This window comes from Thauera sp. WH-1 (assembly GCF_047806685.1).
Classification (GTDB): domain Bacteria; phylum Pseudomonadota; class Gammaproteobacteria; order Burkholderiales; family Rhodocyclaceae; genus Thauera.
Map to the genome: position 1 here is coordinate 224,299 of NZ_JBLQGP010000001.1, position 55,669 is coordinate 279,967.

At 67.9% G+C, this 55,669-nt stretch carries 50 protein-coding genes, 1 pseudogene and 1 riboswitch (2 of these 52 running past the window's edge); of the genes and pseudogenes, 25 read left to right on the forward strand and 26 right to left on the reverse strand.

What is annotated here, in order from left to right:
- Positions 1–425, forward strand: the 3' end of a protein-coding gene (locus tag ACMV5O_RS01060; RefSeq protein WP_416161722.1) for a lysophospholipid acyltransferase family protein. Its footprint begins 427 nt before the window's first position; 425 of the gene's 852 nt are visible here — the last part of the coding sequence; its start codon lies off the left edge, out of view; it ends in the stop codon at positions 423–425.
- Here ACMV5O_RS01060 and ACMV5O_RS01065 read toward each other — a convergent pair.
- Entirely contained in the window at positions 410–1,207 is a 798-nt protein-coding gene (locus ACMV5O_RS01065; RefSeq protein WP_416161723.1) for a symmetrical bis(5'-nucleosyl)-tetraphosphatase, read from the reverse strand. The two genes, ACMV5O_RS01060 and ACMV5O_RS01065, sit on opposite strands and share 16 nt — an antisense overlap.
- Before the next feature lie 21 nt (positions 1,208–1,228).
- Positions 1,229–2,236 carry an NAD-dependent epimerase gene (locus tag ACMV5O_RS01070; protein WP_416161724.1) on the reverse strand — a complete coding sequence of 336 codons (1,008 nt, stop codon included), beginning with the start codon at positions 2,234–2,236 and terminating at the stop codon, positions 1,229–1,231.
- Positions 2,237–2,364: 128 nt separating this feature from the next.
- Between ACMV5O_RS01070 and waaA the strand changes: the two genes are divergently transcribed.
- Entirely contained in the window at positions 2,365–3,657 is a 1,293-nt protein-coding gene (waaA, locus tag ACMV5O_RS01075; protein ID WP_416161725.1) for a lipid IV(A) 3-deoxy-D-manno-octulosonic acid transferase, read from the forward strand.
- On the opposite strand, the gene ACMV5O_RS01080 is transcribed toward waaA, so the two are convergent.
- The 4 genes from ACMV5O_RS01080 to ACMV5O_RS01095 form a co-directional block, all read right to left on the reverse strand.
- On the reverse strand, positions 3,635–4,945 hold the full coding sequence (locus tag ACMV5O_RS01080; RefSeq protein WP_416161726.1) for a TolC family outer membrane protein: 1,311 nt from the start codon (positions 4,943–4,945) through the stop codon (positions 3,635–3,637). The genes waaA and ACMV5O_RS01080 overlap by 23 nt on opposite strands.
- A 30-nt stretch (positions 4,946–4,975) precedes the next feature.
- Positions 4,976–5,299: a rhodanese-like domain-containing protein gene (locus ACMV5O_RS01085; RefSeq protein WP_416161727.1), complete on the reverse strand. Its 324-nt coding sequence runs from the start codon at positions 5,297–5,299 to the stop codon at positions 4,976–4,978.
- A gap of 8 nt (positions 5,300–5,307) precedes the next feature.
- Complete coding sequence (locus tag ACMV5O_RS01090; protein ID WP_416161728.1) at positions 5,308–5,961, reverse strand: protein-L-isoaspartate O-methyltransferase family protein; 654 nt, start codon at positions 5,959–5,961, stop codon at positions 5,308–5,310.
- 119 nt (positions 5,962–6,080) lie between these two features.
- Positions 6,081–7,841 (reverse strand): carbonic anhydrase, encoded by a 1,761-nt coding sequence (locus ACMV5O_RS01095; protein ID WP_416161729.1) that lies wholly within the window; start codon positions 7,839–7,841, stop codon positions 6,081–6,083.
- Positions 7,842–7,937: 96 nt separating this feature from the next.
- Positions 7,938–8,033, forward strand: a riboswitch (TPP riboswitch).
- Between ACMV5O_RS01095 and thiD the strand changes: the two genes are divergently transcribed.
- From thiD to ACMV5O_RS01110, 3 genes are all read left to right on the forward strand, one after another.
- Positions 8,026–8,898 (forward strand): bifunctional hydroxymethylpyrimidine kinase/phosphomethylpyrimidine kinase, encoded by an 873-nt coding sequence (thiD, locus tag ACMV5O_RS01100; protein WP_416161730.1) that lies wholly within the window; start codon positions 8,026–8,028, stop codon positions 8,896–8,898. Its footprint overlaps the riboswitch before it by 8 nt.
- Before the next feature lie 31 nt (positions 8,899–8,929).
- Positions 8,930–10,858: a phosphomethylpyrimidine synthase ThiC gene (gene thiC, locus ACMV5O_RS01105; protein WP_416161731.1), complete on the forward strand. Its 1,929-nt coding sequence runs from the start codon at positions 8,930–8,932 to the stop codon at positions 10,856–10,858.
- A 168-nt stretch (positions 10,859–11,026) separates the two neighbouring features.
- On the forward strand, positions 11,027–14,329 hold the full coding sequence (locus tag ACMV5O_RS01110; protein ID WP_416161732.1) for an SNF2-related protein: 3,303 nt from the start codon (positions 11,027–11,029) through the stop codon (positions 14,327–14,329).
- A 107-nt stretch (positions 14,330–14,436) separates the two neighbouring features.
- Here ACMV5O_RS01110 and ACMV5O_RS01115 read toward each other — a convergent pair whose 3' ends face one another.
- The 3 genes from ACMV5O_RS01115 to ACMV5O_RS01125 all read right to left on the reverse strand — a co-directional run bounded on the left by ACMV5O_RS01115 (position 14,437) and on the right by ACMV5O_RS01125 (position 16,651).
- Positions 14,437–15,093 (reverse strand): OmpA family protein, encoded by a 657-nt coding sequence (locus ACMV5O_RS01115; protein WP_416161733.1) that lies wholly within the window; start codon positions 15,091–15,093, stop codon positions 14,437–14,439.
- Positions 15,094–15,133: 40 nt separating this feature from the next.
- Positions 15,134–15,940, reverse strand: a complete 807-nt coding sequence (locus ACMV5O_RS01120; RefSeq protein ID WP_416161734.1) for a hypothetical protein — start codon at positions 15,938–15,940, stop codon at positions 15,134–15,136.
- 132 nt (positions 15,941–16,072) lie between these two features.
- A complete protein-coding gene (locus ACMV5O_RS01125; RefSeq protein ID WP_416161735.1) occupies positions 16,073–16,651 on the reverse strand; it encodes a tetratricopeptide repeat protein in 579 nt (192 codons plus the stop codon).
- A gap of 176 nt (positions 16,652–16,827) precedes the next feature.
- On the opposite strand from ACMV5O_RS01125, the gene ACMV5O_RS01130 reads away from it, so the two are divergent.
- The gene (locus ACMV5O_RS01130) at positions 16,828–18,126 is read left to right on the forward strand and encodes an IS1182 family transposase (RefSeq protein WP_416161736.1); all 1,299 of its coding nucleotides are present in this window, start codon (positions 16,828–16,830) and stop codon (positions 18,124–18,126) included.
- Positions 18,127–18,278: 152 nt separating this feature from the next.
- Here the strand turns inward: ACMV5O_RS01130 and crcB are convergent, their stop codons facing one another.
- The gene (gene crcB / locus ACMV5O_RS01135; RefSeq protein WP_416161737.1) at positions 18,279–18,662 is read right to left on the reverse strand and encodes a fluoride efflux transporter CrcB; all 384 of its coding nucleotides are present in this window, start codon (positions 18,660–18,662) and stop codon (positions 18,279–18,281) included.
- A gap of 174 nt (positions 18,663–18,836) precedes the next feature.
- Here crcB and ACMV5O_RS01140 point away from each other — a divergent pair, with 174 nt between their 5' ends.
- The 15 genes from ACMV5O_RS01140 (at position 18,837) to mnhG (ending at position 33,055) form a co-directional block, all read left to right on the forward strand.
- The gene (locus ACMV5O_RS01140) at positions 18,837–20,570 is read left to right on the forward strand and encodes a glutamine--tRNA ligase/YqeY domain fusion protein (protein WP_416161738.1); all 1,734 of its coding nucleotides are present in this window, start codon (positions 18,837–18,839) and stop codon (positions 20,568–20,570) included.
- Between the two features lie 23 nt (positions 20,571–20,593).
- Positions 20,594–20,926, forward strand: coding sequence for a nucleotidyltransferase domain-containing protein (locus ACMV5O_RS01145; RefSeq protein WP_416161739.1), 333 nt, complete (start codon positions 20,594–20,596; stop codon positions 20,924–20,926).
- On the forward strand, positions 20,910–21,329 hold the full coding sequence (locus ACMV5O_RS01150; protein WP_416161740.1) for a HEPN domain-containing protein: 420 nt from the start codon (positions 20,910–20,912) through the stop codon (positions 21,327–21,329). The genes ACMV5O_RS01145 and ACMV5O_RS01150 overlap by 17 nt, the downstream gene beginning before the upstream one ends.
- On the forward strand, positions 21,326–22,219 hold the full coding sequence (locus ACMV5O_RS01155) for a restriction endonuclease (RefSeq protein ID WP_416161741.1): 894 nt from the start codon (positions 21,326–21,328) through the stop codon (positions 22,217–22,219). Before ACMV5O_RS01150 ends, ACMV5O_RS01155 begins: the two co-directional genes overlap by 4 nt.
- A 12-nt stretch (positions 22,220–22,231) precedes the next feature.
- Positions 22,232–23,377, forward strand: coding sequence for an efflux RND transporter periplasmic adaptor subunit (locus ACMV5O_RS01160; RefSeq protein ID WP_416161742.1), 1,146 nt, complete (start codon positions 22,232–22,234; stop codon positions 23,375–23,377).
- Positions 23,378–23,415: 38 nt separating this feature from the next.
- Complete coding sequence (locus ACMV5O_RS01165; protein ID WP_416161743.1) at positions 23,416–24,111, forward strand: ABC transporter ATP-binding protein; 696 nt, start codon at positions 23,416–23,418, stop codon at positions 24,109–24,111.
- Positions 24,108–25,316, forward strand: a complete 1,209-nt coding sequence (locus ACMV5O_RS01170; RefSeq protein ID WP_416161744.1) for an ABC transporter permease — start codon at positions 24,108–24,110, stop codon at positions 25,314–25,316. Before ACMV5O_RS01165 ends, ACMV5O_RS01170 begins: the two co-directional genes overlap by 4 nt.
- 5 nt (positions 25,317–25,321) lie before the next feature.
- Positions 25,322–26,521 (forward strand): ABC transporter permease, encoded by a 1,200-nt coding sequence (locus ACMV5O_RS01175; RefSeq protein WP_416161942.1) that lies wholly within the window; start codon positions 25,322–25,324, stop codon positions 26,519–26,521.
- A gap of 162 nt (positions 26,522–26,683) precedes the next feature.
- Positions 26,684–26,893, forward strand: a complete 210-nt coding sequence (locus ACMV5O_RS01180) for a hypothetical protein (RefSeq protein WP_416161745.1) — start codon at positions 26,684–26,686, stop codon at positions 26,891–26,893.
- Between the two features lie 224 nt (positions 26,894–27,117).
- Complete coding sequence (mbhE, locus tag ACMV5O_RS01185; protein ID WP_416161746.1) at positions 27,118–29,844, forward strand: hydrogen gas-evolving membrane-bound hydrogenase subunit E; 2,727 nt, start codon at positions 27,118–27,120, stop codon at positions 29,842–29,844.
- Positions 29,845–29,846: 2 nt separating this feature from the next.
- Positions 29,847–30,290: a sodium:proton antiporter gene (locus ACMV5O_RS01190; RefSeq protein WP_416161747.1), complete on the forward strand. Its 444-nt coding sequence runs from the start codon at positions 29,847–29,849 to the stop codon at positions 30,288–30,290.
- A complete protein-coding gene (locus tag ACMV5O_RS01195; protein ID WP_416161748.1) occupies positions 30,287–31,780 on the forward strand; it encodes a proton-conducting transporter membrane subunit in 1,494 nt (497 codons plus the stop codon). Before ACMV5O_RS01190 ends, ACMV5O_RS01195 begins: the two co-directional genes overlap by 4 nt.
- A gap of 2 nt (positions 31,781–31,782) precedes the next feature.
- Complete coding sequence (locus ACMV5O_RS01200) at positions 31,783–32,292, forward strand: Na+/H+ antiporter subunit E (RefSeq protein ID WP_416161749.1); 510 nt, start codon at positions 31,783–31,785, stop codon at positions 32,290–32,292.
- Positions 32,289–32,657, forward strand: coding sequence for a monovalent cation/H+ antiporter complex subunit F (locus tag ACMV5O_RS01205; RefSeq protein WP_324537795.1), 369 nt, complete (start codon positions 32,289–32,291; stop codon positions 32,655–32,657). Before ACMV5O_RS01200 ends, ACMV5O_RS01205 begins: the two co-directional genes overlap by 4 nt.
- Entirely contained in the window at positions 32,654–33,055 is a 402-nt protein-coding gene (gene mnhG / locus ACMV5O_RS01210; RefSeq protein ID WP_324537796.1) for a monovalent cation/H(+) antiporter subunit G, read from the forward strand. Before ACMV5O_RS01205 ends, mnhG begins: the two co-directional genes overlap by 4 nt.
- 117 nt (positions 33,056–33,172) lie before the next feature.
- Here the strand turns inward: mnhG and ACMV5O_RS01215 are convergent, their stop codons facing one another.
- The 7 genes and pseudogenes from ACMV5O_RS01215 to ACMV5O_RS01245 form a co-directional block, all read right to left on the reverse strand.
- Positions 33,173–34,129 (reverse strand): pseudouridine synthase, encoded by a 957-nt coding sequence (locus ACMV5O_RS01215; RefSeq protein WP_416161750.1) that lies wholly within the window; start codon positions 34,127–34,129, stop codon positions 33,173–33,175.
- Positions 34,126–34,593, reverse strand: a complete 468-nt coding sequence (locus ACMV5O_RS01220; protein WP_416161751.1) for a Na+/H+ antiporter subunit G — start codon at positions 34,591–34,593, stop codon at positions 34,126–34,128. The genes ACMV5O_RS01215 and ACMV5O_RS01220 overlap by 4 nt, the downstream gene beginning before the upstream one ends.
- Before the next feature lie 7 nt (positions 34,594–34,600).
- The gene (locus ACMV5O_RS01225; protein ID WP_324537799.1) at positions 34,601–34,870 is read right to left on the reverse strand and encodes a K+/H+ antiporter subunit F; all 270 of its coding nucleotides are present in this window, start codon (positions 34,868–34,870) and stop codon (positions 34,601–34,603) included.
- Positions 34,867–35,391, reverse strand: coding sequence for a Na+/H+ antiporter subunit E (locus ACMV5O_RS01230; RefSeq protein ID WP_416161752.1), 525 nt, complete (start codon positions 35,389–35,391; stop codon positions 34,867–34,869). The genes ACMV5O_RS01225 and ACMV5O_RS01230 overlap by 4 nt, the downstream gene beginning before the upstream one ends.
- Positions 35,391–36,914 (reverse strand): monovalent cation/H+ antiporter subunit D, encoded by a 1,524-nt coding sequence (locus ACMV5O_RS01235; protein ID WP_416161753.1) that lies wholly within the window; start codon positions 36,912–36,914, stop codon positions 35,391–35,393. Before ACMV5O_RS01235 ends, ACMV5O_RS01230 begins: the two co-directional genes overlap by 1 nt.
- Before the next feature lie 104 nt (positions 36,915–37,018).
- Positions 37,019–37,330, reverse strand: a pseudogene (locus ACMV5O_RS01240) (Na+/H+ antiporter subunit C); the annotation flags it as partial.
- Positions 37,330–40,191 (reverse strand): monovalent cation/H+ antiporter subunit A, encoded by a 2,862-nt coding sequence (locus ACMV5O_RS01245; RefSeq protein ID WP_416161754.1) that lies wholly within the window; start codon positions 40,189–40,191, stop codon positions 37,330–37,332. The gene ACMV5O_RS01245 and the pseudogene ACMV5O_RS01240, both read right to left, overlap by 1 nt.
- Before the next feature lie 311 nt (positions 40,192–40,502).
- Here ACMV5O_RS01245 and ACMV5O_RS01250 point away from each other — a divergent pair, with 311 nt between their 5' ends.
- Complete coding sequence (locus ACMV5O_RS01250; protein ID WP_416161755.1) at positions 40,503–41,306, forward strand: IclR family transcriptional regulator; 804 nt, start codon at positions 40,503–40,505, stop codon at positions 41,304–41,306.
- A 24-nt stretch (positions 41,307–41,330) separates the two neighbouring features.
- Here ACMV5O_RS01250 and ACMV5O_RS01255 read toward each other — a convergent pair whose 3' ends face one another.
- From ACMV5O_RS01255 to ACMV5O_RS01265, 3 genes are all read right to left on the reverse strand, one after another.
- Positions 41,331–42,488, reverse strand: a complete 1,158-nt coding sequence (locus ACMV5O_RS01255; protein WP_416161756.1) for a serine hydrolase — start codon at positions 42,486–42,488, stop codon at positions 41,331–41,333.
- Positions 42,489–42,651: 163 nt separating this feature from the next.
- Positions 42,652–43,791: a patatin-like phospholipase family protein gene (locus ACMV5O_RS01260; protein WP_416161757.1), complete on the reverse strand. Its 1,140-nt coding sequence runs from the start codon at positions 43,789–43,791 to the stop codon at positions 42,652–42,654.
- Positions 43,792–43,867: 76 nt separating this feature from the next.
- Positions 43,868–46,150, reverse strand: coding sequence for an NADP-dependent malic enzyme (locus ACMV5O_RS01265; RefSeq protein ID WP_416161758.1), 2,283 nt, complete (start codon positions 46,148–46,150; stop codon positions 43,868–43,870).
- Positions 46,151–46,451: 301 nt separating this feature from the next.
- Between ACMV5O_RS01265 and ACMV5O_RS01270 the strand changes: the two genes are divergently transcribed.
- Both ACMV5O_RS01270 and ACMV5O_RS01275 read left to right on the forward strand, forming a co-directional pair.
- A complete protein-coding gene (locus ACMV5O_RS01270) occupies positions 46,452–48,299 on the forward strand; it encodes a phosphoenolpyruvate carboxykinase (GTP) (protein ID WP_416161759.1) in 1,848 nt (615 codons plus the stop codon).
- Positions 48,300–48,401: 102 nt separating this feature from the next.
- Positions 48,402–49,574: a pyridoxal phosphate-dependent aminotransferase gene (locus ACMV5O_RS01275; protein WP_416161760.1), complete on the forward strand. Its 1,173-nt coding sequence runs from the start codon at positions 48,402–48,404 to the stop codon at positions 49,572–49,574.
- 69 nt (positions 49,575–49,643) lie between these two features.
- Here the strand turns inward: ACMV5O_RS01275 and ACMV5O_RS01280 are convergent, their stop codons facing one another.
- The 5 genes from ACMV5O_RS01280 to ACMV5O_RS01300 all read right to left on the reverse strand — a co-directional run bounded on the left by ACMV5O_RS01280 (position 49,644) and on the right by ACMV5O_RS01300 (position 52,458).
- On the reverse strand, positions 49,644–50,483 hold the full coding sequence (locus ACMV5O_RS01280) for a transglycosylase SLT domain-containing protein (RefSeq protein ID WP_416161761.1): 840 nt from the start codon (positions 50,481–50,483) through the stop codon (positions 49,644–49,646).
- A 297-nt stretch (positions 50,484–50,780) separates the two neighbouring features.
- Positions 50,781–51,359: a 1,6-anhydro-N-acetylmuramyl-L-alanine amidase AmpD gene (gene ampD, locus ACMV5O_RS01285; RefSeq protein ID WP_416161762.1), complete on the reverse strand. Its 579-nt coding sequence runs from the start codon at positions 51,357–51,359 to the stop codon at positions 50,781–50,783.
- A gap of 53 nt (positions 51,360–51,412) precedes the next feature.
- Positions 51,413–51,724, reverse strand: a complete 312-nt coding sequence (locus tag ACMV5O_RS01290) for a hypothetical protein (RefSeq protein ID WP_416161763.1) — start codon at positions 51,722–51,724, stop codon at positions 51,413–51,415.
- A gap of 117 nt (positions 51,725–51,841) precedes the next feature.
- On the reverse strand, positions 51,842–52,219 hold the full coding sequence (locus ACMV5O_RS01295) for a type II toxin-antitoxin system VapC family toxin (protein ID WP_416161943.1): 378 nt from the start codon (positions 52,217–52,219) through the stop codon (positions 51,842–51,844).
- The gene (locus tag ACMV5O_RS01300) at positions 52,219–52,458 is read right to left on the reverse strand and encodes a type II toxin-antitoxin system prevent-host-death family antitoxin (RefSeq protein ID WP_416161764.1); all 240 of its coding nucleotides are present in this window, start codon (positions 52,456–52,458) and stop codon (positions 52,219–52,221) included. The genes ACMV5O_RS01295 and ACMV5O_RS01300 overlap by 1 nt, the downstream gene beginning before the upstream one ends.
- 698 nt (positions 52,459–53,156) lie before the next feature.
- On the opposite strand from ACMV5O_RS01300, the gene ACMV5O_RS01305 reads away from it, so the two are divergent.
- Positions 53,157–54,557, forward strand: a complete 1,401-nt coding sequence (locus ACMV5O_RS01305) for an IS4 family transposase (RefSeq protein ID WP_416161765.1) — start codon at positions 53,157–53,159, stop codon at positions 54,555–54,557.
- A gap of 145 nt (positions 54,558–54,702) precedes the next feature.
- Here the strand turns inward: ACMV5O_RS01305 and ACMV5O_RS01310 are convergent, their stop codons facing one another.
- Positions 54,703–55,669 carry the 3' portion of a porin gene (locus ACMV5O_RS01310; protein WP_416161766.1) on the reverse strand. The gene runs 185 nt beyond the window's last position, so the window shows 967 of its 1,152 coding nt (coding positions 186–1,152); its start codon lies beyond the right edge, outside the window; the stop codon is at positions 54,703–54,705.

Consider the following 55,669-nt stretch of genomic DNA (forward strand, 5'->3'; position numbering starts at 1 on the left):
GCCGCGGCAGTCGCGGCCATGCGCGCATCATCAATGCGGAAACTGCCGCCCTGCTCAACGCCGGCTGCAACGTGGCGATCTTTCCGGAAGGCACGACCACCGACGGCAGCCACCTGCTGCACTTTCACGCGGCCCTGCTGCAACCGGCGATCGCCTGCGGCCACCCGCTGCAGCCGCTCGCCCTGCAGTACCGCACGGCGGACGATCGCTTCAGCCGCGCCCCGGCCTACGACGGCGAGCTCAGCCTCGGCGCGTGCGTGGTCAACATCGTCGCCAGCCGCCGCACGATCGCCCGCGTCAGCGTGGCGGCACCGATTCCCACCTGCGACGGAGTGGATCGGCGCACGCTCGCCGCGCATGCGCATGCGCAGATCGCCGCCGTGATCGCCGAGCCCGGCGCCGCGTCGCCTCAGCCCGGTACCTGAAACACCGCATCGTCCTCGATCCGCAGCGCAGTGAGCTTGCCCCCCCAGACGCAGCCCGAGTCGAGCGCGATCAGGCCCTGCTCGCGGTAAAAGCCCAGCGCCGACCAGTGCCCACAGACGATCGTGTGGGTGCGACTGAAGCGGTCCGGCACCCTGAACCACGGCATCATGCCCGGCGGCGCCTTGTGCGGCGCGCCCTTGGCGCGCAGGTCCATGCGCCCATCGGCGGTGCAGAAGCGCAACCGGGTGAGCGCGTTGACGATCACCCGCAGCCGGTCCCAGCCCTTCAGGCCGTCCGACCAGCGCTCGGGCCGGTTGCCGCCCATGTTGAGCAGGAACTCGCGCGCACGCGGCCCCGACAGCGCAGCGCTGACCTCGGCGCCCAGCGCCTGTGCCCGGGTCACGGTCCACCGCGGCAGCAGTCCGGCGTGCACCAGCACGTGCTCACCCTCGACGACGATCAGCGGCAGGCAGCACAACCAGTCGATCAGCTCTTCCCGGTCGGGCGCCTCGAGTACCTGGAACAAGGTGTCGTCGCTGTCGCGATGCTTGAGACCGGCCGCCACCATCAGCAGGTAGAGATCGTGATTGCCCAGCACGATGGTGGCCGCCTTGCCCAGATCGCGCAGGGCGCGCAGCACCCGCAGCGATTCGGGCCCGCGGTTGACGAGGTCGCCGACGATCCACAGCCGGTCTGCCGCGGGGTCGAACGCAAGCTTGTCGAGCATGCGCGCGAGCGGTGCATAACAGCCCTGGATGTCGCCGATTGCGTAGGTTGCCATCGTCAGCCGGGCGCCGCTGCGCTAGACCCGGTAGTAGTCGCGATACCAGGCGACGAAGCGCCCCACCCCCTCCTTGACGCTGGTCGCCGGGGCAAAGCCGGTCCACGCGTTGAGCGCCGCAGTATCGGCATAGGTTGCCGGCACATCCCCGTCCTGCAACGGCAGGAAGTTCTTCTGCGCGCTGACGCCAAGCGTGTCCTCGATCGCGGCGACAAAATCCATCAGCTCGACCGGATCGTGGTTGCCGATGTTGAACACGCGGTAGGGGGCATTGCTGGTTCCCGGGTCGGGCTGGTCGGCGTCGAAGCCGGGATCGGCAGCGGCGACGCGGTCGAGCGTGCGGATGACCCCCTCGACGATGTCATCGACGTAGGTGAAGTCGCGCTTCATGCGACCGTGATTGAAGACATCGATCGGCCGCCCCTCGAGGATGGCCTTGGTGAACAGGAACAAGGCCATGTCCGGCCGTCCCCAGGGCCCATACACGGTGAAGAAGCGCAGGCCGGTGGTGGGCAAGCCGTAGAGGTGGCTGTAGGTGTGGGCCATCAGCTCGTTGGCCTTCTTGGTGGCGGCGTAGATGCTGACCGGATGATCCACGCTGTCGCGCTCGGCGAAGGGCATTCTGGTGTTGCCGCCGTAGACGCTGGAGCTCGACGCATACACCAGGTGCTGGACCTGCGAATGGCGGCAGCCCTCGAGGATGTTCATGAAGCCGACGAGGTTGCTGTCGATGTAGGCGTGGGGGTTCTGCAGCGAATAACGCACGCCGGCCTGGGCCGCGAGGTGGATCACGCGGTCGAAGCCCTCTTCGGCGAACAGGCGCTCCATGCCCGCACGATCGGCGACATCCATCCTGACGAAGCGGAACCCGGCATGGGGCGTGAGGCGCGCCAGCCGCGCCTCCTTGAGCGTCGGATCGTAGTAGTCGTTGAGGTTGTCCAGCCCGACCACCTGGTCGCCACGGGCGAGCAGGCGTTCCGAGGTGTGCATGCCGATGAAACCAGCGGCACCGGTGACGAGGATCTTCATGGGGAGCGTTTGACCAAGGGAAGTAATCGGGCGGAATTATCGCACGCAGGCCGGGGCAGGCGTGTGACAGACGTCTTGCGCGCCGCATCCATGCTTATACTTGCGCGGTCGCCTGCCGCCCCGACTCGATGCTGACCCGCCTGCCCTACACCCTGCTCTGGTTGCTCGCCCTGCCCTTGGTGCTGTTGCGACTGCTGTGGCGAGGGCGGCGCCAGCCCGGCTATGTGCGCCACCTCGGCGAGCGTTTCGGCCACTACCGGGTGCGCGCGCCGGGGGCGGTGATCTGGGTCCATGCGGTGTCGGTCGGCGAGACCCGCGCCGCCGAGCCGCTGGTGCGGGCGCTGCTCGAACGCTGGCCCGAGCACAGCGTGCTGCTCACCCACATGACGCCCACCGGCCGCGATACCTCGCGCGCGCTGTTCGGCAACGACGCGCGCGTGCTGCGCGCCTACCTGCCCTACGACATCGGCTGCTTCACCCACGCCTTCCTGCGTCATTTCCGCCCCCGCTTCGGCGTCGTCATGGAGACCGAGCTGTGGCCCAACCTGCTCGCCGCCTGTCGCCGCCGACGCATCCCGGTGATGCTGGCCAACGCCCGCCTGTCCGAGCGTTCGGCCCGCCGCTACGCGCGCCTGCCGGCCCTCACCGCGCTGACGATGAGGGCGCTGAGCGTGATCGGCGCGCAGAGCGCCGCCGATGCGGCCCGCCTGAGCCAGCTCGGGGCGCGCCGCGTCAGCGTCACCGGCAACATCAAGTTCGACATCGCGCCGCCGCAGGCGGCCCTGCAACTGGCGGCCACCCTGCGCGCGCGCATCGGCCCCCGTCCGGTCGTGCTCGCGGCGAGCACGCGCGAGGGCGAAGAGGCCTTGCTGGTCGCAGCCTTCGCCCGCCAAGCCGCAGCCGAGGTAGTGCTGCTGCTGGTGCCGCGCCACCCGCAGCGCTTCGACGAGGTCGCCGCGGCGGTGGCGGCCGCCGGGCTGAAGCTGCAGCGCCGCAGCGCGGAGGCCGCCGTCGACGCCGACACCCGCGTGCTGCTGGGGGACTCGATGGGGGAGATGTTCGCCTATTACGCCACGGCCGATGTGGCCCTGATCGGCGGCAGTTGGCTACCCCTGGGCGGGCAGAACCTGATCGAGGCGTGCGCGGTCGGCACGCCGGTGGTGGTGGGGCCGCACACCTTCAACTTCCAGCTGATCGCCGAAGAGGCAGTGCGTTGCGGCGCGGCCCTGCGCGCGGACGATGCCGACGCCGGCATGGCCGCCGCGCTCGCCCTGCTCGCCGACGCACCGCGCCGCGAGGCGATGGCGGCAGCCGGTCGCGGCTTTGCCACCCTGCATCAGGGTGCGACGCAGCGGACGGTGGAGATCCTGCAGGGGCTGGAGGCCGCCGACGGCGAGTTCAGGGCGCGAGCAGCGCGTTGATGGCGCGCACGTCGTCCTCGCCCAGCGTGCCGGCGGCCGCGCGCAGGCGCAGTTGGGCGAGGAGGGTGTCGTAGCGGGCGCGCGAGAGCTGCTGCAAGGTCTCGGCGAGCTGGGTCTGGGCGTTGAGCACGTCGATGTTGATGCGCACGCCCACCTCGTAGCCCAGCCGGTTGGCCTCGAGCGCCGACGTGGACGAGACACGCGCCGCCTCGAGCGCCTTCACCTGCGCCATGCCGCTGGTGACGCCCAGCCACGACTGCCGGGCCGCGAGCGCCGCGCTGCGGCGCGCATCCTCGAGGTCGGCATCGGCCTTCATGCGCAAGGCGGCCGCCTCGCGCGACACCGAGGACACGCGCCCGCCGGCATACAGCGGCAGGTTGAGCTGCAGGCCGATGGTGCTGGCCTCTGAGCGCTCGGTCGTGGGCTGGGGCCGATTGTTGAGGCCGTGACTGGCGACCACATCGACAGTCGGCAGGTGGCCGGCGCGCGCGCGCTCGACTTCGCGCGCGGCGATCTCGCGCGTCAGTTGCTGGGCCTGCACGGCAAAGCTGCCCGACTCGGCCGCGGCGACCCAGTCGGCAATGCTGTCGGGCTGCGGACGCTGCAGCTCGACCCCTTCGCGCAGTCCGGCAAGCGCGTCGGGCTCCTTGCCGATGATCTGCGCCAGGCTCTGGCGCGCGACCTCAAGCTGGTTCTGCGCCGCGATCTCCTGCGCCGAGGCCAGATCGAAGCGCGACTGCGCCTCGTGCACATCGGTGATCGTCACCGTGCCGACCTCGAAGCTGGTCGCGGCCAGCTCGCGCTGCTCGGCCGCTGCGGTGCGCAACTGGCTCACGGCGGCAAGCGCATCCTGGGCGATGAGCACGTTGAAATAGGCTTCCGACACGCGCAGCACGAGATCCTGGCGCTCGATGCCGAACTGGGTCTCGGCCAGCGCCGTCTGCAGCTCGCCCTGCTTGAACTGCACCCAGTTCTGCATGCGAAACAGCGGCTGGGTGAGCTGCACGGCGTAGCCATTGCTGTTGAAGCTCGAACTGGCGGTGCCGGGCTGCGGCGCGCGGGACTTGATGTCGGCCTCGTTCCAGGCCGTGCTGGCCGACACCCCGAGCTGTGGCAACAGTCCGGCACGCCCCTGCACCACGCGCTCCTGGCCGGCCTCGAGCTGGGCGCGCGCGGCGGAGAAGCGGGCATCGTTGGCGAGCGCATCCTGGTACACCTGCATCAAGTCGGCCGCAGCGGCGGCGCTTGAAAACAGGCCTGCGATGCACATTGCCAACACCTTCTTCATGCCATTCTCCGCTCGTTTGCTCGGCTGATGTCAGTACTGCGGCATTCGGGGATCGACCTGCGCGGCCCAGCCCGCCACCCCGCCGGCGAGGTTGATCACGCGGGTGAAACCCTGATGCTCGAGGAACATGCAGACCTGGGCACTGCGCCCGCCATGGTGGCAGACGACGACGATCTCGCCATCGCGGTCGAGCTCGGCGACGCGCGCCGGCACGCTCGCCATTGGCATCGGCAGCGACCCGTCGATGTGACAGATCTGGAACTCCCAGGGTTCGCGCACGTCGAGCAGCAAGGGTGCGGGCTGCTGTGGGTCCTGCAGTCGCTGGGCAAGCTGGGTCGGGCTGATCTGGCGCATGATGGTGCTCAGAAGCTAAAGTGCTCGCTGCGCGCCGTCGTCCTCAGCATCGGCACGACGGTCTCGAAAATGTCCTCGGTGCGGAAGCGGCCCTCCGCCTCGCAGGTGATCAGGCGCGCCTTCATGACCGGCGCCTGGCCGACGAAGGCAAACAGGCGCCCGCCCACCTTGAGCTGCTCGAGCAGGGCCTGCGGCACGAAGGGGACCCCGCCCGACAGCACGATCGCGTCGTAAGGCGCGCGCTCGGCCCAACCGGCGAGCCCGTCGCCTTCGACGACGACGACGTTGTCGACCCCGTTGCGGGCCAGGTTCGCACTTGCGAGCTCGACCAGGCGAGGCTCGATCTCGATCGTCCGCACCCACTCGCTGCGCGCCGCCAGCAGCGCGGCGAAGTAGCCCGAGCCCGTGCCGACCTCGAGCACCGAGTCGCCTTTGGCGATGCGCAGCGCCTGCAGCACCTTGCCTTCGATGACCGGCTTGAGCATGACCTGACCATGACCGAGCGGGATCTCGACATCGGCAAAAGCGAGTTCGCGATGGGCGGCAGGCACGAATTCCTCGCGCTTGACCGTCATCAGGAGGTCGAGCACGTTTTGATCCAGCACCTCCCAGGGGCGGATCTGCTGCTCGACCATGTTGAAGCGCGCTTTCTCGAAGTTCATCTGGGACTCCAGGCGAAATATTAGCACACGCTAATTAATAGCGTGATCCATGAGGGCAAAACTTCGCCATTCTAGCGCAGTTGCTGCACTGCGATTCGCGCCGGAGACGGGCGGGGGCGTCAGCGCGACTCGAGCAGTAGACGACCGTTGACGGGCTGGATGGGGCGGCCATTGCGCGGATACAGGCGCGAGAACACCGCAAGCTGCTCGTCGGCAATCGGCAGCGGCTGCTTCATGACCACCCACAGCACCTCCTCGGAGCACGGCGGCGTCGGCAGCGAGCCCATATACAGAAAATGCCCTGGCTGGGCGGGAACCAGGGCGGCGAGGTCGAGCACGGCCTGCGGTGCGAAGTCCCGCCCGCGATCGAGGGGCAAATTGTTGAACACGGTCTGCAGCACCTCGTTGCGCGTGCCGCCTGCCTCGAGCAACAGCGACAGCATCGCCACCCGGCCGTCCTCGCTGCGGTGCTCCAGATAGAGCGCCATGTCATGCGCCATGCCACCGACGCGATCCTGCGAGGGCCGGTGCAGGGTGAAACGCTCGAGCGCATAGCGCGTGCCGCGCACCTCGATGCCCATGCCCTCGCCCACCTCCACCTGCAAGGTGTTGCCGGTGTCGCGGACGCGAAAGCCGCTGCGCCGGTAGTCGAACACGACCGGCGCGAGCTCGACCGCAATGCCGTCGCGCAGGTCGATCGGCGACTGCCGGCTGCCCTCGGCGCACACGCGCCACTCCGGGCGCAGCCTGCCCCAGTGCTCGGGGCCGGTATCGCCATCGTAACTCCAGCCCGGCACGGCCTGGCCGAGGCGGGTGATGCGGATGCCGCTCGGCGTCGCCTGCGCCGCCCGCGGCTCGTTGGTCGGCGCCGCGGTTCGCGCTTGGGCCTGAGGCCTGGCCTGGGCCTGGACAGCCGGGCGTGGCGCAGTCGGCTGCGGGGCCGCCGTGAGCGCGGCGGCGGGCGCGGCGGGCGCCGCGTTCGGCGCCTCGCCTCGGACCGGCCGCGCCGGCGCTGCAGCGGGCCTGGGTGACGCAGGCGGCATTGGCGGGGCGACGCGCGCCGGCACTGCTGCGGACGCAGACGGGGCAGCCGGTGCCGGGACGCGGGCGGCGACCGGCTGCGCCGCGCGTTTGTCCACCTCCGCCGTTGGCGGAACGATGCGCGGCAGGGGCGGCAGGATCGAGGTCTGCGGCTCCTGCGAAACGTCCGCAGTGTGAATGGTTCCGGCGGCGAACTTGGCGGGGATCTGCACCACAGGCGCCGGGGCGGCCGCCGCCACGGATTCCGCGGCAGGCACTGGTACAGGCGCTGGCGCTGCGAGTGCTGGCCGTGCCGGTGTCGGTGCCGGTGCTGCGGCAGGCGACCTTGGCGCGGCGGCGACCGCCGGCGCGGCGAGCCGTGCCGCCGGCGGGGTTGCGGAGCTCGCGGCGCGCACGGGCGCTGCCGCCACGCGGGCGGCCTCGCTGGCCAGTTGCTGCAGGTCGGCCGCGGTGGCGGGCTTGCACACCTCGCGCCACATGCGCTCATCGACCGCGCTGCGCGCGACGGTCAGCGCCTCGCCCTCGACCGACTCCTCGCGGACGATGTTGTCGAAGGCATCGACATACACGCGCTTGATCGTCGCAAACGTGTTGTTGCGGCAGTCGTAGCGGTTGAGTGCCTTGATCATCGCGTAGCCTGAGCTGCGGGCCTCGTCGGTCGTGAGCACCACCCGCCCCCACGAGACCCGGGTGCCCGCATCCGAGGACAGGATGCTGTCGCGGTCGATCTCGACGCGGCGATCGCGGTCGCTCAGCACCAGCTGCCAGTCGGCTGCGAAGGCGGCCTGCAGGGGCTGGGCGAGGAGCAAGGCGGCGAGCAGGAGTCGGATGGGCTTCATGGGCGTTCTGCGATATCGGCAATCACGATGCTATACGACCATTCGGGTCCGATCTTGAGTACCTTGCCACAGGCAGACGCATCCAGTATCGTGCGGCGATCTCGTTAGGGGTGCCCGCCAACCGGGGGCTGAGAAAGACCCTTTGAACCTGATCCGGCTCGCACCGGCGTAGGGAAACGTATCCATGAGTACTCGCTCCACCCCATCCAGCGCCTCAGGCGCCACGTCCCGCATTCCCAACGTCGTCTCGATCGCGGGCGTCGACCCGTCGGGCGGCGCCGGCGTGTTTGCCGACCTCAAGGCCTTTTCGGCGCTGGGCGCCTATGGTTGCGGCGTGATCGCCGCGCTCACCGCGCAGAACACCCAGGGCGTTACCGGTGTGCATGTGCCGCCGACCGACTTCCTGCGCCTGCAGATCGACACCCTGTTTGCGGATGTGCATCTGGCCGCGACCAAGATCGGCATGCTCGGCAGCGCCGAGGTCACCGCCACCGTGGCCGAGCGCCTCGCCCACTGGCAGGCCGCCAACGTCGTCCTCGACCCGGTGATGGTCGCCAAGAGCGGTGACAGCCTGCTGGCGAAGAGCGCCATTTCGATGATGCGCGAGGCGCTGTTTCCGCAGGCTTTCCTGATCACGCCCAATCTGCCCGAGGCCGGCGTGCTGCTCGAGCAGCGCGCGCCGGACACGGTCAAGGAGATGTACCGCGCCGCTGAGCGACTGCGCGAGCTGCTGCCGCTGTCCTCCGAGCGCTGGGTGCTGCTGAAGGGCGGCCATCTGCCCGGCAACGAGCTGGTCGACCTGCTGTTCGACGGCGACCGCATGGTGGAACTGCCGGCACCGCGCATCGACACCAAGAATACCCACGGCACCGGCTGCACGCTCAGTTCGGCCATTGCCGCGCTGCTGCCGCAGGCCGAAGGCCAGTTCCGCCCGGTCGAGGCCGCCGTGCGCCACGCGCGCCAGTGGCTGCTCGGCGCAATCGCCCATGCCGACGAACTTGCGGTCGGCAGCGGCCACGGCCCGGTGCATCACTTCCACGCGCTGTGGCGCAGATGAGAACCCACACAGAACCCCCCAAGGAGAGCCCATGAACGCCAACGAAAAATTCATCGCCGCCACGGCCCACGTGGATGAAGCCGCGATCGCCCCGCTGCCCAACTCGCGCAAGATCTACGTCGAAGGTTCGCGCCCGGACATCCGCGTGCCGATGCGCGAGATCAGCCAGAGCGACACGCCCGCCTCGTTTGGCGCCGAGCCCAACCCGCCGATCTTCGTCTACGACTGTTCCGGCCCCTACACCGACCCGACCGCCAGGATCGACATCCGCTCCGGCCTGCCGGCGCTGCGCCAACAGTGGATCGAGGAACGGGGCGACACCGAGGTGCTGCCCGACCTGTCGTCCGAGTTCGGCCGCCAGCGTGCCGCCGACAAGGCGCTCGACGAACTGCGCTTTCCGGGCCTGCACCGCAAGCCGCGCCGCGCCAAGGCGGGCGCCAACCTCAGTGGCAATGTCACCCAGATGCACTACGCCCGGCGCGGCATCATCACGCCCGAGATGGAATACATCGCCATCCGCGAGAACCTGCAGCGCCAGCAGTACATGGCCTCGCTCCAGGCCGCCGGCCCCACCGGCGCGAAGATGGCGGCGATGATGCTGCGCCAGCACCCGGGACAGAACTTCGGTGCGTCCATCCCGGCCGAGATCACCCCCGAGTTCGTCCGTGACGAGGTCGCCCGCGGGCGCGCCATCATCCCCAACAACATCAACCACCCCGAGTCCGAGCCGATGATCATCGGCCGCAACTTCCTGGTGAAGATCAACGCCAACATCGGTAACTCGGCGCTGGGCTCCTCGATCAACGAGGAAGTCGACAAGATGACCTGGGCGATCCGCTGGGGCGGCGACACGGTGATGGACCTGTCCACCGGCAAGAACATCCACGAGACGCGCGAGTGGATCATCCGCAACAGCCCGGTGCCGATCGGCACGGTGCCGATCTACCAGGCGCTCGAAAAGGTCAATGGCAAGGCCGAGGAGCTGACCTGGGAGATCTTCCGCGACACCCTGATCGAGCAGGCCGAACAGGGCGTGGACTACTTCACCATCCACGCCGGCGTGCTGCTGCGCTACGTGCCGCTCACCGCCAACCGGATGACCGGCATCGTGTCGCGCGGCGGCTCGATCATGGCCAAGTGGTGCCTGGCGCATCACAAGGAGAGCTTCCTCTACACCCACTTCGAGGACATCTGCGAGATCATGAAGGCCTACGACGTGGCCTTCAGCCTCGGCGACGGCCTGCGCCCGGGCTCGATCTACGATGCCAACGACGAGGCGCAGCTGGGCGAGCTGAAGACCCTGGGCGAGCTCACCCAGATCGCCTGGAAGCACGACGTGCAGGTGATGATCGAAGGCCCCGGTCACGTGCCGCTGCACATGATCAAGGAGAACATGGACCTGCAGCTCGAGCAGTGCAAGGAGGCACCCTTCTACACCCTGGGGCCGCTCACCACCGACATCGCCCCGGGCTACGACCACATCACCAGCGGCATCGGCGCGGCCACCATCGGCTGGTACGGCACCGCGATGCTGTGCTACGTGACACCCAAGGAGCACCTGGGCCTGCCCAACAAGCAGGACGTCAAGGAAGGCATCATCACCTACAAGCTCGCCGCCCACGCCGCCGATCTGGCCAAGGGTCACCCGGGCGCGCAGATCCGCGACAACGCGCTCTCCAAGGCGCGCTTCGAGTTCCGCTGGGAAGACCAGTTCAACCTCGGCCTCGACCCGGACAAGGCGAAGGAATTCCACGACGAGACCCTGCCCAAGGACTCGGCCAAGGTGGCGCACTTCTGCTCGATGTGCGGCCCGCACTTCTGCTCGATGAAGATCACCCAGGACGTGCGCGACTTCGCCGCCCAGCAGGGCATCGACGAGGCCGAGGCGCTCAAGAAGGGCATGGAGGTGAAGTCGATCGAGTTCGTGAAGAGCGGGGCTGAGGTGTATCGGAACGTGTGATGCCGCACGCCAGCGCTTGAGCACCGACGGGCCGCACATGCGGCCCGTTTCCTTTGCGCCCGCATCCGTGCGCAAGCGATCCGGCGCGCAGGGCCAGACAGCCCCCGGCGCAGGCGTGTAAACTGGCTGGTTTCCCGCTCGCGCCCGTCCCGGGCACACCATCGGCCCATGACGTTGCTCGACCTCTTCAGCCAGGATGACCTGATCGCCCAGCTCGGCATGGAGACCGTGGCCAAGGGCCTGGGCTACCTGAGCAGGGTGAGCGCGCTGTCGACCGAGGGCAGCGAGGTGTCGGCCCTGGTGAAAGGCCGGCAGCGCACGCCCTATGACGTGTTCGCCAACGTCGTCGAGGAGGACGGGCGCCCCGCACTGGTCAGCGGCTGCAGCTGCCCGATGGGCTACGACTGCAAGCACGTGGCGGCGATGATGCTGTTGTGGCTGCACCAGCGTCGCCGGCCCGACCGCCCGCGCCAGCAGGTGTTGGCCTGGGTCGAGGGCTTCCGCCATGCTGCCAGCGCGCTCGACCCCAGCGCCGCACGCAAGCGCAAGTCGACAGCCAGCAAGCACGCCCTGCACTACGTGATCGAGCCCGACAGCGAGCATGGCGAGGACACCATCGCCTGCTACAAGGTCCGCCTCGACCAGCAAGGCCAGATCCGCCAGCGCGAGAGCTGGAGCAACTTCGAGCGCGCCCTGCAGGACCCGCCCGCCTTCGTAGACGAGACCGACCTCGAGATCCTGCGCCTGCTGTGGGCGCACCGGCCGCGCGGCCGCACCGTCGCCAGTGCCGGCCTGCCGCTCGATGGGCGCAACAGCAGTGAGCTGCTGAGCAAGCTGCTCGTCAGCCAACGCCTGCATTTCGCCAGCCTCGCCAGCCCCGCGCTCAGCGCCGGCGAACCGCGTCCGGGGCATCCGGACTGGACGCTGACCGCCGACGGCCTGCGTGCGCCAGTGCTCACCGTGGAGCCCGCCGCCGAGCGCATCCTGCCCCTGCTGCCGCCCTGGTATGTGGATACCGCACGCGCCGAGGCCGGCCCGATCATGCTGACGGTGCCGGCCGAGCTGGTGCAGCGCCTGCTCTGGCTGCCGCCGCTGACCCAGGCGGAATCCGAGCTCGTCGCCGAAACCCTGGCCGAGGTCGCGCCCGCCCTGCCCGCGCCGACCCTGCGCGGCGAGCCGCCGATCGAAGTCGGCGGCGTGCCGGTGCCGGTGCTGCGCCTCGACACGCGCCCCGTGCATCACGTGCGCTTTCGCAGCTACGCCGCCTATGGCACCTACGAGTTCGATTTCGCCGTGCTCGCCTTCCGCTACGGGCCGGTCACCGTCGATGCGGAGGACGGACGGCTCTTCCACCCCCTGCCCGACGGCCGCAGCGCGCGCCTGACACGCGACGAGGCCGCCGAGCGCGCCGCGGCCCAGCGGCTGAGCGCGGCCGGCTTCAGCCGCGTACCGCCGGGTGCAATCCAGGCGAGCTTCGGCACGCTGCCGCCCGAAGCGCTCGGCCTCGCGAACGAGTCCGCATGGCCGGGCTTCATGGCCGACACCGTGCCGACGCTGCGCGAAGAGGGCTGGGAGGTGGCGTTTCCCGCCGACTTCCGCCACCACGCGATCGACATCGACCGCCTGATGCTCGACATCGACGAGCGCGAGGACGGCTGGCTGGGCCTGTCGCCCGGCATCGAGGTCGATGGCAAGGCGCTGCCGCTGGCGCCGCTGCTCGCCGGCCTGTTCGCGCAGGATGCGCGCTGGCTGTCGGGCCGGCTCGACGACATCGCCGACAACGAGGCGCTGATCCTCGAACACGAGGAGCTCGGCCGCCTGCGCATCAGCGCCGCGCGCATCAAGCCGCTGGTGCGTGCATTGGTGGACCTGTTCGATCACCCCGATCACGACTGGCGGCTGTCGAGGCTCGACGCCACCCGTCTGGCCGATCTCGATCTGCCGGGACGCGGCCGCGAACGCATTGCCGAGATCGCCGCCCGCCTGCGCCACACCGAAGGCATCCAGGCCGTCACGGCGCCCAAGGGCTTCCGCGCCGAACTGCGCCCCTACCAGCTCGAGGGCCTGGCCTGGCTGCAGCACCTGGTGCGCCACGACCTCGCCGGCATCCTCGCCGACGACATGGGCCTGGGCAAGACCGCGCAGACGCTCGCCCACCTGCTCACCGAAAAGCACGCCGGCCGGCTGGATGCGCCGGCGCTGGTGATCCTGCCCACCTCACTGGTGTTCAACTGGCAGGCCGAGGCCGAGCGCTTCGCCCCCGACCTGAAGGTGCTGAACCTGCACGGCGCCAATCGCCACGCCCGCTTCGACGAACTGGACGCGGGCGCCGCCGGCGGCGAGCGGGTCGATATCGCGCTCACCACCTACCCGCTGCTGTGGCGCGATGCCGAACAACTGCAGGCGCGCGAGTGGAGCCTGCTGATCCTCGACGAGGCGCAGACGGTGAAGAACGCCGCCAGCAAGGGCGCGCAGGTGATCCGCCAGCTGAAGGCCCGCCACCGTCTCGGGCTCACCGGCACGCCGCTCGAGAACCACCTCGGCGAGCTGTGGGCGCAGTTCGACTTCCTGCTGCCGGGCTTCCTCGGCAGCCACAAGCAATTCACCCAGACCTGGCGCACGCCGATCGAGAAGCACGGCGACAGCGATCGTCGCGACCTCCTTGCCGCCCGCCTGCGCCCCTTCATCCTGCGCCGGCGCAAGGAGGACGTCGCCACCGAACTGCCGCCCAAGACCATCATCGTGCGCAGCGTCGGCCTCGAGGGTGGCCAGCGCGACCTCTACGAGACGGTGCGCGCGGCGATGGACGAGAAGGTGCGCGCCGAGATCGCGGGCAAGGGCTTCGCGCGCAGCCAGATCGTGATCCTGGACGCACTCCTGAAGCTGCGCCAGGTGTGCTGCGACCCGCGCCTGCTGAAGTCGCCCGCGGCCGCGCGCGTCAAGGAGCGCGCCAAGCTCGACCTGCTGATGGACATGCTGCCCGAGCTCATCGACGAGGGCCGGCGCATCCTGGTGTTCTCGCAGTTCACCACCATGCTCGGCCTGATCGCCGCCGAACTCGACAAGGCGAAGATCGGCTGGGTGGCGCTGACCGGCGACACCCGCGACCGCCGCGTGCCGGTGGAGGACTTCCAGAAGGGCCGCGTGCCGGTGTTCCTGATCAGCCTGAAGGCCGGCGGCGTGGGCCTCAACCTGACCGCGGCCGACACCGTGATCCATTACGACCCGTGGTGGAACCCGGCGGCCGAGAACCAGGCCACCGACCGCGCCCACCGCATCGGTCAGGACAAGCCGGTGTTCGTGTTCAAGCTGGTATGCGCCGGCAGCATCGAGGAGAAGATCCTCGCCCTGCAGGAGAAGAAGGCCGCGCTGGCCGAGGGCGTGCTGTCCGAGGATGCGGATGCGCTGGCAAAGTTCGGCGAGTCGGACATCGCTGCGCTGCTGGCGCCGCTACCGTTTGCGGCGCACTGAGGTCGGCGAACCCAGATTCCATTCCAACGCTGAAAGCTTGCCGTTCCGGGATAAGGAAAACGTCTACGCCGCACACACGTCTATAGACGCGTGTGCGGCACAGCAGCTTACTGGGAGGGTTCAGCGATGAAGATCTCGACGCGACGGTTCATGGCGCGACCTGCCGCGGTCGCATTGTCCGCCACCGGCTGACGGGAGCCGCGGCCGTCGATCGCGATGCGCTGCGCCGACACACCACGCATGACCAGGTAATCACGCGTGGCAGCGGCACGGTTGATCGACAGTGGATCGTTGATCGCGTCCGAGCCGGTGCTGTCGGTGTGGCCAATGATCGTCACGGTGGTGATCGGATGCTGGTTCAACGTGCCTGCGAGTCGGTCCAGCACGGGACGCATGTTGGGCTTGATGTCGTAGCGGCCGACGTCGAAGGAGACATCTGCGGGAATGTCCACCTTCAACTGGTTGTCGCTGGTCTGGCTTACGCCAATCCCTGTGCCGGCGGTCGCCTGCTCCATCTCGGCCTTCTGCTTCTGCATATTCTGCGACCACAGATAGCCACCGGCAGCGCCAATAGCGGCACCCACCGCCGCACCGGTCGCGGTGCTGCGTCCCTTGTTGCCACCCGCCGTCGCACGCCCGATGACAGCACCGGTCACCGCACCGATCCCGGCACCGATGCTGGTATCACGCTGAGTTTCAGTCATGTTTGCACATCCACTCAGCGCCAGCGTCACCGCGCACAGACTCAGGACCCCTCTCTTCATGAAGATTGCCTCCGTTCAATTGTAGGTTGGCCAACCTGGGTCAGTTGACCTTGAGCGTGCCGCCACGCCCGAGGCCTCCTTTTACATCCTGCGCCTTGTAGTTGCGCAGTGCGATGACCATGCCGTTGTAAGCATCCATGAATGCGGCCACCGTCGCCTTGCCTTCGGGCGTCCGAGAGAACCCTCCCAGTGCGCCACCGGCACCGCCACCAAATGCGCCGAGCGCAGCACCAAAATTGGTGGCAGTGGAGCTGCCTTCCGATGCCGCGATCTGAACGGCCGATCGAATGTCGAATAACGACAACGTGACCACGGAGACCTTGGACTGGAGACCTCCAGCAACCGCGCCGAACCTCCCGCCGAGCAAACCTCCGACGACGCCGCCGAGTGAGCCGACCGAATCGTTGTTGATGATAATCTGCGGCTCCAAATAGTAGTCGGCTGCAACGCGCTGTCCCTTTTGTTGCTTCGAGCCCGCTCGATACTCCCCGGAATTGCGCTGGGTATCGGTGATCCGCGACAAGCGACTGTCGGTACGGAGATTTCCAATTGAGGTAATGACGAAGCAGTTTGACTGCTGCACGGCGAGGCGCAACAAAGGCTCGATGCTCGTGACTTGGGTCGCGCTACCGAATTGGCCGTACCAATCAGCCGCACGGCCGTCATCAACCGCAATCGTACCCAGGGGGGCCTCGCAACGCTCGAGTTGCGCATTGGCGTCAACGCTGGTGCCACCTGCGGCCGACCCGGACAGTGCAGTCGGGTTGGTTCCGGTCGTCACACAACCGCTCAAAGATGCAATTGCGGCGAGCGCAAGCGCAAGGCGCGAAATCCGGGGGCTGCTCATGGTGATCTCCTTCTGCTCAGGTTAGATTGCGGTCGCAAGCTAGGGCGGGGGCCCAGCCGCGCAAGCCGAAAGTTGAACTTACAAGCATTTATAGTGAACGCTCACCGACGACCGCTGGGTGCAAGTTGGCGGCTAACGGTAGTACCAGAAGCCGTCACGCCAGTAGCCGAGATAGGTGTATCGCCTGTACCAGTAGTCGTGGAATACGCCCTTCCAGCGCTGGCGCCATTTCCACTCGGCCTCCTCGGACTTGCGGGCCGCACTGGCCTCAGCAAGGAGCGTCTGGGCTTCCTTGTCACCTCGGCTGGCGGTAATGGATAGCCACTTCTCCGCTTCACGCGGATCCGGCCCCATTTCCTCAAGTCCCGTCAGGTAGAAGCGCCCAAGTGCCTTTTGCGCCTCGAGATGCCCCCGCTCTGCCGCGGACCGCATCCAGGTCAACGCCTTATAGCTGTCCTGACGGACGCCATCGCCCCGGAAATACCTCAAACCCAGATCATAGGCAGCTCGAGGCTCTCGTTCCGCAAGCGCTTCAAGCGCCGCGACTCGGCCATCATCTTCCCCGTCCGATACACGGGCATCATGTGTCGCGTAACCTCGAGACCGTTCGCTGCAGCCCTCCGAATCACATATCCGGACCGTCTCTCGAGGAGGAGGTTGTGTACATGCCGCGAGCAGAAGGCAGGCTAAAAGGACAAGGCACTTCGTCATGACATGACACCTCAAGGCCAAGAGCTTTCACGAATATATTCAGTTACATTCTAGACGTGTTGGCCTGACTCGCGAGACAAAATTTACGCGGCAATTCCCAAGAGAGTCTGTGAAAATTTCCGATAAATGCTTTTGGTATAATTCTTGCGTCCCGGCCACGATCTCGTAACCCTGCCATGAAAGCTCACGCACGAGTGATTTTGCCCAACCGCACCCAGATGGAGTTTCGCGCCAGCGACCTCGAGTCGCTGCTGCCGGAAGGTCATCGGGCGCGGCTGGTGTGGTCGTATGTGGTCGGGCAGGATCTGGGGCGCTTCTATGAGCGGATCCGGGTGCGTGAGGGCGGGGTTGGTCGGGCGGCGATCGCGCCGGAGATTCTGTTGTCGCTGTGGCTTTACGCGACGCTCGACGGGGTGGGCAGCGCGCGCGAGGTGGCGCGCCTGACCGATGCGCATGATGCGTACCGCTGGCTGTGCGGCGGGGTGCAGGTCAATTACCACACGCTGTCGGACTTCCGGAAGGATCACGGCGAGGCGCTCGACGAGTTGCTCAGCGCCAATGTTGCAACGCTCATTGCCGCCGGGGTGGTGAAGCTGCGCCAGGTGGCACAAGACGGCATGCGGGTGCGGGCCAGTGCGGGGGCGGGATCGTTTCGGCGCGAGGACAAGCTCGCGGGCTACCTGGAGGCGGCCCGCGAGCGGGTTGCGCAGCTCAAGGCCGAGCTCGAAGCCGACCCGGGCAAGGCCGATCGGGCCCGTCAGGCGGCACGGCTGCGCGCGGCCCGTGAGCGCGAGGCCCGGGTGGTCGAGGCGCTGGCGCGCTTGCCCGAACTCGAAGCGATCAAGCGCCGCCAGGGCAAGGCTGCCAATCAGGCGCGCGCCTCGACGACCGATGCCGAGGCGACGGTCATGAAGATGGGCGACGGCGGGTTTCGGCCCGCGTACAACCCGCAGCTGGCCAGCGACGTCGACTCGCTGGTGATCGTGGGCGTCGAGGTGGCCACGGCGGGAAGTGATCAGGGTCAGATGGTGCCGATGATCGAGCAGGTGCGCGAGCGTTGTGGTCAGGCGCCCGAGGCCTGGTTGGTCGATGGCGGCTTCGTCGGTCACAAGCAGGTCGAACAAGCCAGCGCGCGCACCACGGTGTATGGGCCGGTGCCGGCGGCCAAGGACAAGACGGTGGATCCGCACCAGCCCAAGCCGGATGACAGTCCTGCCGTGGCAGCGTGGCGCGCGCGCATGGGGACCGACGAGGCCAAGGCGATCTACAAGAACCGCGCCGCAACCGCCGAGTGCGTCAATGCCCAAAGCCGCAACCGGGGGCTCCAGCAGTTCCGCGTGCGCGGCCTGGCTAAGGTCAAGTGTGTGATCTTGTTCTTCGCTTTGGCCCACAACCTGATGCGGATGGCCAGCCTGGCGCCGGAGATGCTCGCCCTCGGGAAAGGTGCGTCTGCCGTGTCCGGAATCGGGGCTTGAACGTAGGAAATACCGAAGAACGACCCGAAAAATCAGAAAGCGCGAGCACATTCATGCTGAATAGATCATCCGGCCGCCACGGCGGTCATAAACCCCCTCGCGCCCCCTTCGGCGGGCGTGACCGAAAAGTTCACAGGCTCAGAGTTGAAGAACTAACTCCGGAGTGCATTTAGCAGCGTGTACCCTGCCCAGGTCATCACCACGGAGCCGACCACATGCACCGCAAGGTGCAGCCCGAGCCAGCCGAGCGCACCGCGCTGCAGCAGGTGAAAGGCCTCGGCCGAGAAGGTGGAAAACGTCGTCAGTCCGCCGAGCAGACCGGTGGTGAGCAACAGCTTCAAGGCTGGCGCCATGCCCGGCCAGGCCTGCACCGCCGCGAGCGCGAAACCCATCGCCAGGCCGCCGACCAGATTCGCAACCAGGGTGCCGAGCGGGATCAGAGCGAACGCCGGGTTGAGCCACGTGCCCAAGCCCCAGCGCAGCCAGGCGCCGAGCGCCGCACCCATGCCCACTGCAGCGAAAGTGGCCAGATTCAACGCCACCACCCCAACGAGACGACCCGGAACATGGAATCCGCCACCCATCCAGAATGAACTGAAGCCCGATTCTACCCGCTGCCCCGGGTGCAGCCGAGCGCACAAGGCGGATCGGCTACAATTGCGCCAACCCGCATCCCGGCCACCGGGCCGACCTTCCAGATCCTCCGTGTGATGAAACCCGAAAAATCCCCCGCCGCCGAAGCCCCCGTCGTCTCCAACTTCATCCGCAACATCATCGACGAGGACCAGCGCAGTGGCAAATGGGGTGGCCGCGTCGAGACGCGTTTCCCGCCCGAGCCCAACGGCTACCTGCATTACGGCCACGCCAAGTCGATCTGTCTGAACTTCGGCCTCGCCGAAGCCTATGGCGGCGTCTGCCACATGCGTTTCGACGACACCAACCCCGAGAAGGAAGAGCAGGAGTACGTCGACGCCATCATCGAGGCGGTGCAGTGGCTCGGCTTCGAGTGGGGCGAGCACCTGTACTACGCCTCGGACTATTTCGACCGCATGTACGCCTGCGCGGAGAGCCTGATCAAGGCCGGCAAGGCCTATGTCGATTCGCAGTCGGCCGAGGAGATGCGCGCCAACCGCGGCACGCTCACCGAGGCGGGCAAGGACAGCCCCTACCGCAACCGCAGCGTGGCCGAGAACCTCGACCTGTTCGCGCGCATGCGCGCCGGCGAGTTCGCCGAGGGCTCGCACATCCTGCGCGCCAGGATCGACATGGCGAGCCCCAACATCAACCTGCGCGACCCGGCGATCTACCGCATCCGCCACGCCACCCACCATCGCACCGGCGACGCCTGGCACATCTACCCGATGTACACCTTCGCCCACCCGATCGAGGACGCGATCGAGAACATCACCCACTCGGTGTGCACGCTCGAGTTCGAGGACCAGCGCCCGTTCTACGACTGGCTGCTCGACGCGCTCGCCACCGAAGGCCACTTCCCGCGCCCGCTGCCGCAACAGATCGAGTTCGCCCGCCTCAACCTGACCTACGTGGTGCTCTCCAAGCGCAAGCTGATCCAGCTCGTCAATGAAGGCCACGTCGCCGGCTGGGACGACCCGCGCCTGCCAACGCTGATCGGCGCCCGCCGCCGCGGCTTCACCGCCGCCGGCTTCCGCCGCTTCGCCGAGCGCATCGGGGTGTCCAAGGCCGACTCGTGGATCGACATGAGCGTGCTCGAAGAGTGCATGCGTGACGACCTCAACGAAGCGGCCGAGCGCCGCGTGGCGGTGCTCGATCCGCTGAAGCTGGTCATCACCAACTACGCGGAAGGCGAATCGGAGCTGTGCCAGGCGCCCAACCATCCCTTGAAGCCCGAACTCGGCAAGCGCGACATGCCGTTTTCCCGCGAACTGTGGATCGAGCGCGAGGACTTCATGGAAGCGCCGGTCAAGGGCTTCCACCGTCTCTACCCGGGCAACATGGTGCGCCTGCGCTACGGCTTCGTCGTCAAATGCACCGGCTGCGAGAAGGACGCCGCGGGCAACATCACCGCGGTGCTCGCCGAGTACATGCCCGACTCCAAGTCCGGCACCCCCGGCGCCGACAACTACAAGGTCAAGGGCAACCTGCACTGGGTGTCGGTGGCGCACGGCTACGAGGCCGAGGTCCGCATCTACGACCGCCTGTTCGCCCACCCCCATCCCGGCCAGCGCCGCGAGGGCGACGCGCCGGACGCCGAGCGCGACTTCCTCACCGACATCAACCCGGACAGCAAGCGCGTCATCACCGCCTACCTGGAGCCGGCGCTCAAGGATGCCCAGCCCGAGGACCACTTCCAGTTCGAACGCCATGGCTACTTCGTCGCCGACCGCGTGGACTCCAAGCCCGGCGCGCCGGTGTTCAACCGCACGGTGACGCTGAAGGATTCGTGGGCCAAGGGCGGGAAGTAAGGCCGTCTGACAGGAGTACGAGGATGGCGATGATCAACAGCGTGACCGACCCGATAGCCGCCTCGCTCGCCTGCCTGCGCGGCAGCGTGCCGCCTGGCAGCAAGGTGATCGTGTTCGGCTCGCAAGCGCGAGGGGAGGCTCGCAAGGACAGCGACCTCGACTTGCTGGTGGTCGAGCCCGAGGTCAGCAACCGCTTCGATGAAATGGCTCGGCTTGCCTCCCTGCTCGGGCGCCAGTTGATCCCCGCTGACGTGGTGGTGATGAGCGATGCGGCGTTCGAGGAGGAACGGACACAGCCCAACACCCTCGCTTGGCGCGCCATGCGCGAAGGACGTATTCATGAGTTCCCCGGCTGAGTTCGCGCGCGGTCTGCTGCGCCGGGCACGCGACGACGCTTACGTCGTCGAACAACTCGCTCGCGACAGCGCCGCGCCCGACTGGATCATCGGCTTCCACGCCCAGCAAGCGGTCGAAAAGGCACTCAAGGCCGTGCTCGCCGCAGCTGGAGTTCAGTTTCCAAGGACCCACAACATCGCGATGCTGCTTGCCCTTCTCGAGCAAGCAGCCATTCAATCGCCGGAGAACTGCGCCGGGCTCGAGCGCCTGACGCCATTCGGCGTGGCTGCACGATACGAGGGCGCACTGGATCAGAGCTTCATGCTCAAGCGCAATGCAATACGAGCGGAAGTCACCGCTGTACTGGCCTGGTGCCAAGCCACGCTCGACGTCTTGCTTGGACCACAGGCCGAGCCCCGATGAGCGTTCCGAAATACCACGAACTCATTCGGCCCTTGCTTGACCTTGTCGCCGACGGATGTCCTCGCAATCTCCGCGAAGCATCCCAGGCGCTTGCTGAACGCCTGGGCCTCACCGACGAAGACCTCGCGGAAACCCTCCCCAGTGGCTATCCGCGATACCTGAACAGAGTCGGCTGGGCCAAGAGCGATCTCAACAAGACGGGTCTCATCGAAAGCTGTGGTCGCGGGATGTTCCAGATCTCGGCAAAGGGGCGCATCGCGTTGCCCGAACTGCCCTCCAAATTGGACCGGAAGTATTTCGAGAGCCGTGGAATGGGAAACTGGAAGGCAGCGGTGCCTCCCGAGACGTCCGCCGCTCACGCCGGCGCCCCACCCGACGAATCACTAACGCCCGAAGAACAGATCGACGAGACGCTCGCTGAAATCCAGGGTGCCCTGGAGCAGGAGGTTCTGACGCAGCTTCGGGCGATCAGTCCAGCGAGCTTCGAGCGCTTCGTCGTGCGGCTTCTGGCGGCAATGGGCTATGGCGTGGGCGAAGTGACCGGACGCTCCGGCGATGGGGGAATAGACGGCGTCATTTACGAGGACCGCCTCAAGCTCGACCGCATCTACCTGCAGGCGAAGCGTTGGACCGATGCGCCGGTCGGTGGACCGGACATCAACGGCTTCCTCGGCGCGCTGGCCAAGCACGGCGCCAATCGTGGCGTTTTCGTGACGACGAGTCGATTCACTCCGGATGCCAGACGGGCGGTCGAGCTTCCGCATCTGCGGCTGGTTCTGATCGACGGCGAAGAACTCGCGCGGCTCGCGGTCGAGCACAATGTGGGGGTTTCCATCAAGCGCCGGATCGAACTGAGGCGGCTGGACACGGACTTTTTCGACGACCTCTGACACAAACGTCCCATGAAGACCATCCGCCGCCTGCTGACCGCACTCGTCGTCCTGGCCCTGCTGGGGGCGGCAGGCTGGTGGTTCACGCGGCCCAAGCCGGTCGAGGTGGTGGTACATGAGGTCGGCCGCGGGCTGGTCGAGGCGACGCTGTCGAACACCCGCGCCGGCGAGATCGAAGCCTGCCAGCGCACCAAGATGGCGACCATCGTCGGCGGGCGCATCGAATGGCTGGGGGTGAAGGAAGGGGACCGGGTCGAGGCCGGGCAGGTGCTGATGCGGCTGTGGCATGGCGACCTGGAGGCGCGCCTGGCGATCAACCAGGCCCAGCTTGCCACCGCGCGCCAGCGCGTGCAGGAAGCCTGCACCGTGGCCGACAACGCCGAGCGCGAGGCGGCGCGCCAGGCGCAGCTGGTCAGGCGCGGCTTCGTCTCCGCCAGCGCCGAGGAGAAGGCACGCACCGAAGCGCGCGCGCGCCGTGCCGCCTGTGACACCACACGCGCGGAGATCACCACGGTGCAGGCGCAGCTCGCTGCCACCGAGACCGACCGCCAGCGTCTGGTGCTGGTCGCGCCCTTTGCCGGCACCGTGGCCAGCATCAGCGGCGAACTCGGCGAAATCTCCATTCCCTCGCCACCCGGCGTGCCGACGCCGCCGGCAATCGATCTCATCGACGATTCCTGCCTGTACGTGAAAGCACCGATGGACGAGATCGACGCGCCGAAGATTCGCCCCGGCCAGCCGGTGCGCATCACGCTCGAGGCGATGGCGGGCACGGTGTTCGAGGGCCGCGTCAAGCGCGTGGCGCCCTACATCACCGCGGTTGAAAAACAGGCGCGCACCGTCGAGGTCGACGTCGACTTCGTCAGCCCGGACGAGGCGCGCGGCATGCTGGTGGGCTACAGCGCCGACGTCGAGATCATTCTCGACACCCGCGCCGATGTGCTGCGGATCCCGACCTCGGCACTGCGCGAAGGCAATCGCGTGCTGGTCGAGGACAACGGCGTGCTGGTCGAGCGCAAGCTGCACACCGGGCTGTCGAACTGGGAACAGACCGAAGTGCTCGAGGGCCTGCAGGCGGGCGAGCGCATCGTTACCTCGCTCGAGCGTGCCGGCATCGCCGCCGGCGCGCGCGTCCGCGTCGAATCGGTCACGCACTAGCGCGCGGCGACGGGATCGCGAGGGAATCAAGCGCGAACATGGCCCAGATCGAACTCGACGGCATCAACCGCATCTTCCAGCTCGGCGACAGCCAGGTGCATGCGCTGCGCGACGTCTCGCTGCGCATCGATGCGGGCGACTACGTGGCGGTGATGGGCCCCTCCGGCTCCGGTAAATCCACTCTGCTCAACCTGCTCGGCCTGCTCGACCGCCCCAACGCCGGCCACTACCGCCTGGAAGGCCGCGACGTCACCACGCTGTCGGCCGACGAGCAGGCCGCGGTGCGCAGTGCGCGCATCGGCTTCGTGTTCCAGAGCTTTCACCTGGTGCCGCGGCTCACCGCCGCCGAGAACGTCGCCCTGCCGCTGATGCTCGCCGGCATCCCGCCGCACGAGCGCAGCCGCCGTGTGGAACAGGCGCTGAACGACTTCGGCCTCGAAACCCGCGCCCACCACCGCCCCGAGGAACTCTCCGGCGGCCAGCGCCAGCGCGTGGCGATCGCGCGCGCGACCATCATGCGCCCGGCGATGCTGCTCGCCGACGAACCGACCGGCAACCTCGACCGCGCCACTGGGCAGGAGGTGACCGCCCTGCTCGAGGCCCTCAACGCCGCCGGCATGACGCTGATCGTGGTCACCCACGACCCGTCCATGGGCGAGCGCGCCCGCCGACGTGTGCTGATGGAGGACGGCGCCATCCACCACGATCTGCGGCGCAGCGCGCAGCCGGCATGAGCCCCGCCGACACCCTGCGCTTCGCCAGCCGCGCCGCCCTCGGCTACCCGCTACGCAGCGCGCTGATGGTGCTGGCGATGTCGATCGGCGTGGCGGCGGTGGTGATGCTCACCGCGCTCGGCGACGGCGCCCGGCGCTACGTGGTGGAAGAGTTCTCCGCGCTCGGCGCCAACCTGCTGATCGTGCTGCCCGGCCGCACCGAGACCGGCGGCGTCAACCCGGGCAGCTTCGTCAGCAGCACGCCGCGCGACCTCACCAACGACGACGCTGCCGCGCTGCAGCGCCTTGCACTGGTGCAGCGCGTCGCGCCGCTGACCGTGGGCAACTCCGAGATCGCGGTGAGCGGGCGGCTGCGCGAGGTGCTGGTGGTCGGCACCACGGCCGACTACCTCGACATCCGCGGCTTCAAGGTCGCCGGCGGCCAGTTCCTGCCGCGCGAGGACTTCGGCCGCGCCACCGCGGTGGCGGTAATCGGCGAAACCATCCGCGCCGAGCTGTTCGGCAACCAGAACGCCATCGGCCGCATGATCCGCCTCGGCGACCGCCGCCTGCGCGTGATCGGCATCATGGGCCCGGCCGGGCGCGGGCTGGGGATGAACTCCGACGAGCTGGTGCTGGTGCCGGTGGCGACCGCGCAGGCCATGTTCAACACCAATGCGCTGTTCCGCATCATGGTCGAGACCCGCAGCCGTGAGGCGCTGGCGCCGGCCCAGCGCCAGGTGGAGGATCTGCTGCGCGCCCGCCGCGACGGCGAGTTCGACTTCACCGTCATCACCCAGGATGCGGTGCTCGGCACCTTCGACCGCATCCTCGGCGCGCTGACGCTGGGCGTGGCCGGCATCGCCGCGATCAGCCTGGCGGTGGCCGGCATCCTGGTCATGAACGTGATGCTGGTTGCCGTCACCCAGCGCACTGGCGAGATCGGCCTGCTCAAGGCGCTCGGTGCCAGCGCACGCGCGATCCGCCTGGCCTTCCTCACCGAGGCCGGGCTGCTGTCGCTGGCCGGAGCGGCCGCCGGCTTCGTCCTCGGCCACGCCGGCGCCTGGACCATCCGGCTGGCCTTCCCCGCCCTGCCCGCGTGGCCGCCCGACTGGGCGGTGGCAGCCGCGGTCGGCACGGCGCTTGCCACCGGGCTGCTGTTCGGCGTGATGCCGGCGCGACGCGCCGCCGCGCTGGACCCGGTGCAGGCGCTGATGAAGCGATGAGCGGCATGCGCTGGACCGATCTCCTGCAACTCGCGCTGCGCTCGCTCATCACCCACCGCATGCGCAGTGCGCTGACGCTGGGCGGCATCGCGGTCGGCATCGCGGCGGTGATCCTGCTGACCTCGATCGGCGAAGGCCTGCACCGCTTCGTGCTGCAGGAGTTCGGCCAGTTCGGCACCAACGTCATCGAGATCACGCCGGGCCGGCAAGGCCCGCGCGGCGGCCCGCCCGGGCTGCCGACGACCGCCCGCGAACTCACCCTGGACGACGCGGCCGCGCTGGCGCGGCTGCCTCACGTGCGGCACGTCACCGGCAACGTCAGCGGCAACGCCGAGGTACGCGCCAACGGCCGCGTGCGCCGCACGATGGTGCTCGGGGTCGGGGCCCATATGCACGAGGTGTACAAGATGCGGGTTCGCGTGGGCCAGTTCCTGCCGCCCGACGACAGTGACAGCCCGCGCGCCTTCGTCGTGCTCGGGCCCAAGCTCAAGCGCGAGCTGTTCGACGCCGGCAATGCGCTCGGTGAGCGGGTGCAGATCGGCGACGAGCGCTACCGGGTGATCGGCATCATGGAGGAGAAGGGCCAGTTCCTCGGCATCGATCTCGACGACACCGCCTTCATCCCCAGCGCACGCGGGCTGGCACTGTTCAACCGCGACGGGCTGATGGAGATCGGCCTCGACTACGAGGAGCAGGTGCCGGCCGTGCGCGTGGTCGAGCAGGTCAAGCGCACCCTGATCGCCCGTCACGGCCGCGAGGACTTCACCATCCGCACCCAGGAAGACATGCTCGCCACGCTGTCGAACATCCTCGGCATCCTCACCGCCGCGGTCGGCGCACTCGGCGGCATCTCGCTGCTGGTGGGCGGCGTGGGTATCGTCACCATCATGACCATCGCGGTCAGCGAGCGCACCAACGAGATCGGCCTGCTGGTGGCACTGGGAGCACGAAGGCGCACCATCCTCGTCATCTTCCTCGGCGAGGCGGTGGTGCTGGCGGCACTCGGCGGCCTCCTTGGCCTGCTCGTCGGTGCAGGCCTGGCGCAACTGGTCGGCGTGCTGCTGCCGGCGATGCCGGTGGCGACGCCCTGGCAGTTCGTGCTCATCGCTGAACTGCTGGCGGTGGTGATCGGCCTGGCCGCGGGCGTATTGCCGGCGCGCCGGGCCGCCGGGCTCAACGCGGTGGATGCGCTGCGTGCAGAGTGAGGCAGGAAGGCCAAACGTTGACTTTAGTCAAGCTTCAGGCGGATTCACCGGCAAAAAACCTGTCCTGGACTAGATTCAAACCAAAGGCGGGTGTGCGATATGTCACAGTCGCAAACAGAAAATCAGTAACCAGTTGCACGAATACCACACAAGGAGATCATCATGTGCACACTCGACGCCCCGATCGCACGCTGCGAAACCGCCCGCACCATGGTGTTGCTGGACGAAACGCAAGTTGAATGCGCCTGCGAACACGGATGCCCACCAGGGCGCGACTGCCCGCTCGAAGCGTGCTTCGCCAAGCTGAGCGGACTCTACGAGCCCCACCCCGAACTGAAGGCGGCCGCAGCCGCGCGGATCGCCCTTCACTGAGCCTGGCCTGAACACGCGCCCAGAAGAAGGCGCGCAAGCTCGGAGCGTATCGTAGCCGGAGCCCTCGATCGAGGGCTCCGGCTGTTTTCGTTTTCAGGATTCAGGAACCCGCGGCGATCCACATGGTCATTTTTCAGCAAACAGAACCATAAAGGACGCGTGCCGCAGCGCTGGCGGCCGCCGGCCAGGGAGACCAACACCATGCAGATGCAAGAGGGGCCGTCGTGTTCGCGGGCATAGCGCTGATCGCCTTCGCGATGCTGATCGCGCCGCTGCTCGCGCGCCCGCTCGACGATCGCGCCGGGTGGGTGCTCGCGATCGCGCCCTTGACCGCATTCGGCTACTTCCTGTCGCTCGTGCCCGAGGTGGCGCTGGGCGAGGTGGTGACACAGCGCTTCGTCTGGGTCGCGGCCCTCGACGTCGAGCTCGCCTTCCGCGTCGATGGCCTGTCGTTGCTGTTCGCGCTGCTGATAAGCGGCATCGGCACCCTGATCGTGCTGTACGCGGGCGCCTACCTGTCCGACCACCACCATCTCGGCCGCTTCTACGCCTATCTACTGGGCTTCATGGCGGCCATGCTGGGCCTGGTGCTGGCCGACGACCTCATCGCGATGTTCGTGTTCTGGGAGCTGACCAGCGTCACCTCCTTCCTGCTCATCAGCTTCCAGCACGACAAGGCCGACTCGCGCCGCTCCGCGCTGCAGGCGCTGCTCATTACCGGCGGCGGTGGCCTCGCCCTGCTCGCCGGCCTGATCCTGCTCGGCACCGTCGGCGGCAGCTGGCAGTTCTCCGGGCTGTCGGCCGAAGCCATCGCGCAGCACGCCGCCTACCCGGCCATCCTTGCCCTGGTGCTGATCGGCGCCTTCACCAAGTCGGCACAGATCCCCTTCCATCTGTGGCTGCCCAACGCGATGGCCGCGCCGACACCGGTGTCGGCCTACCTGCACTCGGCAACCATGGTGAAGGCGGGCGTGTACCTGCTCGCCCGCCTGAACCCCGCGCTCGGCGGCTCGGCAAGCTGGAGCACGATCCTGATCACCATCGGTGCCGCCACCGCCCTGGTGGGTGCGGTGCTGGCGATCCGCCAGACCGACCTCAAGCGCGTGCTGGCCTATACCACGGTCACCGTGCTCGGCCAGCTCACCATGCTGCTCGGCACCAACACCCACTACGGCCTGCAGGCCTTCGCCATCTACCTGGTGGCGCACGCCTTCTACAAGGCGGCGCTGTTCATGGCGGTCGGGGCGGTCGACCACGCCACCGGCACGCGCCAGATCTCCAACCTCGGAGGGCTGTTGCGCTACATGCCGCTCACCGGCTTCGCCGTCGCCCTGGCCGCCTTCTCCAACGCCGGGCTGCCGCCCTTCTTCGGCTTCATCGCCAAGGAGTTCAAGTATGCCGGCCTCATCGAACTGGGCCTGGCGGGCTGGGTCACGACGGCGGTGATGATCCTCACCAATGCGCTTCTGCTGACCGCGGCGGGCCTGGTGTTCGTACGCACCTTCCTCGGCAAGGAGGGGCGCTATCCGCGCAAGCCGCATGAGGTGAGCCTGCTGATGTGGATCGGGCCGATGCTGCTGGCGGTCGGCGGCTTCGTGTTCGGCGCCTTCAACAACCTCGCCGAGGTGTGGCTGATCGACGCCGCCGTGCAGGCGGTCTCGAGCTCGGCGGTGCCGGTGGACCTCTATCTATGGGGCGGCTTCACCCCTGCCCTGCTGGCCAGCGCCATCACGGTGGCGCTGGGCGTCTTCTTCTACCTGCAACGCACCCGGCTGCGCCGGCGCCTGTCGCTGTGGCGCGTGCTGTGGCGCGTGAGCGGCGACATGCTCTGGGATCGCCTGCTCAAGCGCGTCTTCCTCTTCGCCGGCGGCATCGCCGACCGCTTCCAGCATGGCTCGCTGCGCCAGCACATCAGCGCGCTGGTGATCGCCATCGCCGGCTTCGCCCTCATCGGGCTGTTCGCCTCCACCGGCGAAGACCTCGCCTGGCCGGAAGTGAGCAGCCCGCTCAACCTCGCCGCCGTGGTTGGCTGTGCGCTCGCGGTGGCTGGCGCCGCTGCGGCGGCCGTCATGCCGGGTCGGGTGGCCCTGATCGCCACCCTGGGGGCGAGCGGCCTCGGGCTGGCGATGTTCTTCCTCGCCTCGCGTGCGCCGGACGTGGCCATCACCCAGTTGATGGTCGAGACCCTGACCGTGATCTTCCTCGCCCTCGTACTGCGCAAGCTGCCGCCGACGCGCATGGTCGGTTCGCGCAAGCCGGCGGCCAAGCGCTTTCATGCCATCGTCGCGCTGGTCATCGGCGCGGTCGTCACCGCGATGATGCTGATGACGGTCAGCCAGCCGCTGCCGGGCGACATCGCGCGCTGGTATCTCGACAACAGCCTGCCCGGCGGCCATGGCGCCAACGTGGTCAACGTGATCCTGGTGGACTTCCGCGCACTCGACACCCTGGGCGAGATCCTCGTCGTCGGCCTGGCCGCGCTGGCAGCCGCCAACCTGCTCGGCAGCGGCAAGCCGGGCAGGACCGCGAGCGAAGGCAGCTCGGACTTCGCCTCGGTGCTGCTGCGCCAGGGCATCCGGCCGCTCTCCGCGCTGCTTGCGCTGATCTCGCTGATGCTGCTGTGGCGCGGCCACAACCTGCCCGGTGGCGGTTTCATCGGCGGCCTGGTGGCCGCCACTGCGGCGGTGCTGCTGGCGCTGGCCTTTGGCGTCAACCGCGCGCGCGCAGTGCTGCGTGTACCGCCCGCGATCATCCTGGCACTCGGCCTCGCCTGTGCCGCCGGTGCCGGCGTGATCGGCCTGCTGCAGGGCCAGCCCTTCCTCACCGGCGGCTGGATCTTCCCTGGCGGTCTGCCACTGGGAACCCCGCTGCTGTTCGACGTCGGCGTCTTCCTCACCGTGGTGGGGGCGGTCCTGCACATGTTGTTCCGTCTGCTCGAACGCGAGGCCTGAACATGGAAATCATCGCTTCGATCACGGTCGGCCTGCTGGTGGCCATCGGCATCTGGATGCTGCTCGACCGCAGCCTGCTGCGCGTCGTGCTGGGCGTCATCGTGCTGGGCAACGGCGTCAACCTGGCGGTGTTCGTCGCCGGCCGCCTCGACGGCCGCGCCGCCGCCTTCGTCACCGAGGCCGGCGCCCCGGCGATGGCCGCCAACCCGCTGCCGCAGGCGCTGGTGCTGACCGCGATCGTCATCGGCTTCGCCCTGTTCGTGTTCGCGCTGGCCGTGCTCAAGCGCACCTGGGAGGTGCACGACAACATCGAGACCGACCGCATCACCGCCGTCGCCGAGGAGCCCGCGCCCGATCTGCCTCGCTCCGGGCAGCCTCGACCGAGCCTGCCCGGCCACGGCGCCGAGCGCGCGCCACCCGCTGCGGCCGAGGGGGGACGTGCATGAACGCGCTCATCATCGCCCCCGTCCTGATCCCGCTCGCCACGCTGATCTTCACCCTGCTCGCACGCCGGAACGCCGCCCTCGTCGCCTCGATCAGCCTGGTCGGGGCGCTGGCGCTGAGCGCGGCCGGCCTGGTCATGGTCGGCCTCGCCGCCGAGGGCCGCATCCTCGCCGCGCAGGCCGGCGGCTGGGCGGCACCCTACGGCATCAGCCTGGTCGTCGACCGCCTGGCGGCGGCGATGGTCGCCATCTCCGGCATCGTCGGCACCGCCACCATCGTGTTCGCGATGGCGCGCGACGAGGACGCGGCGCGCAGCCGCGAATTTCACCCCCTGGTGCATGGCCTGCTGGTCGGCGTGTGCGGCGCCTTCATCACCGGTGACGTGTTCAACCTCTACGTCTGGTTCGAGGTGCTGCTGGTGGGCTCCTTCGCGCTGCTGGTGCTCGGGGGCGGCCGGCGCCGGCTGGCGGGCACGGTGGTGTATGTCGTGCTCAACCTGGTGGCGACGCTGATGTTCCTGCTCGCCGCCGGCATGCTCTATGGCGCCAGCGGCAGCCTTAACATGGCCTTGCTGGCGCAACAGTTCGCGGCCGGCGAGGTCCCGGCCACCGCCCATGCGGCGGTGGTGCTGATGCTCACCGCGTTCTCGATCAAGGCCGCGCTGTTCCCGGTGTTCGGCTGGTTGCCCGCCTCCTACCATGTGGCGTGGACGCCGATCTCGGCGCTGTTCGCTGGCCTGCTGACCAAGGTCGGCGTGTATGCGCTGATCCGCATCGTGACCCTGTTCTGGCCCGATGCTGGCGCGGCGCATACCGTGCTGCTGTGGGTGGCCTGCGCCACCATGCTGATCGGCGTGCTCGGCGCCGCGGCCCAGGTCGAGGTGCGCCGCATCCTGTCCTTCCACATCGTCAGCCAGGTCGGCTACATGATCCTCGGCCTGGCGCTGGCCACGCCGCTGGCGCTCGCCGGCGCGGTGTTCTACCTGATCCACCACATCGTGGTGAAGGCCAACCTGTTCTTCATCGGCGGCATCGCCGCCCGCCTCACCGGCTCGGAACGGCTCGCGGCGATGGGCGGGCTGTATGCGCGCGCGCCCTGGCTGGCGATCCTGTTCGCGATTCCGGCGCTGTCGCTGGCGGGCATTCCACCACTGTCCGGCTTCTGGGCCAAGTTCGTGCTGGTCAAGGCCAGCCTCGACGCCAGTGCCTGGATCGCCGCCGCAGTGGCGCTGATCACCGGCATCTTCACCCTGCTGTCGATGAGCAAGATCTGGAACGAGGCCTTCCTCAAGCCACCTCCGGCCGGCACTACCGGCGAGCGCAGCAGCGCCGGCCTGCAGCCGGCGATCTGGGCCGTGAGCGCGCTCGCGGCGATGACGGTCGCGATCGGCCTCGGGGCCGGGCCGGTGATGGATTATGCCATCGCCGCCGCCGAGCAACTGGCGGCACCGCAGGCCTACATCCAGGCCGTGACCCATGCTGGAGGGCTGTGACCATGCTCGGCGTACACATCCTGCTCGCGGTCGGCCTGGCGGCCTTCGTCGATGCGCTGAGCCCGCTCGGCGTGCTCGCGGCCTTCGTCGTCATCCACTTCGCGCTGCGCCTGGCGAGCGACCTGCTCGGCCTGCGCCGCTACGTGTGCCGCCTGGAGTACGGGACCCGCTTCGCCTTCTGGTTTGCCGCCGAGATCTTCAAGGCCAGCATCGACGTCGCCCGCATCGTGCTGGGGCGCACGGTCGATCCGCAGCCGGCGATCATCCGCATGCGGCTGGCCCGGCACGACGAGCGCGTCGCCACCCTGCTCGGCTGCCTGCTCACGCTCACACCCGGCACGCTGGCGATGGACTATGCCCCCGAGACCGGCGTGATGTACATCCACGCCATCGACGCCGACGATGCGGACGCGGTCGAAGCCGGCGTGCGCGAAATCGAACGCCGCCTGCTCGCCTGGCTGGATGCGGGCGAGCCCCGGCCGACCACGACGACCGACGGAGACCAAGCATGATGAGCGAAATTGCCGGCGCCGCCTGGGTGCTGCCGCTGACCTTCGCGCTGCAGGGCATCGGCGCCGTGCTCGTGCTGGTGCGCCTGGTGCGTGGCCCGCACGCCACCGATCGGGTGGTGGCAATCGACGCCCTGACCCTGCTCGGCATCGGCGTCATCGCCCTGCTCGCGCTGTCGACCGGCGAAGCGATGCTGCTCGACGCCGCGGTGGTGCTCGCCCTGGTGTCCTTCCTCGGCACCACCGCCTTCATCCTGATGTTCCGTCGCCGCGGCCGCGGCGCCGACGAGAGCGTGACCTGGGTCGATCGCCCGCCCGCGGACGAGCCCGCCGCCCTCAACCCCAAACCGCTGGAGGACAAGGCATGACCGAAGGCTTCCTCGCCTGGCTGGCATCGGCCCTGCTGCTGCTCGGCAGCCTGATCGGACTGGTGGGCGCGATCGGCGTGCTGCGCCTGCCCGACAGCTACACCCGGATGCACGCCGCAAGCAAGGCCGGCGCGCTGGGTGCCGCGCTGATCCTGGGTGGGGTGGCGGCCGCGAGCAGCGGTGCCTTCGCGCTCGCGGCGATGTTTGCGCTCGTCATCGTACTCGCCACCGCACCGCTCGCCGCGCATGCCATGGGGCGCGCCGCGCACCGTTCCGGGCTGACACCGCGAACCGGCGCGCTTGGCGACGAGATGGCGCGCGACCGCGATGAGGAACTCGCGAAGAGGCCGCGCCCGGCCACGCCCGGCGCGGCCTCAACCGAGGCGGACCGAGGCTGAGGCCGCGCCGGGCGTGGCGCGGCCTCGTGCTGCGGGGCGGCGCCCTCCCACGAAAACGCACTACAAGCTATCGCTTTCCTCAAGAGCGCCTGCCAGCGCGCGCGGAGGATGGGATGCTCAGAAGCGCTCGTCGTCGCGCAGAAAGCGCCACTGCCCGAGCGGCAGGTCGCCCAGCTTGACGTGGCCGATGCGCACGCGCTTGAGACCCACCACCTTCAGGCCCACCAGCTCGCACATGCGCCGGATCTGGCGCTTGCGGCCCTCGCGCAACACGAAGCGCAACTGATCGTCGTTGATCCATTCGACCTGTGCCGGCCGCAGCGGGCGATCGTCCAGCCACAAGCCGTGGTTCAGCAGGGCGAGGCCGTTCTCGGCCAGCTCGCCTTCCACCCGCACCAGGTATTCCTTGTCCACCTTGGAGTCATCGCCGATCAACTGGCGCGCGACGCGGCCATCCTGGGTGAGCACCAGCAGGCCGGTGGAGTCGATGTCCAGCCGCCCGGCGGGGGCGAGGTTCTTGAGGTGGCTGGGGTGGAAGCGCTGCGCGCTGTCGCGGTCGAACTGGTTGTCGGCGCCGATCAGGCTCACCGCCGGCGCGTAGCCCGGCTCGGGCTGGCCGGACACGTAGCCGACCGGCTTGTTCAGCAGCACGGTGACCCGTTGCTGCTGCTGGCGCGTGGCCTCGGGCGCGAGCGTGACGCGCGCATCGGGGTCGATGCGGGTGCCCAGCTCGGACACCCGGCGGCCCTCGACGAAGACCCAGCCACGCGCGATGTATTCGTCGGCCTCCCGCCGCGAGCACAGGCCGCGCTCGGCCATCACCTTGGACAGGCGCACTCCCTCGGGGGGCGGGCTCGCGGGCGCGGCCGGGACATCCGGCACCGCCTGCGCGCCAGGAGCCGCGACCGCGGCGGGCGCGGCGCGGCGCGCGGCCTCGTTGCTGCGCGTGAGTTTCGCCCTGGGCGCGGTGCGGGCCGGCTCAGCGCCATCATCGCCGCTGCGCGGGCGCAGCTTGAGGGTGCCTTCGATGCGGGAAGGTGCGGGAGTCGGGGGGGTTCGGCGTACGGCGTTCAAGAGCGTTCCTCGGTCCGTGGCGCGGACGGACGACTGGGGCCAAAGGCGGGGGCGGCGGCGGGGCCTGTTGCGTGCGGCGCTTCACCGACCGGGGCGCCGTCGCCCTCAGGCATGCCGTCAAAGGTGCTCCAGCCCCGCTCGCGACCGGTCGGCGGCAGTTCGTCACGCAAGGCGACGTGTTCGTGCAGGTGAGCCTTGGCGATGAAGTGGGCGGTGATCGGCGCGGTCAGGAACAGGAACACGCTGATCAGGACCTCGTGGATCGACAGCCTACCCTCGATGCCGAGAAAGTACAGCATCGAGGCGAGCAGCGCGCCGCCCACGCCCAGTGTGGTCGCCTTGGTCGGTCCATGCAGGCGGGTGAGCAGGTCGGGCAGCTTGACCAGGCCGATCGAGCCCACCAGCGCGAAAAGGCCGCCGAGCACGATCAGTGCCGAGATCAGCAGTTCTAGCAGGAATGTCATGGCCGCCTCACTCGATGACGTCGCCGCGCAGGATGAAGCGGCAGTAGGCGACGGTGGAGATGAAGCCGAACATCGCGAACAGCAGCGCGGCCTCGAAGAACACCGTGGTGCGCTGCTGGATGCCGAACAGGATGATCAGCGCAATGACGTTGATCACCATGGTGTCGACCGCCAGCACACGGTCCATCAGCGAGGGCCCGCGCAGCAGGCGCCACAGGTTGAGCAGCAGGGCGACCGAAACCGCGGCATAACCGAAGTTGAGGGCATGTTCGATCACGGGAAGATCTCCTTCAGGCGCGCCTCATAGCGCGCCTTCATCTGGCGCACGGCCTCTTCGGCATCGGGCGCATCGAGACAATGCACCAGCAGACTGCGGCCGTCGGCCGACAGATCGCAGGACACGGTGCCGGGGGTCATCGTGATGGTGCCGGCGAGCACGGTGATCGCCTCCGGCGAGCGCAGCTCCAGCGGCAGCGTGACCCAGCGCACATGCAACTGGTCGGCGCGCCGGAACAGGATCAGGCGCGCGACCTGCACATTGGCCACGACCACGTCCCAGGCCACCAGGGCCATGTACGAGAAGGCCTTGCCATAGGCCTTCACCGGCGGCCGTTCGGGCCAGAAGCTGCTGGTGGCGATCGGGATGATCAGGCCCAGCAGCAGGCCCATCACCAGGCCACCGATGCTGAGGCTGTTGAGCAGCAGCATCCACAGGGTGACGAGCACGAGCGTCAGCAGCGGGTGCGGCAGCCAGCGCTGGACGAAGCTGCGCGGGTCCGTATCGGGTCTGTCGGCCATCAGTGCACGCCTCCTGTCGTGCCGAGCACCGCGTCGATGTAGCCTGCCGGCGTAAACACCTGTGCCGAGGCGAGTTCGAGCCAGGCGTGGACCGGGCCGGCGAACACCGTCAGCGCCGCCAGCCCGGTCAGCAGTCCGCCAACCGCAACGATGGGCAACACCGGCGCCGGCCGGCGCAGCGGTGACGCCGGCGCCTCGAGCGCATGACTCTTCCAGAACACCAGGCTGCCGCCACGTGCGAAGCCGATGATGGCGAGCAGCGAGGTCGCCAGGATCAGGGTCCAGAACCAGCCCGCCTGCGGATGGCTGCGCACCGCGTCGAGGACCAGCAGCTTGCCGAGAAAGCCCGACAGCGGCGGCATGCCGGTGACGGCGATCGCGGCGGCGAAGAACAGGCCGGCGATCAGGCTTCCCTGAGCGAAACGCGGCGCCTGCGCGAGGCGGTCCCGATGCACGCCGCGGCGCTCGGCGACCAGGTCCGCGATCAGGAACAGGGCGGCCGCGCCGAGGGTGGAATGCAGCAGGTAGTACAGCGCCGCGCTCATCGCCTGCGGGGTGAACACCGCCACCGTGGCCAGCAGCATGCCCATCGAGCCGATCACCGCGAAGCTCGCCATCTGCCCCAGGCTGCGTGCGGCGAACACGCCGGTCATGCCCAGCACCAGGGTCAGCAGGCCGGCAGGCAGCAGCCAGGGCGCAGCGAGCCAGGCCGCCTCGCCGGCGTCGGCGCCGAAGGCGAGCACATACAGCCGGATGATCGAATAGGCGCCGACCTTGGTCATGATGGCAAACAGCGCCGCCACCGGGCCCGGCGCATTGGCATAGGTGCCAGGGAGCCAGAAATGCAGCGGCACCAGCGCCGCCTTGACGCCGAACACCAGCAGCAGCAGCACCGCGCCGGTCTGCAGCAAGGCCTGGTCGGCCGGGGCCACCTGCGGCACCTTGAGCGCCAGGTCGGCCATGTTGAGCGTGCCGGTGACGCTGTAGATGAGGCCGACGCCGATCAGGAAAATCGAGGAGCCGACGAGGTTGGTCACCACGTACTGCACGCCGGCCTTCATCCGCAGGCCGCCGCCGCCATGCACCATCAGCCCGTAGGAGGCGATGAGCAGAATCTCGAAGAACACGAACAGGTTGAAGAAGTCGCCGGTCAGGAAGGCGCCGTTGAGGCCCATGAGCTGGAACTGGAACAGCGGGTGGAAATGCTTGCCGCGCTCGTCCCAGCCGCCGATGGCATACACCAGCACGCCCAGGCCGAGGGCCGCGGTCAGCACCAGCATCAGGGCCGCCAGGCGGTCGAGCACGAGCACGATGCCGAAGGGCGCCATCCATTCGCCGAGCGCGTAGGCGCGGATGGCGCCATCGCTCGCCATCGCCAGCAGCACCAGGCCCACGATCAGCAGCAGCACGGTGGACAGCACCGAGAACACACGCGACAGCACGCTGTCGTGGCGGGCGGCGACGACCAGCAGCGCGCCGAGCACGGCCGGCAGCAGGATGGGCAGGATCAGCCAGTGGTTCATGCGCTCTCCTCGACGGCGGCGGCCGGACGGACGGCATCGCCCTGCTTGCGACCGAGCAGCTTCCAGTCGTCGTCACGCGCCTCGGGCGACGCATCGCCCGGCAGGTCGACGTGGTCATTGCCGGTCTCGAGGTAGGCGCGCAACGCCATCACCACGATTACCGCGGTCATGCCGAAGGAGATCACGATCGCGGTCAGCACCAGCGCCTGCGGCAGCGGATCGGTATAGGCCAGCGCATCGGCGCTGATCACCGGCGGCCGATTCACCACCAGGCGGCCGGTGGCGAACAGGAACAGGTTGGTCGCATAGGTCAGCAAGGTCAGGCCGATCACGACCGGAAAGGTGCGTGCGCGCAGCACCAGATAGACGCCGGCGGCGGTCATTGCGCCGATCGCGGTGGCGATGAGGAACTCCATCAGCTGTACTCCTTGGCCGCAGGGGCGCTCGGGTCGACGTCCATCGCCATCTTGTTGACCGGGCGCTGGCCGGTCCAGCGTCCCATGCGGGACAGGTTGGCGAGCGCCAGCATCACCGCGCCGACGACGGTCAGGAACACCCCGGCATCGAAGGCCATCGCGCTCGCCAGCTCGAACTCACCGACCAGCGGCAGGTGCACATGGGTGAAGGCCGAGGTGAGGAAGGGGCGGTCGAGCACCATGGCGGCGATGCCGGTCGCCGCCGCGACCAGCACGCCCGCACCGATCATGGCGTGGTACTTCACCCGCACCCGCTTCGCCGCCCAGCCGAAACCGCTCGCCATGTACTGCATGATCAGCGCGATCGACACCACCAGCGCGGCGATGAAGCCGCCACCGGGCTGGTTGTGGCCGCGCAGGAAGATGTAGGCGCCGACCAGCAGCGCCAGCGGCAGCATCACGCGGGTGGCGACCACCATGATGATTGGGTGGCGGTCGACCGACACCGGCAGATCCGGCGTCCACGCGCTGAGACGGCGGGCGACGCGGCCATGCAGCGCCCCATCGAGGAGCGCGTAGATGGTGAGCGCGGCGATGCCGAGCACGATGATCTCGCCGAAAGTGTCGAAACCGCGGAAGTCGACCAGGATCACGTTCACCACGTTGGTGCCACCCCCGCCGCCGACCGAGTTCTCGAGGTAGTAGGACGACAGCGAGTTGCCGTCGCGGGTCATCATCGCCCAGCTCACGCCCGCCATGCCCACACCCGCGACCAGCGCCAGCACCCCATCACGCAGGTGGCGCAGGGGGTCGGCGCGCACGGTGGAGCTCACCGGGCTCTCCTTGGGCAGGAAGTAGAGCGCGAGCAGGATCAGGATGACGGTGGTGACCTCGACCGAAATCTGCGTCAATGCCAGGTCGGGCGCGGACAGGTAGATGAAGGCCAGACACACGATCAGCCCCACCGTGCCCACCACCAGCACCGACAGCAGGCGCTTGCGGAAGAACACCACGGTTAGCACGCAGCCGCCGAGCAGCAGCGCCCAGGCCACCACCGCCACCGGCTGCGCCGGCATCAGCGTGCGCGTGCCGGCCTCGTGCGGTGCGCCGGCAAAGGCGATGAAGCCGGCCACGGCCATCGCCCCGATCGCAAACGCCAGGTAGCGCTGCAGCGACCCGTTGTGCAGGCCGTGGGTGAGGCGCTGCGCCCGCGCCAGCGCGCCACCGATCGCCGCGTCGAACATCGCCTTCGCCTCGGGGTGCGGGCCGGCCTGCCACAGGGCGCGCACGCGCGGGTAGTGGTGCAGCGCCGTGAGGCCCACCACCAGCGCGATCCCCGACAAGGCGAGCGCCGGCGTGAAGCCGTGCCACAGCGCGAGGTGATAGTCCATCAGCTCGCCCCCCGTCACCGCGCGCGACACGATCGCCACCAGCGGCCCGGCCATGGTGTCGGGGAACAGCCCGATCAGCACCACCAGCACCACCAGCAGGGCCGGCGGCAGCCACATCCCGGCCGGCGGGTCATGCGGGGTGTGCGGGTAGTCGCTGCGCGGCGGACCGAAGAACACATGCACGATGTAGCGGAAGGAATACGCCACCGAAAAGCAGGCCGCGAGCGTCGCCAGCGCCGGCACCAGCCAGGCCTGGCCGAGCCAGGCGGTGTCGACCGCCTCGTGCAGCATCATCTCCTTCGACAGGAAGCCGTTGAGCGGCGGCAAGCCGGCCATCGAGGCCGCGGCGACCATCGCCAGCGTCGCGGTGAGCGGCATCAGGTGCAGCAGCCCGCCGAGGCGCGGGATGTCGCGTGTGCCGGCCTCGTGGTCGACGATGCCGGCGTTCATGAACAGGGCGGCCTTGAAGGTGGCGTGGTTGAGGATGTGGAACACTGCCGCCACCGCCGCCAGCGGCGTGCCGAAGCCAAGCAGCATGGTCACCAGGCCGAGGTGGCTGACGGTGGAGTATGCGAGCAGGCCCTTGAGGTCGTCCTTGAACAGCGCGATCACCGCGCCGAGCAGCATGGTGACCAGGCCAGTGGTGGCGACGATGTAGAACCACTCGGTGGTGCCGGCCAGCACCGGCCACATGCGCGCCAGCAGGAAGATGCCTGCCTTCACCATGGTCGCCGAATGCAGGTAGGCCGACACCGGCGTCGGGGCCGCCATCGCATGCGGCAGCCAGAAGTGGAAGGGGAACTGGGCGCTCTTGGTGAAGCACCCGGCGAGGATCAGCAGCAGCGCCGGCAGATAGAGCGGCGAGGCCTGGATCGCCTCCTTCTGGCGCAGGATGTCGCTCAGGTTGTAGGAGCCGGCGATGTCGCCCAGGATCAGCATGCCGGCGATCATCGCCAGCCCGCCCGCGCCGGTGACCGTGAGCGCCATGCGTGCGCCCTGGCGGCCCTCGGGCAGGTGCTTCCAGTAGCCGATGAGGAGGAAGGACGACAGGCTGGTCAGTTCCCAGAACACCAGCAGCAGCAGGACGTTGTCCGACAGCACGATGCCCACCATCGCGCCCTGGAAGAGCAGCAGATAGCTGTAGAAGCTGCCCATCGGGTCGTCCTTGGCGAGGTAGAAGCGCGCATAGACGATGATCAGCAGGCCAATGCCCAGGATCAGGCCGGCGAAGAAGAAGCCCAGGCCGTCGAGGAAGAAGCTCGCGCTCAGGCCCAGCGCGGGCAGCCAGTCCCAGGACGCGGTCAGCACCTCGCCGCGGAGCACCGCCGGCGCATGCGACAGCAGCAGGGTGAAGGCGAGCAGGGAGAAGCTGAAGGTGCCGGTCGCGCAGGCATTGCGACCGGCACGCATCATCAGCGCAGGAAACAGCGCGCCGATGAAGGGCAGCAGCACGATCAGGGCAAGGCTCATCTGGGCGTCCGGCAGGGAGGGAGAGAAAAAGGGATGCGAGGGTAACAGGCGGCGGGTCCGGCACCGAGCGGGAAAGGTGCGCAAATCCGCCTGGACAGGCCAGATCCGGCAGGAAGCCGCTGTGTTTCGGCGAAAGTATATATTTGAAGTGGCCCCGTCACCACACGGCACGGTATTTCACTAGGCGAAATCATCCCGCCCGGTTACCATTCGCCCATCGTGCAGGCCGCCCCCGCAGAAGGGGCAGTCCACCGCCTCCACAGCCTGCTCCGCAGCATTTCGAGTCGTCCATCGTTTTACCGAGTCCCGCCGTGTCCGCCACCAAGTCCGATCGTGCCGCCGCCCCGGATGGCAAAGCCTCGATCCAGGTCATCGAGCGCATGATGAAGCTGCTCGACGTGCTCGCCCAGCACGCCGATCCCGTGCCGCTCAAGCAGCTCGCACTGGAGACCGGGCTGCACCCGTCGACCGCGCACCGCATCCTGGCCGCCATGACGCACACCGGCTTCGTCGAACGCTCCGAGGCTGGCGTCTATCGCCTCGGCATCCGTCTGCTCGAACTGGGCAGCCTGGTGAAGTCGCGCATCTCGCTGCGCGAGACGGCCATGCCCTACATGCTGAAGCTGCACGCCACCACCGGCGAGAGCGTCAACCTGGGGGTGCGGACGGGCGACGAGATCGTCTATGTCGAGCGCACCTCGAGCGGGCGTGCCTCGGTGCGCGTGGTGCATATCGTCGGCGCGCGCGCGCCCCTGCACACGACCGCGACCGGCAAGCTGTTCCTCGTCGAGGACGGCCTCGAGCGCATTCGCGACTATGCCCGCCGCACCGGCCTGCCGCCGTCCACCTCGGCCTCGATCACGACCCTGCCGGCGCTGGAGAAGGAGCTCGACCGCGTACGCCGCCACGGCGTCGCCTTCGACCTCGACGAGGTCGAAGCCGGCGTGCGCTGCATCGCCGCCGGCATCCACGACGACAGCGGCGAGTTGATCGCCGGACTGTCGCTGTCGACGCCGTCCGAGCGCTTCAACCCCGATTGGGCGCCGCTGGTGCGCGACACCGCCGAGGAGATCTCGCGCGCGCTGGGTTACCTGCCTGCGCGCAAGGAAGCCTGACGCGCCGGACGCCTTGCGGCCGCCTCAGCCGCCGGCGCGTTGCGGCGCGATCGCCACGCGCTGGGCCGTGCTCTGCTCGAGCCACTTGCGCACACGCTTGGCGTCGGCCGTGCGGGTATAGCGGCCGCTCGAATCCATCAGCACCATCACCACCGGCTGTTGATGCAGCCAGGTCTGCATGACCAGGCAGCGCCCGGCCTCGGAGATGTAACCCGTTTTTGACACGCTGATCGCCCACTCCGGGCTGCGCACCAGGCCATTGGTGTTGCCGAAACGCAGCGAGCGCCCGCGCACGTCTACATAGCGCTCATGCGAGGTCGAGAATTCGCGGATCAGCGGGTAGGACGCCGACGCCGCGACGAGCTTGGCCAGATCCTGCGGACTGGACACGTTGGCGGGATTGAGGCCGGTGCTGTCGTGGAAGCGGGTGGTCCACAGCCCGAGCAGCCTGGCCTTGACGTTCATGGCCGCGACAAAGGCCTGCTCGCCGCCCGGGTAGTTGCGCGCGAGCGCGGAGGCGGCGCGGTTTTCCGACGACATCAGCGCCAGGTGCAGCATCTGCTCGCGCGTCAGCGTGGTGCCCAACGCAAGACGGGACCCTGTACCCTTCAGGCGATCGATGTCGCCCTCGGAGATGGTGAGCGGCTCGCTCAGGCTCTGCCCGGCCTCGAGCACCACGATCGCGGTCATCAGCTTGGTGATCGAGGCGATCGGCAGCACCGTGGCGGCATTGCGCTCGAGCAGCACTTCGCCGGTGTTCTGGTTGATCACGTAGAAGGCACTCGAGCCGAGCACCGGGAAGCCGTTCGCATCGAGGGCGAGCGGACTGTCCTGCTCCTCGCCCAGCACGGCGGCAGGTGCTGCGGCCGCCGCGGCCGCGCCCGGCTTGCGCAGCTTGACCCTGATCTGCTTGGCGGCGGGCTTCTTGGCCACGGCCTTCTTGGCCACGGCCTTCTTGGCGACGGCCTTGTTTGCAGTCGCCTTCTTCGGCGCCGGCTTGGCCGAGACCCTGGGCTTGACCGCTGCCTTCGGCTTGGTCGCGGTAGTCGCCTTGGCCGTCGCCGCGGGCTTGCTCACCGCCGCCTTGGTCGTGGTTTGTGGTTTGCTGGGCGCTGCACCGACCACCCCCGCCTGCAGCGCAAACAGCGCAGCGAGGGTGGCAACGAGGATTCTGGGCTTCATGATGGGCGGCAAGCTCGAAGGTGGCGACGGACCGACTGGCGTTTCGTTTTAAAAATATGCAGATACAGAATGGATTTCAAGTCGTTTCGAAATCTTTTGTGGCATTTTCCCACATCGTGCCGCGGCTGTCCGTCCACGCCTTGGAAAATCCTCACGCCCCGCCTCAGACGATGCGCAGGAAGGCCTTCAGTTCCGCCCTGCGCGCCATCGCATCGTGGTAGCCGAGCTCGATCAGCGCGCGCGTGAAACCGGGCTCGAACAACAGGTAGGACAGCAGGGTCGAGCCCTCGCGCCGCATCGTGCCCAGTCCGCGCAGCACGGTGCGCAGCAGGCGGGGCAGGCTGCCGCCATGACGGCCGGCAATCGTGTCGAGGCGTTGCGAAGGCTGGATCACCAGGGTCTCGATCTGGCGCAAGGGCATGCCCGCCGCCCGGCGCTGCGCCGGGTCGACAAGCCCGAGCGTGTCGTTGATGCGCGCCAGGCGCTCGAGATCGACCGCGAGGGTGTCGAGGAAGATGCTCGACAGCGCGTGACCGGCAATCTGCGCCGGCGAAGGGTAGCGTTCGGCGCGCTGGCGCCCTTCTTCGGCGGTGCGTCCGGCGCCGATCACCAGGATGCGCTCGGCGCCGAGGTGGATGGCCGGGCTCACCGGTGCGAGCTGGCGCATCGAGCCGTCACCGAAGTACTCGCGATGGATCTTGACCGCCGGAAACACGAAGGGCAGCGCGCTGCTTGCCATCAGGTGCTCGATGTGCAACTGGGTGCGCACGCCCATGCGCTGCTCGCGTCGCCAGGGATGGATATCGAGCGAGCCCTGGAAAAAGGCCAGGCTCTCGCCGCTCGAATACCCCGACGCGGTGACGCTGAGCGCATACAGCTCACCGCGCTTGATGGCCTGATCGATGGCGTGGAAATCGAGCACGCGCTCGAGCAGCACCCGCAGCGGGGCATTGTCGAGCAGTGAACGCGGCGTCTGCCGCAGCAACCAGCCCCCGAACAGCGCCGAGCCCCAGTGCAGGCCGCTGCCCAGCAGGGCCGGCGCATCGACCCGATACACCTGATCGACGTGCAGGTTGCGCCAGATGCGCTCGATGTGCCTGACCGCGCGATTGAAGTCGACAACGTGCGAGGCGAGCGCGGCAGCATTGATGGCGCCCGCCGAGGTCCCGCACAGGATGGGAAAGGGATTGCCGGCACGCGCGCCGCGCAGTTCGCGGATGGCACTGAGCACGCCCACCTGATAGGCGGCACGCGCGCCGCCACCGGTCAGCACCAGCGCCGCCCGCCCCTCTTGCATCGCCATCCGCCCTGCCCCCGGTCACGTCCTGCCGCCAGCATGGGGCAGGACGTGACCGGCAGGCAAGGGCCAGGGGCGACGCTCAGCCGGCCGCGCCCGCCTGCCCGGCCTCGACCACGGTGAGCGCGGTCATGTTGATGATGCGGCGCACGGTGGCCGAGGGCGTCAGGATGTGCACCGGCTTGGCCGCACCGAGCAGGATCGGGCCGACCGTCATGCCCTCGCCCGCCGCGTTCTTGAGCAGGTTGAAAGCGATGTTGGCCGCGTCCAGCGTCGGGAAGATCAGCAGGTTGGCATCCTCGCGCATCTTGGCGTTGGGGAAGATCTGCAGGCGGTGCCTGGCGTCGAGCGCCGAATCGCCGTGCATCTCGCCCTCGACCGCCAGCTCGGGATGCTGCTCGTGCAGCATGCGCAGCGCCGTGCGCATCTTCTCGGCGGTCGGCGAATCGGCCGAGCCGAAGGACGAGTGCGACAGCAGCGCGACGCGCGGCTCGACACCGAAGCGCTTCATCTCCTCGGCCGCCAGCAGCGTCATTTCCACCACCTGCGCCGGCGTGGGGTCGTAGTTGACGTAGGTGTCGGCAAGGAACAGCGTGCGCCCGGGCAGGCTCAACAGGTTGACCGTGTACAGGTTGTCGACGCCCTCGGCGCGGCCGAGCACGGTCTCGACGAACTCGCGATGCAGGCGATGCATGCCGTAGGTGCCGCAGATGAGGCCGTCGCCGTAGCCGAACTTGAGCAGCAGCGTGCCGATCAGCGTGGTGCGGCGGCGCACTTCCTTCTTCGCATATTCCACCGACACGCCGCGGCGCTCCATCAGCGCGTGATAGTGCTGCCACAGCTCGTTGAAGCGTGGATCCGAATCCGGGTTCACCAGCTCGTAGTCGCGCTCGGCCGCCATGCGCAGGCCGAAGCGTTCGATGTTGCCCTTCACGATGTCGGGCCGGCCGATCAGGATCGGACGCGCCAGGCCCTCGTCGACCACCTGCTGCACCGCGCGCAGCACCTTCTCGGACTCGCCCTCGGAGAAGATGATGCGCTTGGGCGCCATCTTCGCCGCGGCGAACACCGGCTTCATGATCAGGCCGGAATGCCACACGAAGTTGTTGAGCTGGCCGCGGTAAGCGTCCCAGTCGCTGATCGGCCGCGTGGCCACGCCCGAGCTCATGCCGGCCTCGGCCACCGCGGGCGCGATCTTGACGATCAGGCGCGGGTCGAAGGGGCGCGGGATGATGTATTCGGGGCCGAAACCACCCACCTTCTCACCGTAGGCGGCGGCGACGATGTCGCTCTGCTCGACGCGCGCGAGCTCGGCAATCGCCTTCACCGCGGCGAGCTGCATCTCGTCGGTGATCGTGGTCGCGCCCACATCGAGCGCGCCACGGAAGATGAAGGGGAAGCACAGCACGTTATTGACCTGGTTCGGATAGTCCGAACGGCCGGTGGCGATGATGGCGTCGCTGCGTACCTTCTTCACCTCGTCGGGCAGGATCTCGGGTGTGGGGTTGGCGAGCGCGAGGATGAGCGGATTGGGCGCCATCTTCGCCACCATGTCGCCCTTGAGCACGCCGCCGGCCGACAGGCCGAGGAAGACGTCGGCGCCCTCGATGATCTCGGCGAGCTTCCTGGCGTCGGTCTTCTTCGCGTAGCGCGCCTTGATCGGGTCCATCAGCGTGCTGCGGCCCTCATAGACCACGCCCTCGATGTCGGTGATCCAGATGTTCTCGACCGGCACGCCGAGCTTGACCAGCAGGCCGAGGCAGGCGAGCGCGGCCGCGCCCGCGCCGGAGGTCACCAGCTTGACCGACTTCAGGTCCTTGCCCTGCAGGTGCAGGCCGTTCAACACGGCCGCGCCGACCACGATGGCGGTGCCGTGCTGGTCGTCGTGGAAGACCGGGATCTTCATGCGTTCGCGCAGCTTCTGCTCGATGTAGAAGCACTCGGGGGCCTTGATGTCCTCGAGGTTGATGCCGCCGAAGGTGGGTTCGAGGGCGGCGATCATGTCGATCAGCTTGTCGGCGTCGGGCTCGTCGATCTCGAGGTCGAAGACGTCGATGCCGGCGAACTTCTTGAACAGCACGCCCTTGCCCTCCATCACCGGCTTGGCCGCGAGCGGGCCGATGTTGCCCAGGCCGAGCACCGCGGTGCCGTTGGTGACCACGCCGATCAGGTTGGAGCGTGCGGTGAGCTCGGCCGCCTGCGCCGGGTCCTCGACGATGGCGTCGCAGGCCGCGGCCACGCCGGGCGAGTAGGCGAGCGACAGGTCGCGCTGGTTGGACAGCACCTTGGTGGGCGTCACCGAGATCTTGCCCGGGCGCGGATAGCGGTGATAGTCGAGCGCGGCCGCGCGGATCAGTTCGTCCATTTTTGTCTTCCCCTCTCGTCTGGTAATAGTGTTGCCCTCGTGCGCCGGCCATGGCGCCTCGGCGCCCGAGAGCATACCGCGAAACCGCATTTTACCGCATTGCGAAAACAAAAACTGCGATGTGAAAAATACGTATATTACTTCGATCAATCTTCATGATAGACACCCAGGCGCTGATCGGAAGCAGCCGACCATGGCATAATTATGAGCTTTCGCAGCCCGCCGGCCAGGCAGCACCCTGCATCCGCGATGGCCGACCGACGGGGATGGTTTCGCATCACAGCACGGGAGAGCTGTACACATGTCTCAGAACCACGCCCAGGCGGCCATTGCGGCCGCCCCTGACTACGTCCGCCACGAAGGTCTCAAGAAGTGGGTCGGCGAAATCGCTGCGCTGACCGAGCCCGACCGCGTGGTCTGGTGCGACGGCTCGCAGGAAGAATACGACCGCCTGTGCGCCGAGATGGTCGAGTCGGGCATGCTGATCAAGCTCAACCCGGAAAAGCGCAAGAACTCCTACCTCGCCTGGTCCGACCCCTCCGACGTCGCCCGTGTCGAGGACCGCACCTTCATCTGCTCGCGCGACAAGGCCGACGCCGGCCCGACCAACAACTGGGAAGACCCGGCGGTGATGCGCGAGACGCTCAACGGCCTGTTCAAGGCCTCGATGCACGGCCGTACGATGTACGTGATCCCGTTCTCGATGGGCCCGCTCGGCAGCCCGATCGCCCACATCGGCGTCGAGATCTCGGACAGCCCCTACGTCGTCACCAACATGCGCACCATGACGCGCATGGGCCGTGGCGCGATCGAGGTGCTCGGCAGCGACGGCGAGTTCGTGCCCTGCGTGCACACCGTCGGCGCCCCGCTCGCCCACGGCGAGAAGGACAGCCGCTGGCCGTGCAACCCGACCACCAAGTACATCGTGCATTACCCCGAGACGCGCGAGATCTGGTCCTACGGCTCGGGCTACGGCGGCAACGCCCTGCTCGGCAAGAAGTGCTTCGCGCTGCGCATCGCCTCCACCATGGCGCGTGACGAAGGCTGGCTGGCCGAGCACATGCTGATCCTCGGCGTCGAGTCGCCGCAGGGCGAGAAGACCTACGTCGCTGCCGCCTTCCCGTCGGCCTGCGGCAAGACCAACTTCGCCATGCTGATCCCGCCGAAGACCTTCGACGGCTGGAAGATCACCACCGTCGGCGACGACATCGCCTGGATCAAGCCCGGGCCCGATGGCAAGTTCCGCGCCATCAACCCCGAATACGGCTACTTCGGCGTCGCCCCCGGCACCTCCGAGAAGACCAACTTCAACGCCATGGCCACGTTGAAGGAAAACATCATCTTCACCAACGTCGCGCTGACCGACGACGGCGACGTGTGGTGGGAAGGCATGAGCAAGCAGGCCCCCGCCCACCTCGTCGACTGGCAGGGCAAGGACTGGACGCCCGAGATCGCCGCCGAAACCGGGCGCAAGGCCGCCCACCCCAACGCGCGCTTCACCGCCCCCGCCAGCCAGTGCCCGTCGATCGACCCGGCCTGGGAAGACCCCGCCGGCGTGCCGATCTCGGCCTTCATCTTCGGCGGCCGCCGCGCCACCACCGTGCCGCTGGTGTATCAGGCCTTCAACTGGAACTTCGGCGTGTACATGGCCTCGACCCTGGGCTCCGAGACCACCGCCGCCGCCTTCGGCGCACAGGGCGTGGTGCGCCGCGACCCCTTCGCGATGCTGCCCTTCTGCGGCTACCACATGGGCGACTACTTCAACCACTGGCTGCGCATGGGCCACGTCGTCGAGGACACGCCCAAGATCTTCTGCGTGAACTGGTTCCGCATGAACGACAAGGGCGAATTCATGTGGCCCGGCTTCGGCGAGAACATGCGCGTGCTTAAGTGGATCGTCGAACGCTGCCAGGGCAAGGTCCAGGCCAAGGAGACGGCGCTCGGCTGGATGCCGCGCTTCGAGGATCTCGACTGGACCGGCGCCGACATCAGCCGCGAGGCGTTCGAGGCCCTGACCAAGGTCGACGCCGACGCCTGGCGCACCGAGCTCAACTCGCACAAGGAGTGGTTCGACAAGCTGCAGGACCGCCTGCCGCGCCAGCTTGTGCTCAAGCGCGAGCTGTTCGAGCTGGCGCTCAACACCGACTGAGCCCTGCCCCTCGCCCGACCGAAAAGGCGCCGCCGGTCGGCGCTTTTTCTTTTCGACCCCGTAGCCTCGCGTACCCGCCCGACACGCACCCAGGAGCCCGCCATGCCCATGCTCTCCCGCCGCGCCGCCGACATCCAGCCCTTTCACGTCATGGAGCTGCTGCGCCGGGCGCGCGAGCTCGAGGCGCAGGGGCGGGACATCATCCACATGGAGGTGGGCGAGCCGGATTTCGCCACGCCGCAGCCCATCATCGAGGCGGCGACGCGCTTCATAGCCGGTGGGGACGTGCATTACACCCCGGCGCTCGGCCTGCCCGCCCTGCGCGAGGCCATCGCGCGCTTCTACCACGATCACCTCGATGCCGAGGTCGCGCCCGAGCGCATCATCGTCACCGCCGGCGCCTCGGGCGCGCTGATGCTGGCCCTGGCGGCGACCACCGACCCCGGCGACGAATGGCTGCTGCCCGACCCCGGCTACCCCTCCAACCGCCACCTGGTGCGCGCCTACGAAGGGGTGGCACGCGCGCTGCCGGTGGATGCGCAGACGCGCTACCAGCCCACCCCCGCCCAGGTCGACGCCGCCTGGGGCAACCGCAGCCGCGGCCTGATGGTGGCCACGCCCTCCAACCCGACCGGCACGCTGCTCGACATCGACGAGATTGCTGCACTGCATCAGGTCACCCACCGGCGCAGCGGGCTGTTGCTGGTGGACGAGATCTACCAGGGCCTGAGCTACGGGGTGGACGCGGCCACTGCGCTGTCGAACCCTATCCTCAATGCGGCGGACGACGTCTTCGTGGTCAACAGCTTCTCCAAGTATTTCGGCATGACGGGCTGGCGCCTGGGCTGGCTGGTGGCCCCGCCCGCCTATGTGCGCGAGATCGAGAAGCTGGCGCAGCACTTCTTCATCTCACCTTCGTCACCGGCGCAGCACGCCGCACTGGCGGCCTTCGCGCCGGGCACGCTGGAGATCCTGGAAGCGCGGCGGGCCGAATTCGCCGCGCGGCGCAACACCTTGCTGCCGGCCCTGCGCGACATCGGTTTCACCATCGCCACCGAACCGCAGGGCGCGTTCTACATCTACGCCGACATCTCGCCGCTGGCGGACGACTCCGAAGCCCTGGCACGGCGCCTGATCGAGGAGGCGGGCGTCGCAGCCACGCCGGGGCTCGATTTCGGCCACCATCTGCCGCGCCGCCACCTGCGCATCGCCTACACGACACGCAAGGAACGCCTGCTCGAGGCCGTCGAACGCATCAGCGCCCTGCGCGCCTGAAAAGGCGGCAGGGCGCTGAGCCGGAGTGCTGAAGTGCGCGCTGGCGCAGGCGCGCCGCGCGCTGGCGGGTCAGCTCGCCTGTTCGAGGCTGGTACGCGTGGTGTCGCGGCCGGCGATCGTCATCAGGCGCTTCTTCAGCGCCATGACCTTGCGCGTATACCGTGCCTTCGGATCCTTCAGCGCGCCGTTGTAGTACTGCAACGCACGCTGCAGGCTGCCGTAGCGCTGCAAGCCTTCATGCAGCACCAGCGTGCCGACGCGGACATTGACCTCGGGGTCGAACAGCACGTTCTTGCCGCGATGGGGGGCGATCTTGTCCTGGTGGTAGCGCGGGATGACCTGCATCAGGCCTTGTGCGCCCATGTTGCTGACCGCACGCGGATTGAAGCTGGACTCGACGGCCATGATGGCGACGATCAGCAGCGGGTCGAAGCCGAGCTCCTGCGCCGAGGCCTCGGCCGCGGCCAGGGCGGGCACGATCGTGGTCTCGGAGACGCGGTAGGTGTCGGTGATCCAGTCCCGCACCTTGGCCATCTCGAGCGACAGCTCGCCCTCGTCCTGGGCGAAGGGATCCTCCGCCAGCGCGGCCAGGCCCTTGACCTCGAGCTTCACCGGGCTATGCACGATGCGCGGCGCCGGCTCGACCGGCGTGAGCGCGCTCACCGGCGGCACCACGCGATCGGTGGCCGTCGCCGTCATCGCGAGTTCGGCCGCCGTGGGCGTGATCGCGGTCGGCTCTTCAGCCGCAAGCGAGAAAGTTTGCTCGAACTGCAGGCGCGTCCAGTCGCCATCGGTCGCCACATGGGCCATGCCCATCAGACCGAGTGAAAGAACCCCTGCATGTGCCACGCTGAGCGCGACACCGCCCGCCTGACGCGCGAGCGCGTTGAATCGAGTTGCGTGTTTCATGGTGTCCTCCGTGCTGTGGCCTGAGCTGCTGCCATGACCCTGCCCGGCTGGGGCTGTGGGTCGGCGCTGCCGGTTGGGACAGCGCGCACGTCGCGCGGCGGATGGGCCACGTCGGCGGGCATGCAGGCTCGGTCGCCAGTAGGTGTTCAAGCCCATCGCCGCAACCAGACGACGGACCCCGCGGTGCGAGCGTCCATGAAACTGTCACCAACCCTCGGGAGGGCGGCGCCGCACCGTGATTAATAAAAATGTTGCAACGCAACACCGGGCGAATTCTATGCGCGGACAAACATTTTGTCAAAACTTGACATGGGAATGCGCGCCTGCCCGTCTGTCATTGCCGCTGGAAAGCAGGCTTGCGAGCCGACTCCAGTCGAAGAACGGACCGGGATCGGTCTTGCGCCCGGGGGCGATATCCGAGTGCCCGACCACGTCGGCGATCGGGAAACGCGCCCGCAGGGCGCCGATCAGCCGCGCCAGCGACGCGTACTGTGCTGCTTCGAAGGGCTGCGTGTCACAGCCTTCGAGCTCGATGCCGATCGAGAAATCGTTGCAGGCTTCGCGCCCCTGCCAGCACGACACGCCGGCATGCCAGGCCCGGCGCGCGGGATCGACGAAACACAGCGTCTCGCCATCGCGGCGGATGAAGTAATGCGCCGACACACGCAGCTGGTGAATGGTGGCGTAATAGGGATGAGCGTCGGGGTCGAGCGTGTTGGTGAACAGTTGCTCGACGCCCGGCCCGCCGAACTCGTCCGGTGGCAGGCTGATCGCATGCACCACGATCAGGCTCACGGCCACGCCGGCCGGGCGCGCATCGTGGTTGGGCGACGCGCACGTGCGCAACGCCAGCTGCGCCAGTTCCTCGACCGGCACCCCGCACCTCTGCTGAAGATCTCGAATCACGCCACACTCAGCCTTTCACATTCTCAGCGCCGGGTATCGACGTAGCCGATGCTGGCCTGCGGCGCACTGTTGATCACATCCCAGCCCACCGTCGCCGCACCGTTCTGGAAGGTACGCCCGACGCCGAGGTCGAGGCCGACACGGTTCATCATCGGGTAGTAGTTCGCCCCCACCGAGGCCACGGTACGGTCTTCGCGGTCGCTCGACAGCACCTTGACCGACAGGCCCGGGCCGCCGCCGCCGAAATTGTAGTTGATGCCGAACATCACGGCGGGGTCGGCCTGCGCGGTGGTGGCGGCAAGGGCGAGGATCGAGGCGGTGAGCAGCTTCTGCATCGGGGTCATCTCCTGGTCGGTTCTCGGAAAGGTCGCGCGACTGACGCGCGCCGAACAATGACCCCGGTGATGAAGAAAAGTTGGCAGCGGAGGGGCAATGCGGCGCTGCAGACCGCTTTACGGCCGAAACACCTCGATGCCCACTCCATCCACATGACGATAATGGCGATCGTTCGCTGTCAGCAGATCGAGGCCCCGTTCGAGCGCGGTCGCTGCGATCAACGCATCCGCCATCTGCATGGAATGAGAGAGCGCATACTGCTCGACGAGAAAGCAGGCACGCGCGGAGATGGCCTCATCCACCTGCACCACTCTCGCCGACCAGAAGGACAAGGCTTGCCGGAGGACACGTAACTCGCCCTTGTCACGCACCCCCTGCACGAGCTCCATATAGGTGACGGCCGAGACCAGGAAACCAGGCATCCCATCCAGGCGATCTGCCGCCCGCGCGTTGCCGCGCAGGTTCCAGATCAGGACATCCGTGTCGACCAGCATCACGGCAAGGCTCTGGGCTGTCGCAGCTTCCGTACCGCTTCGTCTACAACGTCCTGCCGATCAGCCCACAAACCGAACGCGGGGTTGCGCGACGGACGCCCCTGCCCATCCACCTCTTCCGAACGCATCAAGACGGCCCTCACCTGCCCTCGGCTGGTGATCGTCACACGCTCACCGCGATCCGCCGCCGCGAGCACCGCTGCCGTGTGCAAACGCAAATCCCTGATCGTCGCCTCCATGACCATCTCCTTGTTTCACAAACACGTGAACACTAGAACAGGAAGCGCAGTCGCACAAGGCATGCACCGCACGGGCACCTCGCGCGCCCAACACTGCCACGGTGACAAGAGAAGTCCGGAGCGAAACCGCACTCAACGCCGAGGGGGCACTCGGCGATGGCCACGAGGCTCGTCGCTCGGGCAGGCAGCGCGGCATGTGCAAACGCGCCCGATTCTGCCGCCTTGAGGATGGCCGAATCCAGTGGTTCGGAATCGTGTCCCATATTTCCACGCTTCACCCTCGACCACCGCCTGCTGCGTCGGAAGCTCGGTACGCTCGCCAGATGCGATCAACGCGTGGTCGAGCAGGGACTCGGCGCACTACTCGCCTTGGACGACTCGCCGGTCGGCGTATGAAAGATCGGCCCCTGGCGTTGCCGGCTTCACGGCTCGCGATAGGGACGCGCACGCGGCCTTCCTTCCGAGGCTGCGGAACTCGCCCTGCGGGCTCGGACAGTCCTCGCCTCTCCAGGAACACCGCGCACACATCCTGGAATCGTTGTCGCCGCTCAACGCGGGGAAGAGTTGGGTCTGTCCCCAATGGCACTACCTCAATAATTATTCTTTTTTTATCAATGAGATAGTGATGGGCTGAACACCTCTGGCGCTATGATTCGGTTGTCGAAGCCGTGATTCAAAGCGCTGGAGGGTCAGCCCCAATGGATGTTAGCAAGAAAGCTCGGCTCACCGGGCAGGTGCGCCGGTTTCGGGCACGCTTTGCACAGCACGTGCAAGGGACCCTCGGCGAGGTGATTCCTCGTCAGTGGCTGATCGAGCGGATCGCGCAAGAATTCGGGCGTTGGCGCGAACGGCTGTATGGGCCGCTGACGACCCTGGCGCTTTTCATCGAACAGGTGCTCGGTGCCGACCACAGTTGCCAGGACGCGGTGGCCCGAGGCGTCAGTGCACGAGTAGCGTTGGGCCAACGGCCCGGCAGTCTGAATACCGGTCCGTACTGCAAGGCGCGCGCACGGTTGCGGCTCCCGTTCATCGATCGGCTCGGACGCGAGGTGGGTGCGCGGCTCAGCGCTGGCCAACCAGCGGCCTGGTTGTGGCGCGGCAGACCGGTGAAGCTGGTCGACGGGACGACCGTGTCGATGCCCGATACGGCGCCCAATCAGGCGCGCTTCCCGCAGAACCGCGAACAGAAGCCCGGCTTGGGCTTTCCGCTGGCGCGACTGGTTGCCATCGTGTCGCTGTCGTGCGGGGCGGTGCTCGAGTGGGCGTGTGGACCGTGCGAGGGCAAAGAGACGGGCGAGACGGCGTTGATGTGGGCGCTGGCTCAGCAGCTTCGGCCCGGCGACGTGGTGATCGCCGACCGCTGTTACGCAGGTTATTTCATGATCGCCAGATTGATGCAGTTGGGCATCGACGTGGTCATTCGACAGCACCAGCGCCGACACAGCGACTTTCGTTGCGGCCGGCGCTTGGGCGTGCGAGATCACGTGGTGAGTTGGCCGCGGCCCAAGCGCCCGCCCTGGATGAGTGAAGCCGATTACGCCCTGATGCCCGACACGCTGCTCATGCGCGAGGTGCGCGCCGGCGGCTGGACGCTGATTTCCAGTCTGCTCGACGCCCATGCCGTGGCCAAACACGAACTGGTCGCGCTCTATCGGGCGCGCTGGCAGGTCGAGTTGGACCTGCGCTCGATCAAGGCTGTCATGCAGATGGACGTGCTGCGCTGCAAGAGCCCGCAGATGGTGGAAAAGGAGATTGCCGTTCACCTGCTCGCCTACAACCTGGTACGTGCGGTCATGGCCCAGGCGGCGCAACTCGGGCACGTGCTGCCACGCGAGCTCAGCTTCAAGGGCGCGCTGCAATTGCTGCGCGCCTTCGAGGAGACGCTGCGCCATTGTCCTCGCGGCCGCTTGGGCGTCTGTCGCGCATCTCTGCTCGCCGGCATCGCCCAAATGCGGCTGCCTCATCGGCCTGGACGTGTTGAGCCTCGCGCCGTCAAGCGACGACCAAAGCCACGCCGACTACTCACGCAGCCCCGGCAGGAAGTGCGCCACGAGCTTCTCAAGAAACGACATATGCATGACATGGCGCTCTTAAGGTAGTGCCATTGGGGTCTGTCCCCTGTTTCCAATTTCCCAAGGTATCGAGCGACGCCATGCCCCGTCCGTTGAAAACGCAGTAAACGCAGTAAACGACGAAACGGGCCCGAAGGCCCGTTCTTACTTTCAAACCTGTCCAGATAACAGATTAGAAGGTGTGACGCACGCCGACAGTGAAGACGTCGGAGTCGTCGCCAGTGTTGCTCGTGTTGGTCGGAACCAGACCGAACTTCGAGGCATTGCTGTCGTTCTCGGTGCGGTTGAAGCCCACATAACCAGTCGTGCGCTTGGACACAGCGTGCGTGTAGACCAGCGAGTAGCTCTTGGCGCCAGCCTTGTTCTGGTTGTCGTAGTCGACTTCGCCGTAAGCGACATGGACGTTGCCAGCAGCGCCAACCGGAACAATCACGCCAACTTGCCACAGATCTGCGTCTTCATCGCGGGCATTGCGCAGCGACTCAGCATCTTGGTACGAAGCGGCAAGCGTAACGACACCGAAGTCGTAGCTACCACCGATACCCCACTCCTTCTGCTTGCTGTCGCGACGCGGAGTAGCGGAACCAAAGGTGTCACCCTTGGCCTGGTGATAAACAGCACCAGCCTTGATCGGGCCATTAGCGTATTCAGCACTCAGACCCCAAGCGTCGTCGTAGCTCGGCTTGGCACCATCGGCACCAGTCGTGGTGCTCGGCGTCGCACGCGTCACTTCGTTGCCACGAGCAGCCCAGATGGCGCGGACCGTCAGACCCGAGAACGAGCCGGTGTAGGCCAGCGAGTTATCCCAACGGGCGGCGCTGTTTGGGGTGATGGTCATGCCAGCAGCATTCGAAAGGATCGACTGCGGCGAAACGTAGGCACCCAGAACGGCATCGTAGTTGAAGAAGTAGCCAGGAGCGTACTGACGGCCGAGGCTGGCGGTACCGAAGGCGCCGCTGAGGCCAACGTAAGCCTGACGCGAGAAGACGGAATCGCCATCGGTCGAATCAGCGCTGGTCGCGTATTCGGGGGTCAGGCTCGTACCAGCACCACCAACGGCCGGCGAAGCCACGCCATTACCGATGTCGAAACCCTGCTCCAGCACGAAGACACCCTTCAGGCCGTTGCCCAGGTCTTCG

Coding starts and splice junctions, on each gene's coding strand:
- ACMV5O_RS01065 (WP_416161723.1), bottom strand. CDS start 1,207: ATGGCAACCTACGCAATCGGCGACATCCAGGGCTGTTATGCACCGCTC.
- ACMV5O_RS01070 (WP_416161724.1), bottom strand. CDS start 2,236: ATGAAGATCCTCGTCACCGGTGCCGCTGGTTTCATCGGCATGCACACC.
- waaA (WP_416161725.1), top strand. CDS start 2,365: ATGCTGACCCGCCTGCCCTACACCCTGCTCTGGTTGCTCGCCCTGCCC.
- ACMV5O_RS01080 (WP_416161726.1), bottom strand. CDS start 4,945: ATGAAGAAGGTGTTGGCAATGTGCATCGCAGGCCTGTTTTCAAGCGCC.
- ACMV5O_RS01085 (WP_416161727.1), bottom strand. CDS start 5,299: ATGCGCCAGATCAGCCCGACCCAGCTTGCCCAGCGACTGCAGGACCCA.
- ACMV5O_RS01090 (WP_416161728.1), bottom strand. CDS start 5,961: ATGAACTTCGAGAAAGCGCGCTTCAACATGGTCGAGCAGCAGATCCGC.
- ACMV5O_RS01095 (WP_416161729.1), bottom strand. CDS start 7,841: ATGAAGCCCATCCGACTCCTGCTCGCCGCCTTGCTCCTCGCCCAGCCC.
- thiD (WP_416161730.1), top strand. CDS start 8,026: ATGAGTACTCGCTCCACCCCATCCAGCGCCTCAGGCGCCACGTCCCGC.
- thiC (WP_416161731.1), top strand. CDS start 8,930: ATGAACGCCAACGAAAAATTCATCGCCGCCACGGCCCACGTGGATGAA.
- ACMV5O_RS01110 (WP_416161732.1), top strand. CDS start 11,027: ATGACGTTGCTCGACCTCTTCAGCCAGGATGACCTGATCGCCCAGCTC.
- ACMV5O_RS01115 (WP_416161733.1), bottom strand. CDS start 15,093: ATGAAGAGAGGGGTCCTGAGTCTGTGCGCGGTGACGCTGGCGCTGAGT.
- ACMV5O_RS01120 (WP_416161734.1), bottom strand. CDS start 15,940: ATGAGCAGCCCCCGGATTTCGCGCCTTGCGCTTGCGCTCGCCGCAATT.
- ACMV5O_RS01125 (WP_416161735.1), bottom strand. CDS start 16,651: ATGACGAAGTGCCTTGTCCTTTTAGCCTGCCTTCTGCTCGCGGCATGT.
- ACMV5O_RS01130 (WP_416161736.1), top strand. CDS start 16,828: ATGAAAGCTCACGCACGAGTGATTTTGCCCAACCGCACCCAGATGGAG.
- ACMV5O_RS01140 (WP_416161738.1), top strand. CDS start 18,837: ATGAAACCCGAAAAATCCCCCGCCGCCGAAGCCCCCGTCGTCTCCAAC.
- ACMV5O_RS01145 (WP_416161739.1), top strand. CDS start 20,594: ATGGCGATGATCAACAGCGTGACCGACCCGATAGCCGCCTCGCTCGCC.
- ACMV5O_RS01150 (WP_416161740.1), top strand. CDS start 20,910: ATGAGTTCCCCGGCTGAGTTCGCGCGCGGTCTGCTGCGCCGGGCACGC.
- ACMV5O_RS01155 (WP_416161741.1), top strand. CDS start 21,326: ATGAGCGTTCCGAAATACCACGAACTCATTCGGCCCTTGCTTGACCTT.
- ACMV5O_RS01160 (WP_416161742.1), top strand. CDS start 22,232: ATGAAGACCATCCGCCGCCTGCTGACCGCACTCGTCGTCCTGGCCCTG.
- ACMV5O_RS01165 (WP_416161743.1), top strand. CDS start 23,416: ATGGCCCAGATCGAACTCGACGGCATCAACCGCATCTTCCAGCTCGGC.
- ACMV5O_RS01170 (WP_416161744.1), top strand. CDS start 24,108: ATGAGCCCCGCCGACACCCTGCGCTTCGCCAGCCGCGCCGCCCTCGGC.
- ACMV5O_RS01175 (WP_416161942.1), top strand. CDS start 25,322: ATGCGCTGGACCGATCTCCTGCAACTCGCGCTGCGCTCGCTCATCACC.
- ACMV5O_RS01180 (WP_416161745.1), top strand. CDS start 26,684: ATGTGCACACTCGACGCCCCGATCGCACGCTGCGAAACCGCCCGCACC.
- ACMV5O_RS01190 (WP_416161747.1), top strand. CDS start 29,847: ATGGAAATCATCGCTTCGATCACGGTCGGCCTGCTGGTGGCCATCGGC.
- ACMV5O_RS01195 (WP_416161748.1), top strand. CDS start 30,287: ATGAACGCGCTCATCATCGCCCCCGTCCTGATCCCGCTCGCCACGCTG.
- ACMV5O_RS01200 (WP_416161749.1), top strand. CDS start 31,783: ATGCTCGGCGTACACATCCTGCTCGCGGTCGGCCTGGCGGCCTTCGTC.
- ACMV5O_RS01205 (WP_324537795.1), top strand. CDS start 32,289: ATGATGAGCGAAATTGCCGGCGCCGCCTGGGTGCTGCCGCTGACCTTC.
- mnhG (WP_324537796.1), top strand. CDS start 32,654: ATGACCGAAGGCTTCCTCGCCTGGCTGGCATCGGCCCTGCTGCTGCTC.
- ACMV5O_RS01220 (WP_416161751.1), bottom strand. CDS start 34,593: ATGACATTCCTGCTAGAACTGCTGATCTCGGCACTGATCGTGCTCGGC.
- ACMV5O_RS01230 (WP_416161752.1), bottom strand. CDS start 35,391: ATGGCCGACAGACCCGATACGGACCCGCGCAGCTTCGTCCAGCGCTGG.
- ACMV5O_RS01235 (WP_416161753.1), bottom strand. CDS start 36,914: ATGAACCACTGGCTGATCCTGCCCATCCTGCTGCCGGCCGTGCTCGGC.
- ACMV5O_RS01245 (WP_416161754.1), bottom strand. CDS start 40,191: ATGAGCCTTGCCCTGATCGTGCTGCTGCCCTTCATCGGCGCGCTGTTT.
- ACMV5O_RS01255 (WP_416161756.1), bottom strand. CDS start 42,488: ATGAAGCCCAGAATCCTCGTTGCCACCCTCGCTGCGCTGTTTGCGCTG.
- ACMV5O_RS01260 (WP_416161757.1), bottom strand. CDS start 43,791: ATGGCGATGCAAGAGGGGCGGGCGGCGCTGGTGCTGACCGGTGGCGGC.
- ACMV5O_RS01265 (WP_416161758.1), bottom strand. CDS start 46,150: ATGGACGAACTGATCCGCGCGGCCGCGCTCGACTATCACCGCTATCCG.
- ACMV5O_RS01270 (WP_416161759.1), top strand. CDS start 46,452: ATGTCTCAGAACCACGCCCAGGCGGCCATTGCGGCCGCCCCTGACTAC.
- ACMV5O_RS01275 (WP_416161760.1), top strand. CDS start 48,402: ATGCCCATGCTCTCCCGCCGCGCCGCCGACATCCAGCCCTTTCACGTC.
- ACMV5O_RS01280 (WP_416161761.1), bottom strand. CDS start 50,483: ATGAAACACGCAACTCGATTCAACGCGCTCGCGCGTCAGGCGGGCGGT.
- ACMV5O_RS01290 (WP_416161763.1), bottom strand. CDS start 51,724: ATGCAGAAGCTGCTCACCGCCTCGATCCTCGCCCTTGCCGCCACCACC.
- ACMV5O_RS01295 (WP_416161943.1), bottom strand. CDS start 52,219: ATGCTGGTCGACACGGATGTCCTGATCTGGAACCTGCGCGGCAACGCG.
- ACMV5O_RS01300 (WP_416161764.1), bottom strand. CDS start 52,458: ATGGAGGCGACGATCAGGGATTTGCGTTTGCACACGGCAGCGGTGCTC.
- ACMV5O_RS01305 (WP_416161765.1), top strand. CDS start 53,157: ATGGATGTTAGCAAGAAAGCTCGGCTCACCGGGCAGGTGCGCCGGTTT.